Here is a 57,469-nt window from a genome sequence, read left to right as displayed (position 1 = left end):
TACCGCCTGGAAGGTGCCCCGCCAGGTGCCGGTCACCTTGGAGGTGCCGGTGCGCGGCGCGTACGGGACGTCGTGCTCGGTGACCCGCCAGCCGGCGTCGGCGGCGCGGACCACCATCTGCAGCGGGTAGCCGCTGCGCCGGTCGGTCAGGTCCAGGGCGAGCAGTTCCTCGCGCCGGGCCGCCCGCAGCGGGCCGAGGTCGCGCAGCCGCAGTCCGGTACGACGGCGCAGCAGCCGGGACAGCGCGAGGTTGCCCGCGCGGGCGTGCAGCGGCCAGGCCCCGCGCCCCCGCGGCCGGCGCCGGCCCAGGACCAGGTCCGCCTCGCCGGACCGTACCTCACGCACGAACGGCACCAGATCCGCCGGGTCGAGGGAGGCGTCGCAGTCGCAGAAGCAGACGATGTCGGCCGTGGCGGCGGTCAGTCCGGCGTGGCAGGCGGCGCCGAAGCCGCGCCGCTCCTCGTGCACGACGGTCGCGCCGAGCTCGCGGGCGATGCGGTCGGAGCCGTCCGTGGAGCCGTTGTCCACGACGAGGGCGCGCCAGCCGGGCGGGACGCGTTCCAGCACCCACGGCAGTGCCGCGGCCTCGTCGAGACAGGGGAGGACGACGTCCACGGACGGCGGGCCCGGTTCGGGGGCGGGGGAGGAGGTGGTCACGGCTCTCACCCTACGAACGCGAAAAGGACAAACCGGGCAGCGGCTCCTTACGGAATGCGGACGTCGGCGGCCCGGCCGCCCTGCTCGCGCGCGCGTGGTGCGAGGCTGGCGGCATGGAGCAGCGACCACCGCACGCCGAGGCCGGAGCCCGGGTCCTCGTCGTCGACGACGACCCCACCGTCGCCGAGATCGTCACGGGCTACCTGGACCGCGCCGGATACGTCGTCGACCGGGCCGGTGACGGCCCCGGCGGGCTCGCCCGCGCGGCGGCCCACTGGCCGGACCTCGTCGTCCTCGACCTGATGCTGCCCGGCATGGACGGCCTGGAGGTGTGCCGGCGGATGCGCGGGCAGGGGCCGGTGCCGGTCATCATGCTCACCGCGCGCGGTGACGAGGACGACCGCATCCTCGGTCTCGAGGTCGGCGCCGACGACTACGTCACCAAGCCGTTCAGCCCGCGCGAGCTGGTCCTGCGCGTCGAGTCCGTGCTGCGCCGCGCCCGCCCCGCCCCGGCCCCCGCGTCCGGCCTGCTGCGGGCGGCGGGTCTCTCCGTCGACCCCGCCGCCCGCCGGGCCGCCAAGAACGGCACTGAACTCGCCCTCACCATCCGAGAGTTCGACCTCCTCACCTTCTTCCTGCAGCACCCCGGGCGGGCCTTCGCGCGGGAGGAGCTGATGCGTGAGGTGTGGGGCTGGGACTTCGGCGACCTGTCCACCGTGACCGTCCACGTACGGCGGCTGCGCGGCAAGGTCGAGGACGATCCGGCACGGCCCCGGCTCATCCAGACGGTGTGGGGCGTCGGTTACCGCTTCGACCCCGCCACCGCGGCCGGGGAGGCGTGAGCGATGCGGGACATGCTGCTCATCGCCCTGTTCGCCTTCCTCGGCGCCGCCGCGGCGGGTGTCCTCGGCGCGTGCGTCCTGCTGCTGATCCGGCGGTGGTCGCTGACGGCGCACCTCGCGGTGGTCGCCGGGGTCGCGGTGGCCGCGATGCTCGCGGGCACCCTGGCCGTCGCCCAGGCGATGTTCCTCTCCGCGCACGACCTGAGCGTGGTGACCACGGTCGTCGCCATGGCCGCCGTGGTCTCCACCGTCACCGCGCTGCTGCTGGGCCGCTGGGTCGTCGCCCGCAGCCGTGAACTGGCCCTCGCCGCCCGCTCGTTCGGCGACGGCGGGGACTTCGCCGCGCCGGAGCGCCCGTCCACGGCCGAACTCGCCGCGCTCAGCCGCGAACTGGAGGCGACCAGCGTCAGACTGGCCGAGTCACGGGACCGCGAGCGCGCCCTGGAGTCCTCCCGGCGGGAGCTCGTCGCCTGGATCTCCCACGACCTGCGCACCCCGCTCGCCGGACTGCGCGCGATGGCCGAGGCGCTGGAGGACGGCGTCGCCGCCGAACCCGACCGCTATCTGAGGCAGATCCGCACCGAGGTGGAACGCCTCAACGACATGGTCGGCGACCTCTTCGAACTCTCCCGCATCCACGCCGGCACACTGACCCTCTCGCCCTCCCGGATCTCCCTGTACGACCTGATCGGCGATGCCCTCGCCGGCGCGGACCCGCTCGCCCGCGAGCACGGCGTACGGCTCGTCGGGGACGGGGTGGAGCCGGTGCCGGTGGAGGTGGACGGGCGGGAGATGAGCCGGGTGCTGGGCAATCTGCTGGTCAACGCGATCCGCCGGACCCCGGCCGACGGCACGGTCGCCGTCGCGGCCCGGCGTTCGGACGAGGGCGTGGTGCTCTCCGTGACGGACGGCTGCGGCGGCATCCCCGAGGAGGACCTGCCCCGCGTCTTCGACACCGGCTGGCGCGGCACCCACGCCCGCACCCCGCCGGCCGGCGCGGGCCTCGGCCTCGCCATCGTCCGCGGCATCGTCGAGGCCCACCGGGGCAGCGCCACCGTCCGCAACGTCACCGGCGGCTGCCGCTTCGAGGTGACCCTCCCGGCGACGGAGGGGTGACGCACCCCACCCGCCGCCGTCGCCGCCCCGCAGCCTTGCCCGCCCCGCTGCCTCACTCGCTTCGCAGCCCCGCCGACGCGAACTCCCGCATCCCCTCCTCGAAGCCCACCTCCGGCTTCCAGCCCAGGTCGGCGCGGAGCCGGGAGGAGTCCGCCGTGATGTGCCGGACGTCGCCCAGGCGGTACTCGCCGGTGACGACCGGGTCCGGGCCGCCGTACGCGGCGGCCAGGGCGCGGGCCATCCCGCCGACCGTGTGCGGGGTGCCGCTGCCGGTGTTGTACGCGGTGAGCGTCCCGGCCGCCGGGTCCGCCGCCGTCAGGGCGGTGACGTTCGCCGACGCCACGTCCCGTACGTGGACGAAGTCCCGGCGCTGACGGCCGTCCTCGAAGACGCGCGGGGCCTCGCCGCGGGCCAGCGCCGAGCGGAAGAAGGAGGCGACGCCCGCGTACGGGGTGTCGCGGGGCATCCCGGGGCCGTAGACGTTGTGGTAGCGCAGCGACACCGCCGAACCGCCCGTCGAACGGGCCCAGGCGGCGGCCAGGTGTTCCTGGGCCAGCTTGGTCGTGGCGTACACGTTGCGCGGGTCGGCCGGGGCGTCCTCGTCGACCAGGCCGGGTTCGAGGCCCGCGCCGCAGGCCGGGCAGGGGGGTTCGAAGCGTCCGGCCGCCAGGTCGGGGACGGCGCGCGGTCCGGGGCGTACGGCTCCGTGCCGGGCGCAGAGGTAGCGGCCCTCGCCGTACACCACCATCGAACCGGCCAGCACGAGCCGGCCGACCCCGGCCTCCGCCATGGCGGCCAGCAGGACGGCCGTGCCCAGGTCGTTGTGGGAGACGTAGGCCGGGGCGTCGGTGAATCCGGTGCCGAGGCCGACCATGGCCGCCTGGTGGCAGACGGCGTCCACGCCGGAGAGGGCGTCGCGCACCGCGCCGGGGGAGCGTACGTCCGCCGTCGGATCGGTGCGGATGTCGAAGACGACGGGGTCGTGCCTGTGGGCGCGCAGCGCCTCCACGACGTGGGATCCGATGAAACCGGCGCCGCCGGTGACCAGTACGCGCATGTGCTCACGCTAGGCGTGCCCTTCTTCGGACGGGGGCGCCGCGCCCGTGACGTCACGGGTCCGTAAGACCGGGGCGCCCGGCGCTGAGGTGGGCCGGGGTTGGGCGGTGCCCGGTGTGGTGGCTGGGCGGGGGTGGGTAGCGCAGCCCGGCGCTTACGGGGTGCCGTCGCGCCCACCCGTGCCGCTGGGGGTACCTCCCAGGCCCATAAGGCACTGGGGGAGGCACGACTGCCCGCGGGAACGGGGGATGACCGTTACAGCGGCAGCCGGACGGTGAACGTCGTCGTCCCCGGGGTGCTGGTCAGGTCGATGTCGCCGCCGTGTGCCCGTACCAGGGAGCGGGCGACCGCCAGGCCCAGGCCGCTGCCGCCGCGGTCGCGGCTGCGGGCCTTGTCGACGCGGTAGAAGCGGTCGAAGACGCGCTCCCGGTCCTCCGCCGGGATGCCGGGACCCGCGTCGGTCACCCGTACCCACGCCGAGCCGGCGGTGACGGAGACCGTGACGGACACCCTCGTCCCGGCCGGGGTGTGCACGGCCGCGTTGGTGAGCAGGTTGTCCAGGACCTGCCGGACGCGCTGCGGATCGATCCGGAGCATCAGCGGCCCGGAGCCCGCCGTCACCGCCAGCGGATGCCCCGGATGGCTTGCCCGGAACGCGTCGGCGGCCTGCTGGACCAGTTCCACCAGGTCCGTGTCCGCCGTCCGCAGCGGCGCCTCCACCTCCGCCGCGTCCAGCCGGGCGAGCAGCAGCAGGTCGTCGAGGAGTACGCCCATCCGGGCGGCCTCCGCGCGCAGCCGGGCCAGATGCCGCTCCCGCTCGGCGGGCTCGTTGGCGGCGGCGTACTGGAACAGGTCCGCGTAGCCGCGCACCGACATCAACGGGGTGCGCAGTTCGTGCGAGGCGTCCGCGACGAACCGGCGCAGCCGCAGCTCCGCCTCCGCGCGCACCGCGAGGGAGTCGTCGATGTGCTCCAGCATCGTGTTGAACGCGGTCCGCAGCTCCGCCACCTCCCGGCCCCCGTCCCGCCCGTCGGCGCGCAGCGGCAGCCGGGCCGCCGACTCGGTCAGGTCGTGCGAGGCGATGCCGTGCGCGGTGTGCGCCATGTCGCTCAGCGGCTTCAGCCCGCGCCGCAGCATCCGCCGTCCGAACACCACCAGCGCCAGCAGCGCGAGCGCGAACACCACCACCTGCACGGTGATCAGCTGCCCGACGGTCTCCTCGATGTCCTCCACGGGCGCGGCGCTCACCAGCACCACCCCCGGTTCGACCTCGCAGCCGCGCAGCCGGTAGGTGCCCTCCCCTTCGATGCGCGCGGTGCGCGTCAGCTCGGTGTCGGAGTGCGCCATCGCCCGCGCGAGATCGGCCAGCGCGCGGGTGTCGGCGGGCACGTCGGAGGGTCTGCGCAGGGTGACCGTGTCGTCGGAGACGTCGTACACCGCCGTGTACCAGCCGTAGTACGGCTTCCGCTTGACCGTGCCGTGCGCCGCCGCGTCCTTGGCCTGCACGGCCTGGATCAGCTTCAGCTGGTCGCCCAGCTGCCGTTCCAGATAGTCGTGCATGTACGTGGTGAGCGCGGTGCCGACGACCGCGAACACCGCGAGGGACAGCACCCCGAGGCCCAGCGCCAGCCGGGTGCCCAGGCGCACCCCGCGGTAGGTGTCCCGCAACCGCCGTGAGGAAGCCGTCACTCGGCGGCCTGCCGGATCACGTACCCGAAGCCCCGCACGGTCTGGATCAGCGGCGCACCGGTGTCGTCCAGCTTGCGCCGCAGCCGGCTCACCACCAGCTCCACCACGTTGGAGCGGCCCCCGAAGCCGTACTCCCACACGTGGTCCAGGATCTGCGCCTTGGTCAGCACGGTCGGCGAGCGGCGCATGAGGTAGCGCAGCACCTCGTACTCGGTCGGCGTCAGCGACAGCAGCCGCTCGCCGCGCCGCACCTCACGCGTGTCCTCGTCCATCGTCAGGTCCGCCACCCGCAGCACCGACCGCTGGAACGCGGGCCCCGCGCTGCGCCGCAGCACGGTGCGCAGCCGCGCCATCAGCTCCTCCACGGCGAACGGCTTGACCAGGTAGTCGTCCCCGCCCCGGGTCAGCCCCGCCACCCGGTCGGCGACCCCGTCCCGGGCGGTGAGGAACACCACCGGCACCATCGTCCCGGAACGCCGCAGCCGGTCCAGGACGCCGAAGCCGTCGACGTCCGGCAGCATCAGGTCGAGCACCACGATGTCCGGGCGGAACTCGGCCGCGCGGCGCAGCGCCTCCTCACCCGAGTTGGCGGTGACCGCGTCCCAGCCCTCGTACCGGGCGACGGTCGCGACCAGGTCGGCTATCGGCGGGTCGTCGTCCACGACGAGGAGTCGTACTTTTTCCACCCGCCCATACTGCGGCACACCGCCCCCGGCGCCAGAGGCGGTGCACGATCGCGTCTCGATCGATAAAAACTTGAAAGTTGACCGACAGGAGATCGACAGCGCCTGTGACCAAGCTCGGAGTCCCAGGACCCGATCAAGGAGCTTCCGCGGTGACAGCTGTCGAATCGCCTCCCGCACCCCCCACCGCGAGGCGACGCCCCAAGGCGGTGGCGCGCACCGGCCTGTACGGCCTGCTCGCCGCGAACGCGGTGGTGGTGGCCGTCTTCTTCGTTCAGGCGGGCTTCGGCGCCAACGCCCTCGTCGTACTCGGCCGCCTCACCGGCCTGTACGCCGCCCTGCTGATGGCGTTCCAACTGCTGCTGGTGGCCCGGCTGCCCTGGCTGGACCGCCGGATCGGCATGGACCGGCTGACCCTGTGGCACCGCTGGGTGGGCTTCGGACTGCTGTGGACGCTCCTCGGCCACGCCGTCTTCATCACCTTCGGCTACGCCGAGATGTCCTCCATGGACCCGGTGAACCAGCTCGTCGACCTCGCGGAGACCGTCGAGGGCGTGCTGCGCGCGGTCGTCGCACTGGCGCTGATCCTGGTCGTCGGCGCGGTCTCGGCCCGCCGCGCCCGGCGCCGCCTCGCCTACGAGACCTGGCACTTCATCCACCTGTACACGTATGTCGCCGTGGTCCTCGCCTTCACCCACCAGGTCGCCGTCGGCTCCACTTTCACCGCCTCGGCCGCCGCCACCGCCTACTGGTATGGACTGTGGGGCGCCGCCCTCACCGCCGTGGTCGCCGGCCGGCTGGTCCTGCCGCTGTGGCGCAACCGGCGCCACCGGTTCCGGGTCACCGCCGTCGTCCCCGAGAACGACAACGTGGTGTCCGTCCACATCACCGGCCGCGATCTGGACCGGCTGCCCGCCCGCGCCGGCCAGTTCTTCCTGTGGCGGTTCCTGACGAAGGACCGCTGGTGGCAGGCGAACCCGTTCTCCCTGTCCGCCGCCCCCGACGGCCGCACCCTGCGGCTCACCGCGAAGGCGGCCGGCGACGGCAGCGCGGCCCTGCGCCATCTCAAGCCGGGCACCCGGGTCTTCGCGGAGGGCCCCTACGGCGCCTTCACCACCCTGCACCGCACCCGCCCCGACGCCCTGCTCATCGCCGGCGGCGTCGGCGTCACCCCGATCCGCGCCCTGCTGGAGGAGCTGCACGGCCACGCCGTCGTCCTCTACCGGGTGAGCACGGAGACCGACGCCGTCCTCCACGGAGAACTGCGCGAACTCGCCCTCGCCAAGGGCGCCGACCTCCACCTGATCACCGGCCCGCCGGTCCCGGACCGGCTCGCCCCCCCCGAACTCTCCCGCCTCGTGCCCGACCTCACGGACCGGGACGTCTACGTCTGCGGCCCGCCCGGCATGACCACCGCGGTCCTGCGCGGCCTGCGCGAACTGGGCGTACCGAAGCAGCAGATCCACTACGAGCGCTTCAGCCTGGCCGGATGACGAGCACGGGACGAATGAGGAGAAGATCGTGAAGCGAGCACTGCCCGTCCTGGTCCTGACCGTCGCCGGACTGATCCCGGTCTGGCGCTACACCCCGTCGGCCCCGGAGCCGGCGGTCGCCGAACCCGCGCCCGCCCCCTCGGTGTCCGCCTCCCCGGGCAGCACCACCCGGGTGGTGGCCGGCCCCACCGTCGACACCGAGAAGGGCCCCGTACAGGTCGAGGTCACCCTCGACGGCGACCGCATCAGCGCGGTGCGGATGCTCCGGCAGCCGGACCACCCGCAGACCATGGCCGCCGTACCGGTCCTGATCGAGGAGACTCTGGAGGCACAGAGCGCCGACGTCGACACGGTCTCCGGCGCCACCGTCACCAGCGACGGCTACCGGGAGTCGCTGCAGGCCGCCCTCGACGCGCAGGGCTCCTGACGTGCGGCGCGTCGAACACGTCATGGGCTTCCCGGTGTCGCTCCGCGTCGACGACGAGGGGTTCGGGGAGTCCGCGGCGGACGGCCTCTTCGCCTGGCTGCGCGAGGCCGACGCCCGCTTCAGCCCGTTCCGCGAGGACAGCGAGGTCTCCCGCCTGGACCGGGGCGAACTGGACCCCGGCCGGCTCAGCGACGACCTCACCGAGGTCCTCGCCCTGTGCGAGCAGTACCGGACCGCCACCGGGGGCGCGTTCGACGTACGGCTGCCGGGCCGGCGCCTCGACCCGTGCGCGGTGGTGAAGGGCTGGTCGGTGCAGAAGGGCGCCGAACTGCTGCGGGCGGCGGGAGCGCGGCGGTTCTGCCTCAACGCCGGCGGTGACGTGGTCGCCGCCGGCGGGCCGTGGCGCGTGGGCGTACGGCACCCGGACCACGCCGACCGGCTCTGCACCGTCCTGGAGTTGACCGACGGCGCGGTCGCGACCTCCGCGCGCTACGAACGCGGCGACCACATCATCGACGGCCGCACCGGCCGCCCGGCGACCGGCCTGCTCGCCCTGACCGTCACCGCCCCCACCCTGACCGAGGCGGACGCGGTCGCCACGGCGGCCTTCGCCCTGGGCCCGGAGGGCATCACATGGGCCGCCGCACGCCCCGGTTGCGAGGTGTTCGCCGTGACGGCGGACCGCCGGGTCGTACGATCACCGGGCTTCCCCGCGGCGCGGGAGGCGGCATAACACTCGCAGGGCCCCGCGCGAAGCTCCCGGCGTACACGACACTTCGACCCGCGCACGGACACTCCTGGTGTGCGGGGCGAGCCGGCCGGCGCGACCGCTCCACCGGCGAACTCGCCTGCTCTCGCGCCGGTCGCTCACCGAAGTGCCCCTGCCCGAACTGGTCCGCGCCGGCGGCGTCCGCGGGAGCATCGAGGGGTGCTTCCCGTACCTCTTTTGAAAAGCGGGAGCATTTCGGCCTCTGATGTTCACATTCCGCTCATCTGAGTGCGTGAGGTACATTCGCCCGCTGGATGTTCACCCTTTTCGGCAGAGTAAGGGGACATGAGCCTTCGGGAGATCATGTGCCGCACCGCGACGCGTCACCGAGGAAGCGTGTTCGGAGGGCTCCCGCCCCTGCTGCTGCGTGTGCAGGCCTCATCGGGAAGCTGCCGCACGGAGACACGCGGAACCTCATGCGCAGGGGGAGGCACGTGGAAGGCATAACAGCCTTTCACGGTGGTATGGCTCACGAAGATGAACGTCCTTGCCGGTCCCATACCGAGCAGGCCGACGACGGCGGTGGTCGACTTGCCCTGCCTCCTGATGTCGACCAGCCCTTCGGCCGGTTTCATGGGAGGGAAGAGCCGGCCGATCTCCTCGTCCCGCAGACTCCCGTCAGCCGCGGCTCGGGCGAGGCGCTCCCGGTACATCTCGACAGTTTCCCGCAGGTGGGCACGGGCCTCGTCCTCATCACGTCCCGGTTGAGTCGCCACCCGGATCCAGGTGCCCACGACAGCCACCAGGAGCAGAACGCACAGCACCAGACATCCGTTGAACAGACAGCCACCGGTAGTCCCGGTCCGAACGTGCGGTCTTCTCGCCATGGACACAGCTTCCACCGCGATCACAGCACCACACTGACGGCGACTCAGAACCGCAATGACAATGAGCTGCCGTGGTGATCGCCGATGTCGTCACCCTTGTGGGCGTGCGGTCGCGTGAGCCGACGGCATCCAGGGACGGCGGCAGCCCGTTCCCGCCGCCGGCCCGCACAGCACCCCGCATGCCCCCGGACGCCCGTGTGCCCGTTCCGGCGGCGACACGGGCGTCCGGCGCTTCAAGGCGCTTGCCGAGGGCGCCGTCTAGACTCGACCGGCGTCAGACCGTCACGTCCTGGCCAGAACCGTCCGCCCATCGGAAGGGTATTCCGCGTCTTGATACGGATCGATTCAGTCACGAAGCGGTACCCGGACGGAACGGTGGCGGTGGACCGGCTGTCGCTGGACATCCCCGACCGCTCGATCACCGTCCTCGTCGGACCCTCCGGGTGCGGCAAGACCACCACCCTCCGCATGATCAACCGGATGGTCGAACCCACCGAGGGGACGATCCTGCTGGACGGCGAGGACACCCGGCGGCAGCCGGTCACCACCCTGCGCCGGTCCATGGGGTACGTCATCCAGAACGCCGGGCTCTTCCAGCACCGCACGATCGTCGACAACATCGCCACCGTGCCCCGCATGCTCGGCTGGGGCAAGCAGCGGGCCCGGGAGCGGGCGGCGGAGCTGATGGAGCGGGTGGGTCTCGACCCCTCGCTGGCCAAGCGGTACCCCTACCAGCTCTCCGGCGGGCAGCAGCAGCGCGTCGGTGTGGCGCGGGCGCTCGCCGCGGACCCGCCGGTGCTGCTGATGGACGAGCCGTTCTCCGCCGTCGACCCCGTGGTGCGCAAGGGACTGCAGGACGAACTCCTGCGCATCCAGGACGAACTGGGCAAGACCATCGTCTTCGTCACCCACGACATCGACGAGGCGATCAAGCTGGGCACTATGGTTGCCGTCCTGCGCGAGGGCGGCCGGCTCGCCCAGTACGCGCCGCCCGCCGAGCTGCTGTCGAGCCCCGCGGACGGCTTCGTCGAGGACTTCCTCGGCGCCGACCGCGGCATCCGGCGGCTGTCCTTCTTCTCCTCCGACACACTGGAGCTGACCACCGACGCCGTGATCCCGGCCGACGCCGGCGCCGGACGGATCGCCACCACCAAGGCACCCCACCTCCTCGTCACCGACGCAGACGGCCGCCCGCTCGGCTGGGCGGAGCGCGACCAACTGACCGCCGGTGACATCCGCACCGACCGACTGCTGCCGTACGGAAGGCCGTTCGTGCCCGGCACCGACTCCCTGAGGGTCGCCCTCGACTGCGCCGTGCTCTCACCCGTCGGCTGGGCGGTCGCCGTGGACGGCGCGGGCCGGGTGACCGGCGTCGTCTCCCAGCAGACCATCGGCGAGGCCATCCGCGGCGCCCACCGCGAGAGCCGGCCGGACACGGACAAGGCCGGAGTCGCCAAGTGACCGGCTTCTTCGACATCCCCAGCGACCTCCAGCACAGCTGGGCCGGGCTGATCGGCCTGCACATGAGGGAGGCCCTGCTGCCGGTGGCCGCCGGGCTGTTCCTCGCGCTGCCGGTCGCGCAACTGTGCGGGCGCTTCCGCTGGCTCTACCCGCCCGTGCTGGGCCTGACGACCGTGCTGTACGCCGTCCCCTCCCTGGCGTTCTTCGTCGTCCTCATCGACTACACCGGCCAGACCGAACTCACCGTGATGATCCCGCTGGCCCTGTACAGCCTGGTCGTCCTGGTCCCGGCCCTCGTCGACGGCGTGCGCTCGGTGCCGGACGAGACCCTCGCCGCGGCCACCGCCATGGGCTTCGGCCCCGTACGCCGCTACCTCCAGGTGCAGTTGCCCATCGCCGCGCCTGCCGTCATCGCCGGACTCCGGGTCGCCACCGCGTCCAGCATCTCCCTGGTCAGCGTCGGCGCCCTGATCGGCAACCAGGGTGCCCTCGGCAACCTGCTCGCCGCCGCGCAGAAGTACGACCGGCCCGAACTCGCGGTGAACGCCGTGGTCACGATGGCCGTCCTGGCGATCCTCTGCGATGTCCTGCTGGTCGGGCTGCGGATGCTGCTGACGCCGTGGATGCCGCGCGGCGGAACCCGTACGAAACCCGTCGCACGGCGGGCGGAGATCACCCCGGAGGGCGCGGTCCGGTGAACGTCCTCGACTTCGTCAACGCCTTCTTCAGCGACAGCGCCCACTGGCACGGCTACGACGGCATCCCGCAGCGCTTCTGGGAACACCTCCAGTACTCCCTGCTGGCCCTCGCCGTCGCCGCCGCCATCGGGCTGCCCGTCGGCCTGCTGACCGGCCACACCGGACGCGGCGGCAACGCGCTCGCCTTCGTCGCCAACGCCGCCCGCGCGCTGCCCAGTTTCGGCCTGCTGGTCCTCGCCGTCCTGCTGATCGGGTTCGGCCTGCTGCCCGTGATGATCCCGCTGGTCGTGCTGGCCGTCCCGCCGATCCTGGTGACCACCTACGAGGCGGTCCGCTCCGTCGACCCCGCCCCCGTGGACGCCGCGCGGGGCATGGGCATGCACGAGTCGCGGGTCCTCTTCCAGGTCGAGGTGCCCGTGGCGCTCCCGCTGATCCTCAGCGGACTGCGCTCCGCCGCCATCCAGATCGTGTCGACGGCCACCATCGCCGCGTACGTCAGTCTCGGCGGACTCGGCCGGTACATCATCGACGGGCTCTACCAGCGCGACTACGAGAAGGTGGTCGGCGGCGCCACCCTGGTGGCGGTCCTGGCGCTGCTCACCCTCGCCGTGTTCTGGGCGGCGGGACGACTGGTCGTGTCGCCCGGGGTGCGCAGGCGCTGATGTTCGATCAGATGTACGACAAACGTGACCCGGACGTCCTTGACTCGCCGTGCGTGGCTGGATTGGATCGGCGAATGACTTTCACCGCGAAAAGCAGCAGGTCCAGGACGAGGCACACCGGCGCGGCGGCCGTCGCGCTCACCGCCGTGGCGGCGCTGCTCGCGGGCTGTTCCTCCTCCGACGGCACCTCCGACAACCCCCTCGACGGGGAGAAGGCCGAAGCCGGCACCGTCGTCGTCGGCTCGAACAACTTCGCCGAGTCCACCCTGCTCGCCGACATCTACGGCGAGGCGCTCCGCGCCAAGGGCCTCAAGGTCGACTACAAGCACAACATCGGCAGCCGTGAGACGACGTACGGCCTGATGAAGAACGGCTCGATCACCGTCCTGCCGGAGTACAACGGCTCCCTCCTCGCCTACCTCGACCCGAAGGCCGGGCAGGAGTCGGCGGAGGCGGTGAACGAGGCCGCCAAGGCCAAGCTGGACAAGTCCCTGACGCTGCTGGAGTCCTCGCCCGCCGAGGACAAGGACTCGGTCAGCGTCAACGCGGCGACGGCGAAGAAGTACGGCCTCACCGACGGGTCGACCCTCGCCGACCTCAAGGAGGCCGCGCCGGAGCTGGTGATCGGCGGCTCGCCCGAGTTCCAGACCCGGCAGCAGGGGCTGAAGGGCCTGGAGACCGTCTACGGACTGAAGTTCAAGTCGTTCAAGGCGCTCGACGCGGGCGGCCCGCTCACCCAGGCGGCCCTCACCCAGAACGAGGTCCAGGCCGCCGACGTCTTCACCACCGACCCGACCATCGTCAAGGAGAAGTTCGTCGTCCTGAAGGACCCCGAGAACCTCTTCGGCTTCGCCAACGTCACCCCGCTGGTGCGCAAGGAAGAGCTGCCGGAGGAGGGCGTGGAGGCGCTGAACGCGGTCTCCGCGAAGCTGGACACCGAGACCCTCCTCGACCTCGACGCCCAGGTGCAGCTGGAGAAGAAGGACCCGCTGGACGTGGCGAAGGCCTGGCTGAAGTCGGCCGGCCTGGACTGACCCCGCACGGGGGTGCGGCCCGCCGGCCTGGACTGACCCGCCCGGGGGTGCGGCCCGTCGGCCGCACCCCACCGGCGGTTCACCCCGCCGGCGCCGCCTCCGCGATCAGCAGGTCGATCAGCGCGACCAGCACGTCCCGGCACGACTCCCGCTCCCGCGCATCGCACAGCAGCACGGGCACGCCGTCCGGCAGCGCCAGCGCGTCCCGGATGTCCTCCACCGGGTACGGGTGCTCCCCGTGGAAGCCGTTGACGGCGATCACGAACGGGATGCCCCGGTTCTCGAAGAAGTCGATCGCGGCGAAACTGGTCTTGGGCCGGCGCACGTCCACCAGGACCACCGCGCCCAGCGCGCCGACGGCCAGGTCGTTCCACATGAACCAGAACCGCTGCTGGCCCGGCGTGCCGAAGAGGTACAGCACGAGATCGTCCGAGACGCTGATCCGGCCGAAGTCCAGCGCGACCGTGGTGGCACGTTTCTCCTCGACGCCGTTCAGGTCGTCGACGTCCAGGCCCGCCATGGTCAGCGGCTCCTCGGTGCGCAGCGGGGCGATCTCGCTGACCGAGCCGACCATGGTCGTCTTGCCCACGCCGAAACCACCGGCGATCAGGATCTTGACCGTGTCGGGTACCGAACGTCCGGCGGACGCCCGCGCGGTGGTGTCAGAGCCGGCCAAGGCCCTCCCTCACTTTCTGCAGCAGATCCAGGTCCACCGTGGTCCGGTCGACGGGGTGCGGCGGGCGGACGGTGATCCGCCCCGCCTCCAGCAGGTCGCACAGCATGATGACGACCACGCTCATGGGCAGGTCGAGACGCGCGGCGAGCTCGGCGACCGCCACCGGCTCGGCGCACAGCCGCAGGATCCGGGAGTGCTCGGGCTGCGGCCGGGCCGCCCCCTCGGGCTGCGGATCCACCGCCGTCACCGTCGTGATGAGCGTGAAGTCGGCACGGCTGGGCCGGGTCCGGCCACCGGTCAGGGTGAACGGCCGTACGAGCCGGCCCGCCGAGTCGCTTCCGCCCACCTCACACGCCGGGGTCGACGGCCGGCCCCGCGATGTCCCGCGGGGCCGCGCTGAGATGCTCGCCGATCTTCTTCACCAGCATGTTCATCTGGTACGCCACCACGCCGACGTCCGCGCCCGGACCGGTCAGCACCACCAGATGGGCGCCGGGACCGGCCGAGGTGAGGATCAGGTAGCTGTGCGCCATCTCGATGAGCGCCTGGCGCACCGGGCCGCCGCGGAAGTCCATGCTGACGCCCTTGCTGAGGCTCATCAGCCCGGACGCGGTCGCCGCCAGGCGTTCCGCGTCGTCCCGCAGGAAGCCGGTGGACTTGCTCACCACCAGTCCGTCCTCGGAGAGCACCACGGCCTGGTTCACGTCGGCGACCCGTTCGACGAGTCCGGTCAGCAGCTGGTCCAGCTGGGTGTGGGTGGCGGGTACGGGGCGTGTCATGACGGTGTTCCTTTGTAAGCGGTCGGCGGTCAGCGGTCGGTGGGCGAAGTCGGGAGCTCGGCGGGAGCGGCGGACACGTGCGCCTCGTCCGGCGGCCCGGCCTCGTCGGTGCCGTCGTCGTCCCGCGCCTGGGACGTGCCGCGCTGGAAGCCGGCGAGGGAGGAGGCGGCGTGTTCCGCGGTGAAGTCGCCGGAGTCGTCCCCGGCGTCCGGGACGGCCCCCTCGCGGAGTTCGGCGGCCAGGCTGGTCTGCGGCACCCGGCGGGGGAGCGGGGTGAGCCCGTCCCGGCGGGGCGCGGGCACCGGCACGGCCGGTGCGGGGGCGGGCCGGACGGCGGCCGCCGTCCGGGGCGCCGCGGTCTGCTTCGCACCGACGGCCACGGGTTCCTCGCGCCGGCCGTCAGCCCGGGGCGCCGTGGCCTGCTCCGCAGCGACGGCCACGGGCTTCTCGCGCCGGCCGTCCGCCCGGTCCCGTACGGCCTCGGCGCGCGTCTCCCGCCGGTCACCGCCGGACGGCACGTCACGCACCACGATCTCGTGCGGAATCAGCACGATCGCCGTCGTCCCGCCGTACGGCGAGGGACGCAGGGTCACGGAGACGCCGTGCCGGTGCGCGAGCTGGGAGATCACGAACATGCCGAGCCGGAGGTCGTCGGCGAGCGCCACCACGTCGAACTGCGCGGCCTTGGCCAACTGGGCGTTCAGAGAGGCGTAGTCGTCGTCCGACATGCCGAGGCCACGGTCCTCGATCTCGACCGCGAGGCCCTTGGCCACCACCGTCGCCCGCACCGTGACGGGGCTCGGCGCCGGCGAGTACACCGTCGCGTTGTCGATCAGCTCGGCCAGCAGGTGGATGACGTCGGCCACCGCGGGCGGGGCGAGCGACACCTCCTCCTCGGTGAGCACCTCCACCCGCTGGTACTCGGCGACCTCCCCGACGGCGCTGCGCACGATGTCGATCAGCGCGACCGGCTCGCTCCAGGTACGGCCGGGACGCTCACCGCTGACGATGACCAGGTTCTCCTCGTACCGGCGCAACTGGCTGGCCGTGGAGTCCAGTTCGTACAGGCCCTTGAGGACCTCGGGGTCGGTGTGCCGGCGCTCCAGCGCGTCGAGCTTGCTGAGCTGGAGGTTGACCAGGTTCTGGCTCTGCCGCGCGATGCCGAGGATGACCTTCTGGAAACCGCGCCGGGCGTCGGCGAGTTCGACCGCGGTGTGCACGGCGGTGCGCTGCGCGGTGTTGAACGCGCTCGCGACCTGCCCCAGTTCGTCGTCGCCGTAGTCCAGCGGGGTCGTCGCCGACTCCGGGTCGACCTTCTCGCCCCGCTCCAGCCGGGCCACCACGTCGGGCAGCCGCTCCTCGGCCAGGCCGAGGGTGGCCATGCGCAGCCCGCGCAGCCGGCGGGACAGCGAGCGGGTGATGCGCCAGGACAGGCCGACGCACAGCAGCAGCGCGAGCAGTCCGGCGGCGCTCAGGGAGGCGGCCGTGATCAGCAGGCTGCGGGCCTCGTCGGCGCTGCGGACGAGCAGCGCGTCGGTCTGCTGCCGGATCATGGCGGCGTACTGCGGGGAGACCCGGTCCATGGCCTCGTCCCACCGCTCCCGCAGGTCGGGCAGTTCGACGGTGTGCTTCTCGCCCGTGGGCGCGGTCGACAGCACCTGGTCCTCGACCGCCAGCAGGGCGCGCCACTCGGCGCTCTGCAGGATCCGCTCGGTCTGGGTCTTGGTCTCGCCGCGCAGGGAGGGCACGATCTGGTCGTTGACCAGCCAGCTGCGGGTGTGCACCAGCTCCGCGAACCTGCTCCAGTTCTCCGCGTCGAGCTCTCCGCCGGACCAGGCGAGGGTGAGCAGCGCGTCCTCCTCGGAGACCAGTTCCGCGACGTGCTCCAGCGAGATCAGCGGTTCGGCCTCCGAGGTCAGGTCCCCGTCGTCGACCTGGGAGAGTTCCTGGAAGGCGTGGATCTGGTCGTCGATGATCGAGGTGTACTGCTCGAGTGCCTCCTCGGCGGTGATGTCGCCGGGGTTGTCTATCTGGTCCCGGTAGTACTCCAGGCTGCCCACCGAGCCGAGCACCCCGTACATGCGGTCCGAGATGCGTGCCGGTGCCTCGGCGATCGCGTCCGCCTGGCCGACCAGCTTCGCCACCGCCTCGTCGGTCTTCTCGCGTTGCGCGTCGAGGGCGGTCCGGGGGCTCTCCGGCGCGGTCAGCCACGCGGCGGTCAGCCTGCGCTCCTGCTGCAGCGCGAGCGCGGCGTGCGTGCCCATCGCGCCGGTCGACCGGCTCAGTTCCGTCTGGGAACGCAGTTGCAGTCCCTCGGAGAACATCTGGATCGTCGTCAGGCCCCACATGCCGGCGAGGGTGACACTGGGCACCAGGGCGAGGAGGAACAGCGAGAGACGTATGGAGCCGATACGGCGCCGGGCACCTGTCCGTGGAGACATCGTGGTCCTAGAGCGGTCGGATGGTGGAGGAAGTACGCACGGGCCGGCCCGTCAGCGGGTTCCGTCGGCGGCGAACCCGGCGACCGAGGCGGCGTTGGCCTTGGTGACGAACGCCGGTCCGGTGAGCACGGGCGCGACCCCGCCGCCGCTGACGTTGCCGTTGGTCCGGTACAGCCACAGCGCGTCCACGGCGAGATAGCCCTGCAGATAGGGCTGCTGGTCGACGGCGAACTGGACGTTGCCGCCGCGCACGGCTTCCACCAGGTCGCCGTTGAGGTCGAAGGTGGCGACGTCGGCGTCGCTGTCCGCCTCCGCGGCGGCGTCGACCGCGGTGAGCGCGAAGTCCGCCCCGTTGGTGATCACCTCGTCGATGGTCGGGTCCTGCCGCAGCCGGGCGGCGATGATGCCGGAGACGGCGCGCATGTCGGTGCCGTCCACGTAGAGGTTCTCGGTGATCCCGCCGAACGTCTTCCGCACGCCGGCGCAGCGGGCCTCCAGGGCAACGTTGCCACGCTCGTGGACGACGCACAGGGCGTGCTCGGCCTTCAGATCGTCCAGCTTGTCGCCGACGGCCCGGCCCGCCACGCTCTCGTCCTGGCCGAAGAACCCCAGCAGCCCCGCCGACTTCCAGGCGTCGATACCGGAGTTGAGCCCGACCACGGGGATGTCCGCGGCCCGTGCCTCGTTGACCGGGCCCTTCATGGCCGCCGGCTTGGCCAGCGTCAGCGCGATGCCGTCGACACCGTCGCGGACCGCCTCGCGGACCAGGTCGGCCTGTCCCGCGGGGTCCGGGTCGCTCAGGTACGTCAGCTCGATGCCGGCCTTGGCGGCCGCCGCCTCGGCCCCCTTCTTCACCCGGTCCCAGAACGCGTCGCCCTCGCTGCCGTGGGTGACCATCGCGACCTTGATCCGTCCGGCGCCGGAGGTGCCCACGCCGTCGGAGTCCGAGGAGTCGTCGGCCGAGCCGAAGGCGGAGCAGCCGGTCGCCAGCAGACCGACGGCGGCTGCCAGAGCTGCCAGACGGCGTCTCGTGAGGCGTGGGGACGGGGGACGAGTGTTCATGGAGAGTGCGGACCTCGCTGTGCGGCCGAGCAAGAGCAGGGGAGAGCACGGACGGAACCGCACGGGTGTGCGTACTCCGACCGGGTGACTCTCGCTGGGCCGGAGCCAACCCTGTGGAACCACTGGTCGTCAAGTGAACAGCCACGTGAAGTGAGGTGATGCTGCCGCATTGTGATGAACCGTAAGTGTGGTACGGCCGTTGTCCGCCGCCGAACCGCCTGGACGGTACGGAGCGGCTCCGGTCCCTCTCGCGGACGCCCGCCGTTCAGCGCCGGCGCAGCCGCAGGGCCGGCGCGGCGCCACCGGTGAGCACCAGGACGGCGGCGGCACCGCCCGCGAGCAGCGGGGCGGAGGGGCCGGAGGGGGCGGCGGTGGTGGTGTGCGGGGCGAGGGTGGCGGCGGTCGTGGCGACACGGGGCGTCGGGGTGCTCGCCGTCCGGGGGCGTGGAGACGGTGGCGGAGGCGCCACGCTCTTCCGTGCCGATCGCGCCGGACTCTCCCGTGCCGGTTCCGCCGGCTTCTCCTTCTCCGGGAACACCACGTCCGAGCACGAGTAGTACGTGTCCGGGGTGCTGCTGTTCTCCCACACCGTGTACAGCACATGACGTCCCGTCCGGTCCGACGGCAGGGTCGCCCGGAACCGGTGGGCGCCGTCCGTCAGCGCCGGATCCGTCACCTCGGCGAACGGCTTCTCGGGCAGGTCGGCCCAGGTGAGCGGCCTCGCCGGGTCGTAGCCGGGCTCCGTCAGATACATCCGGAACGTGCCGGTGTGCGGGATCGTCGAGACGTACGTCATCGGCAGCGCCCCACCGGGTCCCACCCGGGTCGCCGGCCAGTCCGTACGGGCCAGGTCGAGCCCCCGGTAGGCGGGCGGACCCCCGCTGCACAAAACCTGCCGGGGATCCGCTGCCCGTCCCTGCCGCCGATGTTCGCCATCCGCAGGTTGTCCCACGCCTTGAACCCTCCCCCAGCTGAAGCAAGGGGATTCCTGACTCACGTCGCCCATGGGCCCAGCGGGCCATTAGGTCTTACACGATCAACATCAGCCGGGTTGGAACCAGCCCAATTGTGTACTGCAAGCAACTGAGTTGCTGTGCCAGCTTGGCTCTCGCTCAGCACATTGGTGATCGTATCAGCCGTTTCGTGGGCGGTTTTCCTCTTTTGGGGCAGGAACCCGTTTCATGCGCTGCTCCGCAGGAGTCCGACAGTACGGAAGAAGCGCCTGGCGCGTTCATCTCCGAGGCGATGCGGGCATAGCGGTCCGTTCCTGGTCAACCGCCTTTCGGCGAGGGGGGTGTCCCGGCCGGATCGAGGGTTTCCCCCGTATCCGGGCGGCCCGCGCGCTGCCTATCGTTCGACCGCAGTCGGCCCGCCGGTGACCCCGGACGGACCGCTGCTCGCGCCCGGCCGGCCGATTCGCCGCACCTCGATTCACCCCACGCTGCTTCGACGACGAGACGTCAAGACGACGAGACGCCAAGACGACGAAGCGAATCGATTCTCCTCCCCACACTCCGCGTTGCCCGGAGTACCGGCACGAAAGGCACCCCCCTTGCGCACCTCATCGAGCACTTCCCGCGGCTCCTCCCCGAGACGGAAGCTGATATCCGTCGCCGCTCTCTCCGTCGCCCTGCTGACGACCGCCTCCGCCCAGGCCGCGGTCGCCCAGGACGCCCCCTCCGGCGCGCCGGCCGTCCCCACGGCCCGCACCGAGGCCGCCCCGGGCACCCCGGCCGAGCGGCTCATCGTCGGCTACAAGTCCGGTGCCGCCGAGGCGAAGTCGGACAAGGCCGCCGCCGCGGACGCCGCGGCCAAGGGCGAGAAGGCCGGCGAGGACGTCGGCTTCCGGCGCCGCCTCGGTACCGGCGCCGCCCTCGTCGACCTGGGCGCGAAGCCCACCACGGCGGACGTCGCCGACGTCGTCGCCGAGTACCGGGCCGACCCGCAGGTCGCCTATGTCGTACCGGACCGCCTCAACAAGCCGCTGGCCACCCCGAACGACACCGAGTACGGCAGGCAGTGGGACCTGTTCGAGTCCACCGCCGGCATGCGCGTACCGGGTGCCTGGGACCTCACCACCGGCAGCGGTGTCACCGTCGCCGTCATCGACACCGGGTACGTCACCCACTCCGATCTCGCCGCGAACATCGTCGGCGGTTACGACTTCATCTCCGACACCGCCGTCTCCGTCGACGGCGACGGCCGCGACGGCAACCCGGCCGACCCGGGCGACTGGTACGCGGCCGGCGAGTGCGGCCAGGCCACCGGCGGCAGCTCCTCCTGGCACGGCACCCACGTGGCGGGCACCATCGCCGCGGCCACGAACAACGGCAAGGGCGTCGCCGGCATCGCGTACGGTGCGAAGATCTCCCCGGTGCGGGTGCTCGGCAAGTGCGGCGGCTACGACTCCGACATCATCGACGCCATCACCTGGGCGTCCGGCGGCACCGTCTCCGGCGTGCCCGCCAACGCCGACGTCGCCAAGGTCATCAACATGAGCCTCGGTGGGGGCGGCGCCTGCTCCACCGCCACCCAGAGCGCCATCGACGGCGCCGTCAGCCGGGGCACCACGGTGGTCGTCGCGGCCGGCAACGAGAACCGGAACGCCGCCAACTCCTCCCCGGCCAACTGCGGCAACGTCATCACCGTCGCCGCCACCGACCGCTCCGGCAACCGCGCCTCCTACTCCAACTACGGCACGATCGTGGACATCGCCGCGCCCGGCGGTGAGACCGCGACCGCGGCCAACGGCATCCTGTCCACGCTGAACTCCGGTGCCCGCACCCCGTCGACCGAGAACTACGCCTACTACCAGGGCACCAGCATGGCCACCCCGCACATCGCGGGCCTCGCCGCGCTGATGAAGTCGGCGAACCCCGCCCTCACCCCGGCCCAGGTCGAGTCGGCGATCAAGTCCAACGCCCGTGCGCTGCCCGGCACCTGCTCCGGCGGCTGCGGCGCCGGTCTCGCGGACGCAGCGAAGACCGTCCAGGCGGTCAAGGGCGGTACGTCCACCGGCTCCACGTACGCCAGTACCACCGCCGTCGCCATCCCGGACAACGGCTCGGCGGTCGAGTCCCCGATCACCGTGAGCGGCCGCGGCGGCAACGCGCCGTCCGGCCTCCGGGTGGGCGTGGACATCACCCACACCTACCGCGGTGACCTGGTCGTCGACCTGGTGGCACCGGACGGTTCGGTGTACCGGCTGAAGTCCGCCAGCGGCTCGGACTCCGCGGACGACGTGGTCGCCACCTACACGGTGGACGCCTCCGGCGAGACCGCCGACGGCACCTGGAGGCTGCGGGTGCGGGACACGGCCTCCTACGACACCGGCTGGCTCAACGGCTGGCAGCTGACCTTCTGAGCCGCCCCCGAAAACAGGCGGGCCGGCCGGTGCGGATGGGGCACCGGTCGGCCCGCCGTTCTCTTTTGTCCCCGCACCTGACACACTTAGATACCGGACGTGCCGTTTTCTTTCCGAGATCGAGTTCGTTTTGCCCGATGTGTTCAAGTCCGGTGCGATAACGGCATGGTGAAGATGGGCTCAGGGTGAGCTATCGTGTACCGCGCGTGAAAACAAACAGCATGACCCGTTCCTTTCCGGCTCAGGAGTTCAGGCGATGGCGAGGCAGGTACGCGCCGAGCAGACCCGTGCGACGATCATCACGGCCGCCGCCGAGTTGTTCGACCGGCAGGGCTATGAATCGACCAGTCTCAGCGACATCGTCGAGCACGCCCACGTCACCAAAGGGGCCCTCTACTTCCACTTCGCCGCGAAGGAGGACCTCGCCCACGCCATCCTGGAACTGCAGTCCGCGACCAGCCGCCGGCTGGCCAGGGACACCGAGATCCGGGGGCACACCTCCCTGGAGGCGCTGATGCGCCTCACCTTCGGCATAGCCAGGATGTCGGCCGAGGACCCCGTCCTGCGGGCCGGACTGCGGCTCGCCACCGGCGGCACCCGGCCGCGTCCCCCGCTGAGCCACCCCTTCACCGAGTGGCTGGACATCGTCACGGCCCGGCTCCTCGGGGCCGTCAAGGAGTCCGACGTCCACCCGGACGTCGACATCGACGTCGTGGCGCATTCCCTGGTCTGCTTCTTCGTCGGCACCCGCGTCGTCGGCCGCTCCCATGAATCCGTCGCCCGGCAGCCCCGCCGTACGGCCGAGATGTGGCAGATCCTCATCCGGGGCCTGGTCCCCGTCACCCGGCGCGCCCGCTATCTCAGCCTGGCCGCACGGCTGGAGCGGGAGATCGCCCCGGTGTGACCCGCGACGCGCGACGACCGGCGCGCGTTACGGTGAGCCCCATGTCCGACCACCCCACCGCACCCGTGATCGTCGCCGACGAACCCGGCACCTTCCCCCACAGTGTGCTGGCCGAGCGGCACCCCGCGATCATCCGGCAGGTGCGCGAGGCCTTCCCGTACGAGCCCTGGCAGCACCGCGCGCTCGACGCCCTGCTCGCCGACTGCACCCGGGGCACGATCGAACCCCTCCCCGCCGACGCGCACGACCGGCGGCACTGGGAGACCTGGGGGATGGACACCTACGCCGGCCGCTCCTGGTACGACGTGCCGTGGCTGTGGTCCGAGAGCTGGTTCTACCGCCGGCTGCTGCACGCGGTGGGCTACTTCGCCCCCGGCCCCTGGCAGGGCATCGACCCGTTCCGCCCCGCCAAGCTCGCCGAACTCGACTCGCCCGCCACGGACGAGGAACTGGCCGCGCTCGACGACCTCGCCGGCCGCCCGGAGGAGGAACGGGCCCGCGCCCTGCTGCACGGCTCCCTGTGGGGCAACCGCGCCGACCTCGGCTTCCGGCTGTCCGCCGAGGGAGCCGAGGAGACGGCCGCCGTCCCCGCCCTGGTGGCCGACGACAGCGAACGGCTGTGGCCGCTGCTCGGCACCTCGGGCACGGGCACGCTGTGCCTGGTCGCCGACAACGCGGGCCGTGAACTCGTCCCGGACCTGCTGCTCATCGCCCACCTGCTGGCCCGCGGCCGGATCAGCCGGGCGGTGCTGCACGTCAAGCCGTACCCGTACTACGTCTCCGACGCCACCACCGCCGACGTGATCGACGCGGTGCGCCGGCTCACCGACGCCAAGGGCGCGGCGGCCGAGTACGGCCGCGTCCTGTGGGCCGCGCTCACCGACGGCCGGCTCACCCTCCGCGCCCACCCGTTCTCCTGCGCGCCGCTGCCGTACGCGGACATGCCGGACGGCCTGCGCGCGGACTTCGCCGCCGCCGCGCTCACCGTCGTCAAGGGCGACCTCAACTACCGTCGCCTCGTGGGCGACCGGTACTGGCCCCCGACCACACCCTTCGCCGAGGTCACGGCCTACTTCCCGGGCCCGGTCGCCGCCCTGCGCACCCTGAAGTCCGACGTGATCACCGGACTGACCGCCGGCACCGAGGCGGCACTGGTCGCGGCCGAGGAACAGCGCTGGCGCACCGGCGGCACCCACGCGCTGATCCAGGTCCGGACATAGAGTCCATGACTCCCGTACGGGACACGGTTCACGCGATGGTGTGATCATGTCCGGCCCGGTGGATGCCGCCACCGGGCCACGGGTAGCCCCCGGCCATGACGCAGCCGTTCGAACTCCCGCACTTCTACCTGCCGCATCCCGCGCGGCTCAACCCGCACGTCGAGGAGGCCCGCGCCCACTCGACCGGATGGGCCCGCGAGATGGGCATGCTGGAGGGCAGCGGGGTCTGGGAGCAGGCCGACCTCGACGCGCACGACTACGGCCTGCTCTGCGCCTACACCCATCCCGACTGCGACGGGCCCGCCCTGTCGCTCATCACCGACTGGTACGTGTGGGTCTTCTTCTTCGACGACCACTTCCTGGAGAAGTTCAAACGCACCCAGGACCGCGCCGCCGGCAAGGCCCACCTGGACCGGCTGCCGCTGTTCATGCCGCTCGACCCGGCGGCTCCCGTGCCCGAACCGGAGAACCCGGTCGAGGCGGGCCTCGCCGACCTGTGGGCGCGCACCGTGCCGGTGATGTCCGCCGACTGGCGCCGCCGGTTCGCCCTCGCCACCGAACACCTCCTCAACGAGTCGATGTGGGAGCTGTCCAACATCAACGAGGGGCGCATCGCCAACCCCGTCGAGTACATCGAGATGCGCCGCAAGGTGGGCGGCGCCCCCTGGTCCGCCGGGCTCGTGGAGTACGCCACCGCCGAAGTACCCGCCGCCGTCGCCGGGACCAGGCCGCTGAGGGTGCTGATGGAGACCTTCTCCGACGCCGTGCACCTGCGCAACGACCTGTTCTCCTACCAGCGGGAGGTCGAGGACGAGGGCGAACTCAGCAACGGCGTACTCGTCCTGGAGACCTTCTTCGGCTGCACCACCCAGGAGGCCGCCGACATCGTCAACGATGTCCTCACCTCGCGGCTCCACCAGTTCGAGCACACCGCGTTCACCGAAGTCCCCGCCGTGGCCCTGGAGAAGGGGCTCACCCCGGCCGAGACCGCGGCGATCGGGGCGTACACCAAGGGCCTGCAGGACTGGCAGTCGGGCGGCCACGAATGGCATCTGCGCTCCAGCCGCTACATGAACGAGGGCGTCCGGTCCGCCGCCCCCTGGCAGTCCCTGTCCGGCCCCGGGACGTCCGCCGCCGACGTCGGCGCGCTCCTCGCCGGCGCGGGGGCCGAGCGGCTGCGCTCCTACACCCACGTGCCGTACCGGAAGGTCGGCCCGTCGATCATCCCGGACATCCGCATGCCGTTCCCGCTGGAACTCAGCCCCGCCCTCGACGGGGCGCGGCGGCACCTGCTGGAGTGGTCACGGCGGATGGGCATGCTCGGTGAGGGCGTCTGGGACGAGGACAAGCTGGAGAGCTGCGACCTGCCCCTGTGTGCGGCGGGCCTCGACCCGGACGCCACCCAGGAGCAGCTCGACCTCGCCTCCGGCTGGCTGGCCTTCGGCACCTACGGCGACGACTACTACCCGCTCGTCTACGGCCACCGCCGCGATCTGGCCGCCGCCCGGCTGACCACGGCCCGCCTGTCGGCCTGCATGCCCCTCGACGCCGGGGAGGTCCCGCCGCCCGTCAACGCCATGGAACGGTCCCTGATCGACCTGTGGGCACGCACCACGGCCGGTATGACGCCCGACGAGCGCCGCCCCCTGAAGGCGGCCGTCGACACGATGACCGAGGCCTGGGTGTGGGAGCTGTCCAACCAGATCCAGAACCGCGTCCCGGACCCCGTGGACTACCTGGAGATGCGGCGCGCCACCTTCGGCTCCGACCTCACCCTGGGGCTCTGCCGCGCCGGACACGGGCCGGCGGTGCCGCCGGAGGTCTACCGCAGCGGTCCCGTCCGCTCCCTGGAGAACGCGGCGATCGACTACGCGTGCCTCCTCAACGACATCTTCTCCTACCAGAAGGAGATCGAGTTCGAGGGAGAGATGCACAACGCGGTCCTCGTGGTGCAGAACTTCTTCGGCGTCGACTATCCGACCGCGCTGCCCGTGGTGCAGGACCTGATGAACCAGCGCATGCGCCAGTTCGAGCATGTCGTGGAGCACGAACTGCCCGTCGTGTACGACGACTTCCAGCTGTCGGAGGAAGCGCGGGCGATCATGCGGGGTTATGTGACGGACCTGCGGAACTGGATGGCGGGCATCCTCAACTGGCACCGCAGCGTCGACCGGTACAAGGACGAGTACCTGTCCGGCCGGGTCCACGGCTTCCTCCCGGACCGCTCACCGGCACCGCCGGTCCTCGTCTGACACCCATCCCGTCCTTCCCAGCCTGCACTGCCGTCGGAGGCGAACCATGGAACAGACCGCGTTGCGGCCCAGGCCGATGCCCGGCGGCGGGGGCAGGGGCGGAGGCGGGGGCGGCGACGGATCCGGGGACGGGCCGGACCCCGGACCGCCCGCCCGGCGGCCCGGACGGCGGCGCGGCCGGCGGCTGACGACCGTGCTGCTCGGAGTGCTGGCGGGGGCGGTCCTGGTGCTGTCCGGGGCCGGACTGGGGGCGGTGGGGGCCACGGTCGTCGGCGCGGGCGGGCTCACCGGGCTGAAGCGGCAGACCGGAGCGGCCCCGGCCCCGGCTCCTGCCCCGTCCACGGCACCGCGGTCCGCCCCGTCCGCGCCCGCGGCCACCCGGCTCGGCGTGGAGGTGGCCGACGACAGGAGACCCGGGGCGCTGGTCGTCGCCGTGCACATGCCAGGACCGGGGGCTTCGGCCGGTCTCGTACGCGGCGACGTCCTCCTCGCCTTCGGCGCCACCCGTGTCGACTCGGCCGCCGGCCTGGCACGCGCCGTCGCCCGCGCCCGCCCCGGCGACGAGGTGAGACTGACGGTGCGCCGCCGGGGCGGCGGCTACCAGCAGCTGACGGCCGTCCCCGGCATCGTCACCTGACCACGCGGAGGAGACCGGTGCGCCGGCCCTCGTCGTCCCGTACCCGGAAGGGGAACGCTCGGCCATCGGCCGTGGCGGGGCGCGGGGCGAACACGGCGAACCGGCTCGCGCCGCCCCCGCCCGCCGGGCAGGATGCTGCCCGTAACCCGCTGTCGCCCTGGGAGGCCCCCCGCATGACCGGCGCCGTGCCCGCGTCCTTCACCGCCGACGACTACGAGGCCCGCATGGAGCGTGCGGCGCGGCAGGCCGCCGAGGCCGGGCTCGCCGGACTGCTCGTGGCACCCGGCCCCGACCTGGTGTGGCTCACCGGCTACACCCCCACCGCCGTCACCGAGCGGCTCACCCTGCTGGTCCTGGCGGCCGGCCGGGACCCCGTGCTCGTCGTCCCCACCCTGGAGGCCCCGGACGCCGAGCACGCCCCCGCCGCCTCCGTGCTCACCCTGCGCGACTGGACCGACGGCAAGGACCCCTACGCCGCCACCGCCGCCCTGCTGGACGCGGACGGCAGGTTCGGCATCAGCGACAACGCCTGGGCCATGCACCTGCTCGGCCTGCAGAAGGCGCTGCCCGGCACCTCGTACGCCTCCCTCACCGAGGCCCTGCCGATGCTCCGCGCCGTCAAGGACGCGGCGGAGCTGGAACTCCTGGCCGCCGCCGGGGCCGCGGCGGACGCGGCCTTCGAGGAGATCCGACAGGTCGCCTTCGCCGGCCGCCGGGAGACCGACGTCGCGGCCGATCTGGCCGCCCTGCTGCGCCGGTTCGGCCACTCCCAGGTCGACTTCACGATCGTCGCCTCCGGCCCCAACGGCGCCAACCCGCACCACGAGATCGGCGACCGCGTCATCGAACGCGGCGACATGGTCGTCCTCGACTTCGGCGGCCTCAAGGACGGCTACGGCTCCGACACCTCCCGCACCGTCCACGTCGGCGAACCCACCGACGAGGAGCGCCGGGTGCACGACCTGGTGCGCGAGGCACAGGAGGCGGGCTTCCGCGCGGTGCGGCCCGGGGCCGCCTGCCAGGACGTCGACCGCGCCGCCCGCGCGGTCATCGCCGGCGCCGGGTACGGGGAGTACTTCATCCACCGCACCGGGCACGGCATCGGCGTCACCACGCACGAACCGCCCTACATGATCGAGGGCGAGGAGCGACCGCTCGTCCCCGGCATGTGCTTCTCCGTCGAACCCGGCGTCTATCTGCCCGGCCGGTTCGGCGTGCGCATCGAGGACATCGTGACCGTGACCGAGGACGGCGGCCGGCGGCTGAACAACACCACGCGGGAGATGGTCATAGTGGAATGAACGGCTCCTCCGTCCCCTCCCCGCCTCCCCGAACGGCAACGGCGCGATCATGACCCAGGCACCGACACCCACCGCGGACACCGTCCGCCGACTGGCCCGCTCCCTGCTGCAGGACAGCGGGAAGGGCGGCGGGTCCGGCGGCGCGCAGTCCGCCGCCGGACCCGCCGTCCGGCCCGCCGCCGCGTCCGCCGAGCCCGCCACCTGGTGGGTCGGCACCCGCCATGTGCTGCGCCTCGCCCCGGACCGTGAGGCGAGCGTGCGCCGCCGCCGCGAACTGCGGCTGCGCGACCTCGTCCGCCCGCACGTCCCGGTCGCGCTGCCGTCCGCCGTGGCGCACGGCGAGTGGGCACCCGGACTGTTCTGCAGCCTGGACACCCGGCTGGCCGGCGGGACGGCCGAGGAGCACCGCGTCTCCGCCGTCGGCGAGGCCGACCTGGCCGGGCTGCTCACGGGGCTGCGGGAGGTGCCGGTACGGCAGGCGGAGACACTCGGCGTGCCGCGCGTCCCCCCGCGCTCCCTGGAAACCCTGCGCCGGGCCGCCGGGGAGGCCGCCGGACGGCTCGCCGAGGCCGACGAGTTCGACCCGGACCGGCTGAACCGGCTCACCCCGCCCGCCGCGGTCCAGCTCGCCGCCCAGTCCGGCACGGCCGTCCTCGTCCACCACGCCCTCACCGGCGGGCACCTCGTGGTGAGCGCCGACGGCCGCGTACGGGGCGTCCTGGGCTGGGACGCGGCGGTGGTCGGCGACCCCGCCGAGGACATCGCGGGCCTCGCGCTCGCCGTCGGCGCCCCGGCCGCCGTACGCGCCGCCACCCTCGCCGGTTACGGCGCCCGCCCCTGCCTGCGCGGCCTGTGGCTGGCCCGCTGCGACGCCGTCCGCCACCTCGCCGAGGCCCTCACCGGCCGCACCGCCCCGCCGCCCGCGCTCCGCACCCGTCTGCGGCACGCCTGGGAGCCGATCATGCTGGAAAGGGTGACGGACCTCGACCGCGCGGACGACACGCCGTAGAGGGCCCGCCCGGCGCGATTCCCGGAGGGCCCCGGCCACGACGCGGCCCACCCGCCCCGGCCGCCGGTGAGGTGCTCCGGGACCGCTCGCTTCCCGGACCGGGACCGGGCCGTGCGGCCGGGGCAGGCGTGTCGCGGCCTTCGCGGGCGCCGGGCGGTTCTCAGTCCTGGAGCAGGACGACAGCCGACCGGCCCGGCAGCCGCAGCACCCCGTCCGGGCCCGGGGTCTCCACCGGCTCCCACGCCGCGAGGACGCGCGCGTCGGGGACGCCCAGGGGGATCGCCACCTGCTCGGTGCCGAGGTTCACCGCGACCCGGACGTCCCCCCGCCGGAAGGCCAGCCAGCGGTGCTCCTCGTCGTAGGTCACCTTGGTGTCGCCGAGGTCCGGATCGGTGAGGTCCGGCTGCTCGCGGCGCAGGGCGATCAGACGCCGGTACCAGGACAGCACGCGCGCGTGGGGCTCGCGTTCCGGCTCCGACCAGTCCAGGCAGGAGCGGTCGCGGGTGGCGGGGTCCTGCGGGTCCGGCACGTCCTGCTCGGCCCAGCCGTGCGCCGCGAACTCCCGCCGTCTGCCCGCGCTCACCGCCTTGGCGAGCTCCGGGTCGGTGTGGTCGGTGAAGAACTGCCAGGGCGTGCCCGCCGCCCACTCCTCGCCCATGAACAGCATGGGGGTGAAGGGGGCGGTCAGCGTGAGGGCCGCCGCACAGGCCGGCAGGCCGGGGGAGAGGAGCGCGGCCAGCCGGTCCCCCTGGGCGCGGTTGCCGACCTGGTCGTGGGTCTGGCTGTAGCCGAGGAGCCGGTGCCCGGCCACCCGGTTGCGGTCCAGGGGGCGGCCGTGGTGCCGGCCCCGGAAGCTGGAGTACGTCCCGTCGTGGAAGAAGCCGCCGGTGAGCGTCTTGGCGAGAGCCGCGAACGGGGCCCGCGCGAAGTCGGCGTAGTAGCCCTGCGCCTCGCCGGTCAGCGCGGTGTGCAGGGCGTGGTGGAAGTCGTCGTTCCACTGTGCGTGCAGCCCGAGGCCGCCCTCCGCGCGGGGCTTGATGAGCCGGGGGTCGTTCAGATCCGACTCGGCGATCAGGAACAGGGGCCGGCCGGTGTCGGCGGCGAGGGCGTCCACGGCCCCGGACAGCTCCTCCAGGAAGTGGCACGCGCGCGTGTCCACCAGCGCGTGCACCGCGTCGAGACGCAGCCCGTCGATCCGGTAGTCCCGCAGCCAGGCCAGCGCGCTGTCCACGAGGAACGCGCGCACCTCGTCGGAGCCGGGCGCGTCCAGGTTGACCGCCGCGCCCCACGGGGTGTGATGGGTGTCCGTGAAGTACGGCCCGAACCGCGGCAGGTGGTTCCCGGACGGTCCCAGGTGGTTGTGCACGACGTCCAGGACGACGCCCAGGCCGAGGGAGTGCGCCCGGTCGACGAACCGTTTCAGTCCCTCGGGCCCGCCGTACGGCTCGTGCACCGCCCACAGCGAGACCCCCTCGTACCCCCATCCGTGCCGGCCCGGGAACGGGCACACCGGCATCAGCTCCACATGCGTCACGCCCAGCTCCGCGAGATGGCCGAGCCGCTCGGCGGCGGCGTCGAAGGTGCCCTCGCGCGTGTACGTGCCCACGTGCAGTTCGTACAGCACCGCACCGGGCAGCGGGCGCCCCGGCCACGGTGTGCGCCAGTCGAACCGGTCGTGGTCGACGACGGCGCTCAGGCCGTCGGGACCGTCCGGCTGCCGGCGCGAGCGCGGATCGGGCAGGACGGGGCCGTCGTCGAGTGCGAAGCCGTACCGGGAGCCGTCGTGCGCCTCGGCCTCCCCCCGCCACCACCCCTCCCGCTGCGGATCGCGCTCCAACGCGCGCGTGACGCCGTCGCACTCGAGCGTCACTCGGCCGGCCTGCGGTGCCCACACCTCGAACTGCACGGACGGTTCCCCTTCGTCTGCTCACTGTGAGGTAGCCCGTCCATCGTGCGCCATCGGAGATCAATTCGCCGGGGGATCCGCCCTTTTGCGCCGGGTGTCGCCGGGCACGCCCACGCGTGCGGCCGTTTCCCGCTTTCTGGACAGTCCGGCCGCCACTGACCGACAATCAACGGCGTGACGTCGTCCTTCGAGTTCCACACGTATCCCGCGCGGCTCTCCGACGCGGAGCGCGACAAGGCGCTGAGCGTGCTGCGGGACGGCGTCGCCATGGGCCGCCTGTCCCACGACACGTTCGTCCGGCGCATGGAACTCGCGCTGGTGGCGCGCCGTTCCGACGAACTCGCCGCGCTCATCGCCGACCTCCCGCGGGAAAACCGCTTCTCCCGCCTGGTGTTCGGCAGCGTGGAGGCGGTCTCCGGATTCACCGTGCGGCTGCGCCGGGCCTGGCAGGCCGAGAAGCTCCCCAAGCTGCTGCTGCCGCACCCGGCGAGCGGCCACCCTCTGCGCATAGGCCGCGACCCCGGCAGCGGACTGCGGCTCAGCCACGAGACGGTCTCCCGCGTGCACGCCGAACTCCGCCACCAGGGCGGCCTCTGGGTGCTGCGGGACCTCGGCTCCACCAACGGCACCACGGTGAACGGGCGCCGGGTGGTGGGCGCGGCCGTCGTCCGCGAGGGCGACCAGATCGGCTTCGGACAGATCACCTACCGGCTCGCGACGCACTGACCCCCGGCGGGGCCCCGGCGAAATCCCCACGATCGTCGCGGTGTTGACGTACCCCCGAAGTCGTGACTGACTGTGTGTACGCCATGCACTCCCGGTGAAACGACGGCGCCGCTTCGTGGAGGTGTGCCCTGCCGCCCCTCCCGCACTACCCGACCGTCGACGAACTGGGCGCGCGGGCCGCCGCTCTCGTCGCCCGGCATCCCCGCGACGCCCGGCTGCGCCGGGTCGGTGCCTCCCGCGCGGGCATCCCCCTGTGGCTGCTCAGCGTCGGCCACGGCAGCCGCCAGGCGCTCGTCGTCGCCGGGCCGCACGCCAACGAGCCCGTGGGCGGCGCCACCGTGCTGCGCCTGGCCGAGCGCGCCCTGGCCGACCCCCGGCTCACCGAGGGCGCCGACGCCACCTGGAACCTGCTGCTCTGCCTCGACCCCGACGGGCTGCGCCGCAACGAGCGCTGGCTGACCGGCCCGTACACCCTCGGCCACCACTTCCGGAACTTCTTCCGCCCCGGCTTCCTGGAACAGCCCGAATGGCTGCCCGACGGCGCCGCCGCGCTGCCCGAGACCCGCGCCCTGCTCGCCCTCCAGGACGAACTGCGGCCCTTCCTCCAGTGCTCCCTGCACGGCGTCGACGTCGGCGGCGGCTTCGTCGAGCTCACCCGTGACCTGCCCGGCCTCGACCGGCGGGTCGCGGGCATCGCCGCCCGCCTCGGCGTCCCGCGCGAGCTCGGCGCCTGCGACGCCCTGTACTGGCCCGGACTCGGCCCCGCCGTCTACCGCATCCCGCCCCCGCGCCGCCGCGACCTCGCCGCCGCCATCACCGAGGCCGCCGTGGAGTCGACGTGGTTCCACCCGCACCGGCACGGCACCGTCACCGCGGTCGTCGAGGCACCCATGTGGGGGGTGGCGGCCGTCGGGGACGACTCCCCGCACGCCGACGCGGAGGCGGAACTGCGGTCCGTCAGCCACACCCTGCGCCAGGACATCCGGCTGCTGGCCGGCCTGGCGGCCCGCGTACGGCCGTACCTCGCCGGCGTCCCCGACGCGGCGCGGCTGCTCGGCCCGGTCGACGACTGCCTCCTGGTCTGCCCGGGGCTCGCCGACGCGTGGGACCCCGACTGCGGGAACGATTCTGCTCGTCCGCTGCCGCCCATGACCACGGCACACCTCGCCGCGCTGCGCCTCTCCGGGCGGCGGCTGGCCGTACGCACCGCCGGCCTGCTGCACCAGCTGGTGACACGCGCCGGGCGCGACCCGGCCGGGGCACTGCCGGAGCTGGACCGGCTCATCGACGCGCGGTGCGCCGACTTCCGGGAGGTGTCCGGGGCGCGCTGGATCGCGGTCGCGCGGCAGGCCGAGTACCAGGCGCGGGTCGTCCTCGCCACGTTCGAGCTGGCCGGCCGCGGAGCCTTCCGTTCGGGTGAGCCGGGGTGGGGTCCGGACACCGTCGTGCCGATGCATCGGGAATGACGCACATCTCACTGAGAACGGTACGGGCGGGACTGCTCGCCGCCCTCGTCCTGCTGACGTGCACGGCGCCCGCGCGAGCGGACGGCGGACACTCCGGCGAGGACAACTGGCTGAGGCTCACGGTCACGCACGGGGAGGCGCCGCCCACCGCGGAGAACGGCACCATGCTGCGGTGCGACCCGCCCCGGGGCCACCGGCACGCCACCGAGGCCTGCGCGGAGCTGACGGCGGCGGACGGCCGCATCGCCGACATCCCGCCGAGGGAGGACGTCGTCTGCCCGATGGTCTACGCACCGGTCACCGCCCACGCCGAGGGAATGTGGCGAGGCCGCTCCGTCGACTACACGGAGACCTTCCCGAACGCCTGCACGATGACAGCCCGGACAGGCTCGGTCTTCGCCCTCGCATGACCGTGGGCCCCTGCTCCCGCGGGCAGTCGTGCCTCCCCGCCGTGTCTCGAAGGCCGGGCGGGGAGGCACCCCGCAAACGCCGGGCCGCGCGAACACCCCCGTCACCGCCTGAATCCGCCGCGCGCGGCACCCCGCGGCGGGGAGGCGGAGCCAAAGGCGCTCACTCCGGGAGCCGCTCCAGCAGCGCCACGGGTGAGCGCCCGAGCAGTTCCGCCAGGCGCGCGTGCCCGCCGAACTCCCGTCCGCCCTCCAGCACGTCGGCCCACCGTCCCGGCGGCAGGGGCAGGAGGGTGTCGCGCCAGTCGCCCGCCTCCGCCAGCCGGAGCGACAGCCGGGTCACGGCGGTGAGCACCGCGCCGGAACGCGTGAAGGCCAGGCAGTGCGCCGCCGCGGGACCCTCGGCGGACAGCGGTTCGTACGAGGCCGTGTCGCCGAAGACGTCCGGCCGCCGCGCCCGCAGCCGCAGCGCCGCCCGCGTCACCGCCGCCTTGCCGCTCCCGTCGCTCCCGTCGGCCGCGAACCGGACGGGCCGCCGGTTGTCCGGGTCGACCAGCGCCCGGTACTCGTGCTCCGTGCCCTGGTAGAGGTCGGGCACCCCCGGCATCGTCAGGTGGACCAGCGCCGTGCCCAGGACGTTCGCCCGGATGTGCGCCTCCAGCGAGGCGCGCAGCGCCGCCACCCGCTCGCCCGGCACCCCGCAGGGCCCCGCCGCCACGAACCGAGCCACCGCCTCCTCGTACGGCGGCTCCTGCTCGGTCCAGCTCGTGTACAGGCCCGCCTCCCGCACATGCTTCAGCAGCGCCCCCCGCACCCGCTCCTCCTCCGCCGGGCCGAGCCCGAACACCGTCTGCCAGGCCGCCCACGCCAGCTGCGCGTCCGGGACGTCCTCGCCCGCGCGGGTGACCTCCGCCAGGACGTCCGCCCAGCGCTCCGGGCACTCGGTGAGCACCCGCAGCGCCGCCCGCACGTCGGCGCTGCGCTTGGTGTCGTGCGTCGAGACGACCGTCCCGGTCGACGGCCAGTCGCGCTGCACGCGCGCGCAGTACGCGTGGAACCGCTCCGGGGACACCGCCGGGGCACCGGGGTTCCCGCCCACCTCCGTTGCCGACAGCAGCGGCACATAGCGGTAGAACGCCGTGTCCTCCACGGACTTGGCCCGCAGCGCCGACGCGGTCTGCGCGAACCGCGTACGGAACTCCACGTGCTCCGCGCCGTCCCCGTACCGCCCGAGCACCAGGTCCCGTACGACGTCCACCGCCCCGGCCTCCTCGGGGACGGCGAAGGCGAGCCGGGCCTCGGCGGCGGCCTCCTCGGTGACCACCGCGGACGCGTCCACGGAGTCGTACGGGCGGTACACCTCCATGCGTACCAGCAGCTCCTGGAGGGCGGTGCGCAGCGCCCAGGGCGCGCGGTCGCGCAGCGCCGGCTCCGGCGAGGTCGCGCACAGCCGGTCCGTGACCCGGGTCAGCCGGTCCACCTCGGCGGCCAGCTCGTGCGTGAGCACCTTGTACGCGGCCCGCCGTACCGTGGCGGCCCAGTCGCCGCCCCGGTCCGTCTGCGGGGCCGCGAACCGCCGGTACCGGCCGAGCAGCTCCCCGAACCCCGCCGGGTCCGTGAACAGCCCGTCCACGTGCCGCAGGGCGTCGTAGCCGGTGGTGCCGGCGACCGGCCAGGAGGCCGGCAGCGGCTCCCCGTCGGAGAGGATCTTCTCCACCACCGTCCAGCGGCCGCCCGTGGCCTCGTGCAGCCGCCGCAGATAACCGTCGGGGTCGGCCAGCCCGTCGGGGTGGTCGACGCGCAGCCCGTCGACCACGCCCTCCCGGAGCAGCTGAAGGATCTTGGCGTGCGTGGCCTCGAACACCTCCGGGTCCTCCACCCGCACCCCGATCAGCTCGGAGATGCTGAAGAACCGCCGGTAGTTCAGCTCGGTCCGCGCCAGGCGCCACCACACGGGGCGGTACCACTGCGCGTCCAGCAGCTCCGGCAGCGGCAGCCCGGCCGTCCCCTCACGCAGCGGGAACGCGTGGTCGTGGTAGCGCAGCACGTCGCCGTCGGTCTTCAGGTGCCCGGCCTCCTGGCCGAGCGGCCCCCCGAGCACCGGCAGCAGCACCTGGCCGCCCCGCGCCTCCCAGTCGATGTCGAACCACCGCGCGTGGCGCGACGCGGGACCGTCGCGCAGCACCTCCCACAGGACGGGGTTGTGGCGCGGGGACATCGCCATGTGGTTCGGGACGATGTCCACGATCAGGCCGAGCCCGTGCTCCCGCGCGGTGCGCGCCAGTTGCCGCAGGCCGCTCTCGCCGCCGAGTTCCTCGCGCACGCGCGTGTGGTCCACGACGTCGTAGCCGTGCTGTGAGCCGGGGACGGCCTCCAGGACGGGGGACAGGTGCAGATGGGACACGCCGAGCGAGGCGATGTACGGTACGGCGTCCGCCGCGGCGTGGAACGGGAAGCCGGGTTGCAGTTGCAGGCGGTAGGTGGCCGTGGGCGGGATCATGGGGTGTTCCTCCGTTCGGGGTACGGGTGGAATGTTTCTTCGCCCCCGCCGCCCTTTCCCGTCCCGAACCTGGGGCTCCGCCCCGGAGGACGGGGACGGGAAGGGGCGGCGGGGGCGACGACACCGACGGCTACACCGGCCGCTGCAACACCGTCATGCTGCGATCCGTCAGCGTCAGCCGCGTACCGGCCGTCACCTTCGGACCGGTTCCCGGCGGTACGCCGTCCGCGCGGGCGGTGTCGACCACCACCTGCCACTGCCGCCCATGATCCACCGGCACCACGAAGTCCAGCGGCTTCGGCGAGGCGTTGAACATCAGCAGGAACGAGTCGTCCGTGATGCGCTCCCCGCGCTGACCGGGCTCGGAGATCGCGTTGCCGTTGAGGAACACCGTCAGCGCCGACGCCCGCGCCGAGTCCCAGTCCCGCTGGGTCATCTCCGCGCCCTCGGGGGTGAACCAGGCGATGTCGGAGAGGTCGTCGTGGGTGCCCTCCACCGGCCGGCCGTGGAAGAAGCGGCGCCGCCGGAACACCGGGTGGTCCTTGCGCAGCCACACCATCGCGCGGGTGAACTCCAGCAGCTGCCTGCGGACGTCCTCCTCGTCGTCGTCCGGCCAGTCCAGCCAGGCCAGCTCGTTGTCCTGGCAGTAGGCGTTGTTGTTGCCGCGCTGGGTGCGGGCCACCTCGTCGCCGTGGCTGAGCATCGGCACACCCTGGGACAGCATCAGCGTGGCGATGAAGTTGCGCATCTGCCGGGCCCGCAGCCGCAGCACGTCCGGGTCGTCGGTCTCGCCCTCGGCGCCGCAGTTCCAGGACCGGTTGTGGCTCTCGCCGTCCCGGTTGTCCTCGCCGTTGGCCTCGTTGTGCTTGTCGTTGTAGGAGACCAGGTCGTGCAGGGTGAAGCCGTCGTGGCAGGTCACGAAGTTGATCGAGGCCAGCGGGCGGCGCCCGTCGTCCTGGTACAGGTCGGAGGAGCCGGTCAGCCGGGAGGCGAACTCCGCGAGCGTGCGCGGCTCGCCCCGCCACAGGTCCCGCACGGTGTCCCGGTACTTGCCGTTCCACTCGGTCCACAGCGGCGGGAAGTTGCCCACCTGGTAGCCGCCCTCGCCCACGTCCCACGGCTCGGCGATCAGCTTCACCTGCGAGACGACCGGGTCCTGCTGGACCAGGTCGAAGAACGACGACAGCCGGTCCACCTCGTGGAACTGCCGCGCGAGGGTCGCCGCCAGGTCGAAGCGGAACCCGTCGACGTGCATCTCGGTGACCCAGTACCGCAGCGAATCCATGATCATCTGCAGTACGTGCGGGGACCGCATGAGCAGCGAGTTCCCCGTGCCCGTCGTGTCCATGTAGTACCGGGGGTCGTCCGTCAGCCGGTAGTACGACGGGTTGTCGATGCCCTTGAGGGACAGCGTGGGGCCCAGGTGATTGCCCTCGGCGGTGTGGTTGTAGACCACGTCGAGGATCACCTCGATCCCGGCCTCGTGCAGCGCCTTCACCGCCGACTTGAACTCCAGCACCTGCTGGCCCCGGTCGCCCCAGGACGCGTAGGCGTTGTGCGGGGCGAAGAAACCGATCGTGTTGTAACCCCAGTAGTTGTTCAGGCCCATGTCCACCAGACGGTGGTCGTTGACGAACTGGTGCACCGGCATCAGCTCCAGCGCCGTCACCCCCAGCCCGGTCAGGTGCTCGATCACCGCCGGGTGCGCGAGGGCCGCGTAGGTGCCGCGCAGCTCCTCCGGCAGCCCCGGATGACGCATGGTGAGACCCTTGACGTGGGCCTCGTAGATCACCGTGTGGTGGTACTCCGTACGGGGGCGCCGGTCGTCGCCCCAGTCGAAGTACGGATTGACCACGACCGACGTCATCGTGCGCGGAGCCGAGTCGAGGTCGTTGCGCCGGTCACGGTCGTCGAAGTGGTAGCCGTACACCTCCTCGCCCCAGTCGATCTCCCCGCTGATCGCACGCGCGTACGGATCGAGCAGCAGCTTCGCCGAATTGCAGCGCAGCCCCCGCTCGGGGGCGTACGGCCCGTGCACACGGAAGCCGTATCGCTGCCCGGGCATGACCCCGGGCAGGTACGCGTGCCGCACGAACGCGTCGCTCTCGCGCAGTTCGACCGCGGTCTCGGAGCCGTCGTCGTGCAGCAGACACAGCTCCACTCGGTCCGCGGCCTCCGTGAAGACCGCGAAGTTCGTTCCGGCGCCGTCGTACGTGGCACCGAGCGGATACGCCTCGCCAGGCCAGACCTGCATGGATACGACTCTTTCAGGTGTACGGCGCCGGTGGGGCGCCTTGGCTCCGAGTGTTCCCGTGTCTCCCCGAACGGACGGGAACCACCTTCTACCCAGCTCCGCCGGGTCCGATGACCCGCGCCCGCCGTTCATCCTGCTATGAATCAGCTCACTCCCGGCGTCCCGCGGGGTGGAACGGTCCCGTGATTGCGGGAAGTTGGGAAACGACCCCGTCCATCGGGCTGCACCGTGCGCCGCTGGCGGAGTAGTCTCCTTGATCGTCGGGACGGGAGAGCTCGGGGGAGCGGAAGGCGGTAAGCGGGTGGGCACGGGAGGGCTGGAACTGCCCCCTGGTGACGACGGTCACGAGGGGAGTGGTTCCACGGACGTCCCGCCCGGTGCGGTGTCCCTGGCACGGCCGATGGACGCGGGCTCGATCGGGCCGGAGCTGGACTGGGGCGCCGACGCCTGGCGCGAGGTGCGCACGCGCGCCCAGCGGGCCGGCCGCGCCTACATCTGGCTGAACCTCGTCGAGCAGCGGCTGCGCGCGGTCGTGGCGGCCGTCCTGCGGCCCGTCTACGAGCCCGTGCACGGCGACGACTGGGTGGTCGCCGCCGCCGGGCCCGCCGGACAGGAGTGGGTGCAGCGCGCGGTCGCGGTGCGCGAGGTCAGCCGCCGCAAGGGCTATCTGCTCGACCCGGCCGACGACAACGTCCTGTCCTTCCTCACACTGCCGCAGCTGCGCGAGCTGATGGTGGCGCACTGGCCCTGCTTCGAGCCGTACTTCGACGACCGCCGGGACGTCGAACTCGCCCTGGACGAGCTGGAGGTCACCCGCAACGTCGTCTCCCGCAACCGCGCGCTGTCCGAGGCGGTCCTCAGCCAGGCCGAACGGGCCTCCGCGCGGCTCCTCGAGATGCTCGGCGCCGGCGGCGACGTGCCGTCCGCGCGCCGGCTGCCCGTCGACGCGGTCGAGGACCTGGTCGGCGACCGGTACGCCGATGTCGTCGCCGTCCACCCGGACCGGGTGCGGCTGCTGCGCCAGTTCCCGGCCGAGGACATCTTCGGCGGGGCCCGCCGGCTCGACGCCCTCGGCATCGGCCTCAACCTGCTGGTGCAGAACTTCTCCGGACGCCGTCTGGTGCGCCTCGCGGAGTCCGGCTGCCGGGTGCGGCTGCTGTTCCTGAACCCGGCCTCCAGCGCGGTCAAGCGCCGCGAGCGCGAACTCGGCCTCAAGCGCGGCGAGCTCGGCCGCAGCGTCGAGATGAACATCCTGCACATGCGCCGGGTCCGCTCCCGGCTGCGCGACCCCGGCGCCTTCGAGATCCAGGTCTACGACGAGACGCCCCGCTGCACCGCCTACCTCGTGGACGGGGACGGGTCGGACGGCATCGCGGTCGTGCAGAACCATCTGCGCCGGGCCCGGGGCATGGAGGCACCGGTGCTGGTCCTGCGCAACGGGGCCAAAGTGGTCAAGCCGGGCGAAGTCGAGGACGGCGGGCTGTTCCCCACCTACCGCGAGGAATTCGAGCTGATGTGGACGGATTCGCGCCCGGTGTCATGAACACCCCTGGCCGGAGCCGATAAGCGGAACGCGATCCTCTGATTGTCAGTGGTGCGTGCGAAGGTGGGAACCACTGGGGGAACGCACCACACAGAAGGGGGCAGCCATGGGCTGGCACCGGGATCCGCTGATCGGCTTCGACCTGGAGACGACGGGTACCGACCCGCGCGAGGCGCGGATCGTCACGGGGGCCGTGATCGAGGTCAGGGCGGGAGAGCCGCTGGAGCGCCGGGAGTGGCTGGCCGACCCGGGCGTACCGATCCCGGAGGACGCGGTGGCGGTCCACGGCATCAGCAGTGAACGGGCGACCGCCGAGGGCAGCCCCGCAGACCAGGTCGCCGACGCCATCGCCGACGCCCTCACCGCCTACTGGAGGGCGGGCGTCCCGGTCGTCGCCTACAACGCCGCCTTCGACCTGTCCCTGCTCTCCGCCGAACTGCGGCGGTACGGGCTGCCGTCCCTGCGCGACCGCCTGGACGGCGCCGATCCCGGCCCGGTCATCGACCCGTACACCATCGACCGCTCCGTCGACCGCTACCGGCGCGGCAAGCGCAACCTCGAAGCGGTCTGCGCGGAGTACGGCGTAGTCCTCGACGCGGCGCACGACGCGACCGCCGACGCCCTCGCCGCGGCCCGGCTGGCCTGTGCGATAGCCGGCCGCCACCCCAAGGTGGCGGCCCTCGACCCGGCGGAGCTGCACCGCCGCCAGATCGGCTGGCATGCCGCGTGGGCGGCGGACTTCCAGGACTTCCTGCGCCGCAAGGGCGACACCACCGCGGTGATCGACGGCACCTGGCCGCTGCGGGAGTCGGCGGACGAGCGGGTCTGACGCGCCGGGCGGTCCGAAGGTCAGGGGGCCAGAAGGTCAGAAGGGATACCAGCGCACGGTCTCGTCCCCGTCGCGCAGCGACGCCACCCGGCGGCGGAACTCGGCCAGCGCCTTGGGGTTGCCCGGGGCGTGCTGGGCGACCCAGGCGCAGCTTGCGGTCTCCCGCGCGCCGCGCAGTACCGAGCAGCCCTCCCAGGCGCGCACGTCCCAGCCGTAGGCGTCGGTGAAGGACGTGTACGCCTCGTCCGGCAGCCCGTAGCGGTCGTGGGAGAGGGCCATGACCACCAGGTCGTGCTCGCGCAGATCGGCCGAGAAGGTCTCCAGGTCGACCAGGACCGGCCCGTCCGGTCCGATGTGCACATTGCGGGGCAGCGCGTCCCCGTGGACGGGGCCCGGCGGCAGATGGGGCGTCAGCGCCGCCGCGGCCGACGCGAAGCCGTCACGCCGCTCGCGCAGATACGCCGCGTCCGCGGGGTCGACGGCGTCGCCCGCCAGCCGCAGCCAGCGTTCCACACCGCCCAGCAGTTCGCGGGGCGGAAGTCCGAAGGGGGGAGCGGGCAGTGCGTGGACCAGCCGCAGCAGTCCGGCCAGATCCCGGGGGCCGGCGGGCCGTACCGCCTCCGGCAGCCGGTGCCACACGGTCACCGGGTGCCCGTCGGCCAGCAGCGCCTCCGGCTCGGCCGCCCGCACCGCCGGCACGCCCTCCTCCGCCAGCCAGCCCGCGACGGCCAGCTCCCGGCGGGCCCGCTCCAGCAGCTCGGCGTCCCGGCCCACCTTGACGACCAGGTCACCGGCGGCGAACACCGCATTTTCCCCGAGGGAGAGCAGCCGCGCGTCCGCCGCCGTACCGGGCAGCACTCCCGCCGCCGCGAGTACGTCCCGCGCCCGTGCCTCGTCCATCCGTCCGCCTCCGTGTCCGCCCTCGCCGGACCGCCGTGATCCGGCCGTCCGTCGGCCAGTGTCGCATTCGCACAGGTCGGGCGGTGTGCGCGGTCCCTTGACGAGGCAGACCTCCTTCACGACCATGACCTGGCCCACCCGCGCCGCGCAAAGGGGCTGATTCCGTGACATCGGTGACCGAGGCGAGGAGATCCGCGCCCCGCGCGCCCGACCCGGGCCGCCGGCCGGGACGCGCCGTCGACCACGGCCCGTGGTTCCTGGTGCTGCCCGCGCTGATCCCGATCCTCGTCCTCAGCGTCGGCCCGCTGCTCTACGGCATCCTGCTGGCCTTCACCGACGCCCAGTCCGGCCGGACCGAGCCGACCCGGTGGATCGGCGCCCTCAACTTCCAGGACCTGCTGCACGACACGCTGTTCTGGGAGTCGTTCCGCATCGGCCTGGTGTGGGCCGTCGGGGTGACGGTGCCGCAGTTCCTGCTGGCGCTCGGCCTCGCCCTGCTGCTCAGCCAGGACCTGAAGCTGCGCCGGCTGGCCCGCGCCCTGGCGATCGTCCCCTGGGCGATGCCCGAGGTGGTCGTCGGCATGATGTGGCGGATCGTCTACAACCCGGATGCCGGCCTCCTCAACGAGACGCTGCGCGACCTCGGCCTGGGCGACGGCCGGGACTGGCTCAGCGGGCTCGCCACCGCCCTGCCCGCGGTGATCGTCGTCGGCGTGTGGGCCGGGATGCCCCAGACCACGGTCGCGCTGCTCGCCGGGCTCCAGAACACCCCGCGCGAGCTGCACGAGGCGGCGGCGGTCGACGGCGCCGGCGCCTGGCGCCGCTTCCGTACGGTCACCTGGCCCGCGATCCGCCCCGTCGCCCTTGCCATCACGGCGCTCAACCTGATCTGGAACTTCAACTCCTTCGCCCTGGTCTACGTCCTGACCAGCGGCGGCCCCGGCGGACGCACCCGGCTGCCCATGCTCTTCGCCTACGAAGAGGCCTTCCGCTACGGGCAGTTCGGCTACGCGGCGGCGATGGGCTGCGTCATGGTCGCCGCGATCTCGATCGCGCTGGCCGTCTTCCTCGCCGGCCGGCTCCGAGGAGGTGACACGGCATGAGGACCTCCACCGGCGCCCGCGTCGGCCAGTACGCCGCACTGCTCGCGTACCTCGTCTTCCTCGCCTTCCCGTTGCTCTGGCTGCTCTCCACCGCGTTCAAGCCGCCGGCCGAGCTGGCCGCTCTGCATCCGGCCTGGATCCCCCGGGACCCCACCCTCGCCAACTTCCGCCAGGCCTTCGACGAACAGCCGCTGCTGCGGGCCGCCCTCAACTCCCTGCTCGCCGCGCTCGCGTCGGCCGTCGTCGCCGTCGTCGTCGCCACCCCGATGGCGTACGTGACGGCCCGTCACCGCACCGCGCTCGCCCGGGCCGCGACCGGCTGGGTGGTGGTCAGCCAGGCGTTCCCGTTCGTGCTCCTGATCATCCCGCTGTTCCTGGTGCTGAAGAACCTGCGGTTGATCGACTCCGTGCCCGGCCTGGTGCTGGTCTACGTGGTCTGGGCGCTGCCCTTCGCCCTGTGGATGCTCACCGGATACGTCCGTGCCGTGCCGGCCGAACTGGAGGAGGCGGCGGCCGTCGACGGGGCCGGGCGGCTGCGGATCCTGGTGTCGGTGACCGCGCCGCTGCTCGCGCCGGGGATCGTGGCGACCGCGCTGTTCGCCTTCGTCACCGCGTGGAACGAGTTCTTCTTCGCCCTCGTCCTGCTCAAGACCCCTCAGAAGCAGACCCTACCGGTCGTCCTCGCCCACTTCATCGGTGCCGAGGGAGTCGCCGACCTCGGCCCGCTGGCGGCCGCCGCGTTCCTCGCGACGCTGCCCTCCCTGGTCGTCTTCGCGATCATCCAGCGGCGGATCACGGGCGGCATGCTCGCCGGGGCGGTGAAGAGCTGATGCGGACCAGAATCCTCGTGGCGGCCCTCACCGTCGCCCTGCTCCTCGCGGGCTGCTCCTCCGGCGGCACCCGCGACGACGGCCGCGTCACCCTGCGCTTCCAGTCCCTGGCCTGGCAGAAGGAGTCGGTCGAGGCCACCGAGGAACTGGTCGAGGAGTGGAACGCCACCCACCCGGACATCCGGGTGGAGTACGTCCAGGGCAGCTGGGACAGCGTCCACGACCAGCTCCTCACCTCCTTCGAAGGCGGCGAGGCCCCCGACATCATCCACGACGCCTCCGACGACCTCGCCGACTTCGCCTACGGCGGCTATCTGGCCGACCTGACGGAGCTGCTGCCCGAGCGGCTGAGGTCCGACATCCCGCCCAGCGGCTGGGAGACCGTCACCTTCGGCGACGGCGTCTACGGCGTCCCCTTCCTCCAGGAACCGCGCGTGCTCATCGCCAACGCCGCCTGGCTGAAGGAGTCCGGCGTCCGCGTTCCGACCCCGGAACAGCCCTGGAGCTGGGCGGAGTTCCGGCAGGTGACGAAGGAGCTCGCGGGGGACGGGACGTACGGCGTCGCCTGGCCGCTCAAGGAGCCCGTCTCCGCCACCCTCAACCTGTCCCTCTCCGCGGGCGGCCGGCTCTTCCACCGGGGCGCCGACGGCAAGGTGACCGTGCGCTTCGAGGAGGGCGACGAGGTCGTCCCGCGCACCGTCCGCGAACAGGTGAACACCGACCGCAGCGCCTCGCCCACCACGCTCGGCAGCGGCGGCTCCGACACCCTGCCCGGTTTCTTCGCCGGCAAGTACGCGATGGTGCCGCTCGGCTTCTCCTACCGCCAGCAGATCGTCCAGCAGGCGCCGGAGGGGTTCGACTGGCAGGTGCTGCCCGCCCCGGCCGGGACCGGCGGACTCACCCAGGGTGTCAGCCCGCAGACCCTCTCCGTCGCCCAGGACTGCCCGTACAAGAAGGAGGCCGCCGCCTTTCTCGACTTCCTGCTCCAGCCGCGGAACATGGTCCGCCTGGCCCTCGGCGACTGGATGCTCCCCACCGGCCGCCAGGCCCTCGCCGACCCCGCCCTGCACACCGCCGAACACGGCTGGGCCACCGGCACCGCGCTCGCCGCCCGTCTGCGCCCGGCCCCCGCCCAGACGGTACGGGGCTACCCGGAGTGGAAGGACAAGGTCGCCACCCCGGCGCTCCAGGAGTACTACAGCGGCGCGATCGGCCTCGACGAGCTGCGCGAGCGGCTGGAGGAGGACGGCAACCTGGTCCTGGCCCGCTATCAGCGCTGAGCGGCACGCGGAATGTGGTTGCACGAGACGTCTCGTCTCGTCTATGGTCGGCTCATGACCACCCCCGCACACATCGCCATGTTCTCCATCGCCGCCCACGGGCACGTGAACCCGAGCCTCGAGGTGATCCGCGAGCTCGTGGCGCGCGGCCACCGGGTCACGTACGCGATCCCGCCGCTCTTCGCCGAGAAGGTCGCCGAGACCGGCGCCGAGCCCAAGCTGTGGAACAGCACGCTCCCCGGCCCCGACGACGACCCGGAGGCCTGGGGCACCACCCTGCTCGACAACGTGGAGCCGTTCCTGAACGACGCCATTCAGGCGCTCCCGCAGCTCATCGAGGCCTACGAGGGCGACACCCCCGACCTCGTGCTGCACGACATCACCTCCTACCCGGCGCGCGTGCTCGCCCACCGCTGGGGCGTGCCCGCCGTCTCCCTCTCACCGAACCTCGTCGCCTGGGACGGGTACGAGAAGGAGGTCGCCGAGCCGATGTGGGAGGAACCGAAGAAGACCGAGCGGGGGCAGGCGTACTACGCCCGCTTCCACGCCTGGCTGGAGGAGAACGGGATCACCATGCATCCCGACGACTTCGGGGGCCGTCCCGCCCGCTCCATCGTCCTGATCCCCAAAGCGCTCCAGCCGAACGCAGACCGGGTCGACGAGAGCGTGCACTCCTTCGTCGGGGCCTGCCAGGGCGACCGGAGCGCCGAGGGCGACTGGCAGCGGCCCGCCGGGGCGGAGAAGGTCGTGCTGGTGTCGCTCGGGTCGTCCTTCACCAAGCAGCCGGCCTTCTACCGGGAGTGCGTCAAGGCGTTCGCCGGCCTGCCCGGCTGGCACCTGGTGCTCCAGGTCGGCAAGCACGTCGACCCCGCCGAGCTGGGGGACGTCCCCGAGAACGTCGAGGTGCGGTCCTGGGTGCCGCAGCTCGCGATCCTGAAGCAGGCCGACCTGTTCGTCACCCACGCGGGGGCCGGCGGCAGCCAGGAGGGGCTGGCCACGGCCACCCCGATGATCGCCGTACCGCAGGCCGTGGACCAGTTCGGCAACGCGGACATGCTGCAGGGGCTGGGGGTGGCCCGGCACGTCCCGGCGGACGAGGCGAAGGCCGAGGTACTGAGGGCGGCGGCCCTCGCCCTCATCGACGACCCGGAGGTCGCACGGCGGCTGAAGGCCATCCAGGCCGAGATGGCCGAGGAGGGCGGGACGCGCCGGGCGGCCGACCTGATCGAGGCGGAGCTGCCGTAACGCAGCCGCGCTCACCCGTGCCGCTGGGGGTACCGCCCAGGCCCTTCAGGCACTGGAGGAGGCACGACTGCCCGCGGTTACGCGGACGGCTGCCCGTGGACGCGACGTGGGCCCGGCGGAGGAATCGCCGGGCCCACGTCGCAATCGGTGAATCAGACCGGTACGCGGTCGCCCTTGTCGTCCCGCGACGTCGGCGGCGTCACCGCCACCGCCTCCGGCGACTCGTCGTGGGTGAGGTCGGGCATCCGGTGCAGCCACTTCGGCAGGTACCAGTTGCGCTCGCCGAGCAGCGTCATCACCGCCGGCAGCAGCACGCCCCGGATGACCGTCGCGTCGATCAGCACCGCGGCCGCGAGGCCGACGCCCATCTGCTTCATGGACTGCATGGACAGCGTTCCGAAGATCCCGAACACGGCGACCATGATGATCGCGGCACTGGTGACCACGCCGGCCGTGGTGACCACACCGTGCTGGACGGCGTCCCGCGTCGTACGGCCCCGCAGCCGGGCCTCGCGGATCCGGGAGACCACGAACACGTGGTAGTCCGTCGACAGGCCGAACAGGATCACGAAGAGGAACAGCGGCAGCCACGTGATGATCGCGCCGACGCCCTCCGCGCCCACCAGGGACGCGCCCCAGCCGTGCTGGAAGACCGCCACGAGGATGCCGTACGCGGCGCCCACCGACAGCAGGTTCAGCACGATCGAGGTGACCGCGACCGTCAGCGAGCGGAACGACAGCAGCATCACCAGGAAGGCGAAGACCACCACGAAGGCGAAGACCGGGACCACGGAGCCGACCAGCTGGTCGTTGAAGTCCTTGTTCCCGGCGACCTGTCCGGTGATCGGCGCCTCGACGCCGTCGACCTCGCCGAGCGTGGCGGGCCGTACCTCGTCGCGCAGCGTGTCCAGGCTCTCGGCCGCCTTGTCCTGGTCGGAGCCGCCCACCAGCGGGACGTAGACGAACGCGACGTTCCGCTGGTCGTGCAGCTTGATCTCGACCGGGCCGCGCGAGGCCCCCGAACTGATCGCCCGCTCCCGGAACTCGGCGAGCGCGGCCTTCACCTCGGGCGCGTTGATGTCGTCCGCCTTGACGACCACCTCGGCCGGCTCGGAGCCGCCCGGGAAGGCGTCGTTGACCCGGTTGTACGTCTGCACGATCGGCAGCGAGTCGCCGAACTCCTGGTCCAGGGTGAGGTTCTGCGTCTTCATCCCGACCGCCGGAGCGGCCACGGCCAGCAGCGCACCGGTCGCCACCACGACCGACAGCACCGGCTTGGCGAGCACCCGCTTCAGTACGGCCGACCAGAACCGGCTGTCACCGCCGCCGGTGCGGCGCCGGCGCAGGAACGGCACGCGGCCCTTCTCGACCCGCTCGCCCAGCAGCGACAGGAGCGCCGGCAGGACGGTGACGGAGCCGACCATGGCGACCGCCACGACCATCAGCGAGGCCAGGCCCATCGCCTCGAACTCGGCGAGCCCGGTGAACAGCATGCCCGCCATGGCGACACACACCGTGACACCGGAGACGACGATCGCGCGGCCGCTGGTCGCGGCGGCGATCCGCAGCGCGGTCTGCGCGTCCCGTCCGGCCGCCCGCTCCTCACGTTCGCGGCGCAGGTAGAACAGGCAGTAGTCGACGCCGACGGCCAGGCCGACCAGCAGCATCACCGAGTTCGCCGTCTCGCTCATCGGCTGGAGGTGGCTGACCAGGCCCATCAGACCCATCGTCGCCATGATCGCGGTGATCGCCAGTGCCACCGGCAGCAGCGCCGCCACCAGCGCGCCGAACGCGATCAGCAGGATGCCGAGGGCCACCGGCACCGCGGAGTACTCGGCCTTCTTGAAGTCGTCGCCGAACGCGTCGTCGAACGTCTTCATCATGCTGGCGCCGCCGATCTCCTCGATCCGCAGCGACGCGTGGTCCTTCTGGACCTCCTCCACGGCGTTCAGCACCGGCTCGATCCGCTCACCGGCGGTGTCCGAGTCGCCGCGCACGTCGAACTGGACCAGCGCGCTGCGCCCGTCCTTCGAGACGGTGCCGCTCTCGTACGGCGAGGTGACGTCCGTGGCCTCGCCGGTCTTCTCCACAGCTGCGACGACCGCGGTGACCGCCGACCGGAACGCGGCGTCCGTGGCCGTGAGGCCCTCGTCCTTCGCCTGGACGAGCACGGTCTCACCGGCAGGCTCCTCGATGCCGGCGTCCTCGATGATGCGGGCGGCGGTGCTGGTCTCTCCCTTGAGCTGATCGCTGTCGCCGACGTCGACCCGGCCGCGGCCGAACCGAGTCCCATCGCCAGCACGACGAACAGCACCCAGATGCCGACGGCCGCCCAGCGGTGCCGGGCGCTCCAGCCGCCGGCCCGTGCGGCGAGGCCCCGCACCCGTGATTGTCCGTTCCCCATGACGGGCTCGCTCCCTCGTGTTCGGCAGCGACCCCCTGCCGCCACCTGACCCTTTCGAAGGTAGGGGCCGGATAAGCCCGTCTCGTCGTGCTGCCCGGTGAAGCCCGGGAACCCCGGGTCATCCCATCGGAGCCCGGCTCCTCCCCACTGGGGAGGACAGCGGCCCCTTACACGTATCCGGGCGTGCCGGGGCCGGTGATCAGGGTTCCGGTGGGCCACCACCGTCGGGCACACCCCCGCGGGGTACGACGGCGGTCCTAGGGTGTCCCCATGGCGACGACGAGATACGCGGCGCTGCTGCGCGGGATCAACGTGGGCGGCAGCAGGAAAGTCCCGATGGCCGAACTGCGCACCCTCATGGAGGGCCTCGGTCACGACGGGGTGCGCACCCATCTGCAGAGCGGCCAGGCGGTGTTCACCGCCCCGCACGGCGACGAGGAGTCACTGGCCGCGGAGTTGTCGGCGGCGATCGAGCGGCACTTCGGCTTCGCCGTGGACGTGATCGTGCGCGACCACGCCTATCTGAAGGAGATCGTCGACGCCTGCCCGTTCCCGGCCGGCGAGCTGGAGCCCAGGCAGCTCCACGTCACCTACTTCTCCGCGCCCGTCACCCCCGACCGCTTCGCCGAGATCGACCCCGAGGCGTACCTCCCCGAGGAGTTCCGCCTCGGCGACCGCGCGCTCTACCTCTACGCCCCGAACGGCCTGGGCCGCTCCAGACTCGCCGAACACCTGGCCAGGCCCCGCGTCACCAAGGGCGTCGTCGCCACCAGCCGCAACTGGAACACGGTGCTCAAACTGGTGGAGCTCACCGAGGGCTGAGGTCAGGCGCCGACCGCTGCGAGCAGCGGCACCCGCGCCTCGTCGTACCGTTCCAGCAGCAGCCGCGCCACCTCCGGCGCCGGGCCCAGCACGTCCGCCAGGACGTCCGCCTCCGCCGCGCCCCGGGCGATCCGGTCCGGGAGGAAGCCGGGGGCCAGGACGTACGGGGCGACGGCGACGCGTGCGCAGCCGAGGGCACGCAGTTCGCGGACCGCCTGCTCGGTGCGGGGGAGGGATGCGGAGGCGAACGCAGGCCGCACGGCGCACCAACCGGTGTGCCGCCACTCCCGCGCGATTGCTGCGATCACTGCGATCGCCTCCGGGTCGGAGGACCCCGCCGAGGCCAGGACGACCCCGGTCGAGGACTTGTCGGCGGGCGTGAGGCCCGCCGCGTACAGCCGCCGCTCCAGCGCCGCCGTCAGCAGCGGGGACGGGCCCAGCACCTCGGCCTGGCGGATCCGCAGCCGCGGCGGGGCCTGAGCCAGCACCGCCGGGATGTCCGCCTTGGCGTGGAAGGCACGGGTCAGCAGCAGCGGGAGGGCGACCACGTCACGGACGCCCTCCGCGTCCAGGGACTCCAGCACCCCTTGGACGGAGGGGACGTTGAAGTCCAGGAACCCGGTCTCCACGCGCAGCCCCGGCCGCAGCGACCGTACCCGCCGCACCAGGGCGTGCACGGTCGCGGCGTGCCGCGGATCGCGGCTGCCGTGGGCGACGACGAGAAGGACCGGACGGCGCATGATGTCCCTCAACTCCTCACCAGCAGGCCGCGGCTGCGCAGCACCCACCGCTCGAGCGGGCTGAAGATCAGCAGGTCGATGGCGATGCCGACGGTCAGGATCAGCAGGATGGCCTCGAAGACCATGGCCATGTCGCTGGCGTTGCGGCCGTTCTCCAGCAACTGTCCGAGGCCCACGCCGAGGTCGGGGAAGGACGCGATGATCTCCGCGGCCATCAGCGAACGCCAGGAGAACGCCCAGCCCTGCTTCAGCCCCGCCACATAGCCCGGCAGCGCGGCCGGCAGCACGATGTGCCAGGTGCCCTTCAGCCCCGTCGCGCCCAGCGTCCGGCCGGCCCGCAGGAACAGCGGGGGCACCTGGTCGACGCCGGAGACCAGGCCGTTGGCGATCGAGGGGACCGCGCCGAGCAGGATGACGGCGTACATCATCTGGTTGTTGAGCCCCAGCCAGATCACCGCCGGCGGCACCCACGCCACCGACGGCAGCGACTGCAGACCGGACAGGATCGGCCCGATCGCCGCGCGCACGAACTTCACCCGCGCCACCAGCAGCCCCAGCGGGGTGCCGATCAGCAGCGCGAAGAAGAAGCCGAGCAGACCGCGCGAGACACTGGTCCAGATGTAGCCGAGCAGTTCGCCCTGGAGCCACGCCTCACGCAGCACGTCCCACACGGCGCCCGGCGAGGGCAGCTTGGTCGGATCGTCGACGATCTTGAAGGAGACCAGGGCCTGCCACACCGCCAGCACCAGCGCGACGGCGACGATCGGCGGCAGGATCTTCTCCGTGAAGGTCTGCCGCAGCGGCTTGCGTCCGGTCTGCACCGTCTCCAGTGCGTCGAGGCCCGCCTCCAGACCGGCGAGGTCGCCCCCGTCCCTGTCCTTGGCGGTCGTCTCAGTGCTGGCCATGACGGCGGATCTCCCCACGGAGTTCTTCGGTGATCTCTACGGACAGTTCCGCCACGGCGGTGTCCTCGATACGGCGCGGATGCGGGATGTCCACCGTCCACTCGCGGGCGATCCGCCCCGGACGGGAGGACAGCAGCACCACCCGCTGTGCGAGCCGCACGGCCTCGCGCACGTTGTGTGTGACGAACAGGACGGACAGCCGGGTCTCGCTCCAGATCCTGGTCAGCTCGTCGTGCAGCACGTCCCGGGTGATGGCGTCCAGCGCCGCGAACGGCTCGTCCATCAGCAGCAGCCGGCTGTCCTGGGCGATCGCCCGGGCCAGCGCCACCCGCTGGCGCATACCGCCGGACAGCTCGTGCACCCGCTTGCCGTGCGCGCCCTTCAGCCGGACGAGCTCAAGGAGTTCCTCGGCCCGTTCGCGGCGCTCGGTCTTCTGCACGCCCCGCAGCTTCAGGGCGAGTTCGATGTTCTTGCCCGCGGTCAGCCACGGGAAGAGGGCGTGCTCCTGGAACATCAGGGCCGGCCGCCCGTCCGTGCCGATCGTGCCGGCTGTGGGGCGGTCGAGCCCCGCGACCAGGTTGAGCAGGGTGGACTTGCCGCAGCCCGAGGCACCCAGGAGGGTGACGAACTCACCGGGTGCGACATCGAGGCTGATGTCGTCCAGCACGAGCTGCTGTCCGGCGGGGCCCGCGAACGACTTCGAGACATGCTCGATGCGGGCGGCGTGGGTGGCCGCCCCGATGCCGTCGGCGGCCTTGGCGAGGGTCGTGGCCATGGTCGTCACCTCCTGGGGACTCTTCGTGATCCGGGCTTACCTGGCGCCGAGTCCGGCGTCGTCGACGGCCGGTTCGCCGGCGGTCTTCAGGACCTCGTTGAGCAGCGTGAGGTCGTAGATGCCGGCCAGGTCCGGCTCCTCCAGCAGTCCCGCCTCGACGGCGTGCTCCGCCTGGGCGTCGAGCGTGGCGGCCAGCGGGTCGTCGGTGAACTCGATCGACTCCCACGCCGGGTCCAGCACCTCGGCGGGCAGCGCCTTGCCGGAGTCGGCCTCCAGCTGCTCGTTGACGGCGGCCTTCGCCTCCTCGGGGTGGGCGTTGATCCACTCGTTGGCCTCGACGGACGCCCTCAGTACCGCCTCGACGGCCTTCGGGTGCTCCTCGAGGAACTCCTGGCGCACGATGATGTTCGTGATCACGAACTTCTCGTCCGGCCACAGCGTCGCCTCGTCCAGCAGCACCTTGCCGCCCTCGGCGACCAGCTTCGACGCGGTCGGCTCCGGCACCCAGGCGCCGTCGATCGAGCCTGCTTTGAACGCGTCCGGGGTGACCTTGTTGTCGCTGCGGACGACCGTGACGTCGCCCTTGCCGCTCTGCGCGTCGACCTTCCAGCCCTGCTCGGCCGCCCAGTTGAGGAACGCCACGTCCTGGGTGTTGCCGAGCTGCGGGGTCGCGATCCGCTTGCCCTTGACGTCCTTCAAGGACGTGATCGTGTCCGGGTTCACCACGAGGCTCACCCCGCCGGACGCCGAACCGCCGATGATCCGCAGGTTCTTGCCGCCGGACCTGGTGTAGCCGTTGACGGCGGGGGACGGGCCGATGAACCCGATGTCGAGGGAGCCGGAGTTGAGCGCCTCGATCTCCGACGGTCCCGCGTTGAAGACGGCGTACTTCGCCTCGGTGCCGCCGAGTTCCCTCTGGAACAGGCCCTTGTTGTTGCCCACCAGCGCGGTGCCGTGCGTGAGGTTGCCGAAGTAGCCGATCCGGACGGAGTCGAGACCGTCGATCCTCTTCGCCCCGGCGGCGACCTTCGCGGTGTCGTCGTCCTTGGCCTGGGAGCCGTAGCCGCAGGCGGCCAGGGCGAGCAGCGGAAGCACGGCTATGACCGCGAGGGCACGGCGCGGGGCGGATGTGGCAGGCACGGGAGGTGTTCCTCTCGGAGGCCCGGCGGTCACGGTCCTGCTCTCTCAGACCGTGGCCGGGAGGTCGGCGGGTTTTCGTCTACGGCGGCGGGGGGTGAGGACGCGCGAGCGGTGCGCGTACGTCAGCGCGCACATCGGTCCACCCCGCCCTGCCCGGCGCCGAGGGCGCCGCTGCCGACGCGGCCGCCCTCCTTCGCGAACCCGGAGTAGAAATCGGTGGAGTTCATGCTCAGAAGTCCCACCCGTCGTCCTCGGCCTCGTCCTTGACGGGCTCCGGTGCGGCGAAGGACTCACCGACCATGCCGGCGGTGAGCGTGGTGCCGTCGCTGGGGTCGATGAGGATGAACGAACCGGTGCGCCGCGAGTCCGCGTAGGAGTCGGCGGGCAGCGGCTCGGCGGTACGGATCTTCACCCGGCCGATGTCGTTGGCGTTGAGGATGCCGGGGTGCGGGTGCAGCGACAGGTCGTCCAGCGTCAGCCGGGACGGGATGTCCTTGACGATCGCCTTGACGGTGCGGGTGCCGTGCTTGAGCAGGACCCGGTGGCCGACGGCCAGCGGCTGGTCGGCGACGTGGCACACGGTGGCCTCGACGTCCTGGGTGGTGGCCGGCGCGTCCTTGCTGGGGACGATCAGGTCACCGCGGGAGATGTCGATGTCGTCGGCCAGCAGCAGCGTCACCGACTGCGGCGTCCAGGCGACGTCGACCGGCTCGCCCAGCAGGTCGATCCCCGTGACCGTCGTCGTCCGCCCGGACGGCAGCACGGTCACCGGGTCGCCCACCCGGAACGTGCCGGCGGCGATCTGGCCGGCGTAGCCGCGGTAGTCGGGGTGCTCGGCGCTCTGCGGCCGGATCACGTACTGCACGGGCAGCCGGGCGTGGCAGTGCGCCAGGTCGTGGCTGACCGGGACGGTCTCCAGGTGCTCCAGCACGGTGGGGCCGCCGTACCAGTCCATGTGCGCGGACGGCTCCACCACGTTGTCGCCGACGAGCGCCGAGATCGGGATCGCGGTGACCTCGGGGACGCCCAGCTCGGTCGCGTACGCCGTGAACTCCTCGGCGATTCGGGCGAACACGGACTCCGCGTAGTCGACCAGGTCCATCTTGTTGACGGCGAGGACGACGTGCGGGACGCGCAGCAGGGCGGCGATGGCGGCGTGCCGGCGGGTCTGCTCGACGACACCGTTGCGGGCGTCGACCAGGATCACCGTCAGCTCGGCCGTGGAGGCGCCGGTGACCATGTTCCGCGTGTACTGCACATGGCCCGGGGTGTCGGCGAGGATGAACCGGCGCCGGGGCGTGGCGAAGTAGCGGTAGGCCACGTCGATGGTGATGCCCTGTTCCCGCTCGGCCCGCAGGCCGTCGGTGAGCAGCGCGAGGTCGGGCGTCTCCTGCCCGCGGCTGGCCGACGCCCGCTCCACGGCCTCCAGCTGGTCGGTGAGGACCGACTTGGAGTCGTGCAGCAGCCGGCCCACCAGCGTGGACTTTCCGTCGTCGACGGAGCCTGCGGTGGCGAACCGCAGCAGCGTGGTGGCCGCGAGCTCCTCGGTCGTGATGGTGCTCATCTTTAGAAGTACCCCTCGCGCTTGCGGTCTTCCATCGCGGCCTCGGAGAGCTTGTCGTCGGCGCGGGTGGCACCGCGCTCGGTGAGCCGGGAGGCGGCGATCTCGGTGATCACCTTCTCGATGGTGTCGGCGTCGGAGTCCACCGCGCCGGTGCAGGACATGTCGCCCACGGTCCGGTAGCGCACCAGCCGCTTCTCGACCTTCTCGCCGTCCTTCGGGCCGCCCCACTCACCGGCGGTCAGCCACATGCCGGAGCGCTGGAACACCTCGCGCTCGTGCGCGTAGTAGATCTCCGGCAGTTCGATGTTCTCGCGGGCGATGTACTGCCACACGTCCAGCTCGGTCCAGTTGGACAGCGGGAACACGCGGACGTGCTCACCGGGGGCGTGCCGGCCGTTGTACAGGTTCCACAGCTCGGGGCGCTGGCGGCGCGGGTCCCACTGGGAGAACTCGTCGCGCAGCGAGAACACCCGCTCCTTGGCGCGGGCCTTCTCCTCGTCGCGGCGCCCGCCGCCGAAGACGGCGTCGAACCTCTCGCTCTGGATCTTCTCGGTGAGCGGCACGGTCTGCAGCGGGTTGCGGGTGCCGTCGGGGCGCTCCTTGAGCACCCCGCGGTCGATGTAGTCCTGCACGGAGGCGACGTGCAGCCGCAGCCCGTACTTGGCGACCGTGCGGTCGCGGTAGTCGAGGACCTCGGGGAAGTTGTGCCCGGTGTCGACGTGCAGCAGCGAGAACGGGACCGGCGCCGGGGTGAAGGCCTTCAGCGCCAGGTGCAGCATGAGGATGGAGTCCTTGCCGCCGGAGAACAGGATCACCGGCTTCTCGAACTCGCCCGCCACCTCGCGGAAGATGTGCACCGCCTCGGACTCGAGGGCGTCGAGGTGGGAGAGGGCGTACGGGCTGTCCGTACCCTCCTGCACGGTGGCGACGGTCGTCATGCCAGTCCCCTTTCGCTGAGCGCGGCGTACACCGACGCCGCGGACTCCTGCACGGTCTGGTTCTGGGACTCGATCCGCAGATCGGGTGTCTCGGGCTCCTCGTACGGGTCGTCCACACCGGTCAGCCCGGTGAGTTCACCCGCGGCCTGCTTGGCGTACAGGCCCTTCACGTCGCGTACGGAGCACACCTCGACCGGGGTCGCCACGTGCACCTCGACGTACGGCGTGCCGTTCGTCTCGTGCCGCTTGCGGACCGCGTCCCGGCTGTCCGCGTACGGCGCGATGACCGGGACGAGCGCGAGGACGCCGTTGCGGGCGAGCAGTTCGGCGACGAAGCCGATGCGCTGCACGTTGGTGTGCCGGTCCTCGCGGGTGAAGCCGAGGCCCGCGGAGAGGAACTCGCGGATCTCGTCGCCGTCGAGGACCTCGACCCGGCGGCCCTGCTCGCGCAGCCGGCCCGCCAGCTCGTGGGCGATGGTGGTCTTGCCCGCGCTCGGCAGACCCGTGAGCCAGACGGTGGCTCCGGTCGTCACGTGGTTCTCCCTGGATGTCGATGGTCCGGTGGTCGTCGTCATGTCAGCCGTGCAGCCCGCACTCGGTCTTGGCGCGGCCCGCCCAGCGGCCGGCGCGGGCGTCCTCGCCCTCCAGCACCCGGCGGGTGCAGGGCGCGCAGCCCACGGAGGCATAGCCGTCCATCAGCAGCGGATTCGTGAGGACGCCGTGCTCGTCGACGTACGCTTGCACATCTTCCTGTGACCACTTCGCGATGGGGGAGATCTTCACCTTCCGCCGCTTCTCGTCCCAGCCGACGACCGGGGTGTTCGCCCGGGTCGGGGACTCGTCGCGGCGCAGGCCGGTCGCCCAGGCCACATAGTCCTTCAGGCCCTCCTCCAGCGGCCGGACCTTGCGGAGCTTGCAGCACAGGTCGGGGTCGCGGTCGTGCAGCCTCGGGCCGTACTCCGCGTCCTGCTCGGCGACCGTCTGCCGCGGGGTGAGCGTGATGACGTTCACGTCCATCACGGCCTCCACCGCGTCGCGGGTGCCGATGGTCTCCGGGAAGTGGTAGCCGGTGTCGAGGAACACCACGTCCACGCCGGGCATCGCGCGGGAGGCGAGGTGGGCGACGACCGCGTCCTCCATCGAGGAGGTCACGCAGAACCCCTTGCCGAAGGTCTCGGCGGCCCACCGGAGGATCTCCAGGGCGGAGGCGTCCTCCAGCTCCCGGCCGGCCCGCTCGGCCAGTGCCTTCAGCTCCTCGGTGGTGCGCTCTTCCTGAACAGCCGTCATGTCCGGTCCCCTCCCGTGTCGGATCGCTGGGTCCCCCGGGCCAGCAGCCCGAGGAACTTCAGCTGAAAGGCTCGGTTGCACGCGCCGCATTCCCAGGCGCCGTGGCCCTGCTCCCCCGGGCGCAGGTCCTCGTCCCCGCAGTAGGGGCAGTAGAACGGCGCGGCACGCTCGCTCACGACAGGGCCTCCTCCGACGCGCGGCCGACCCAGGCCGCGAACCGCTCGCCGTCCTCGCGCTCCTCCTGGAAGCGCTTGAGGACCCGCTCGATGTAGTCGGGCAGCTCGTCCGCGGTGACCTTCAGACCGCGCACCTTGCGGCCGAAGCCGGCCTCCAGGCCGAGGGCGCCGCCGAGGTGCACCTGGTAGCCCTCGACCTGCCGCCCCTGCTCGTCGAGCATCAGCTGGCCCTTGAGACCGATGTCCGCCACCTGGATGCGGGCGCAGGCGTTCGGGCAGCCGTTGAGGTTGATGGTGATCGGCTCGTCGAAGTCCGGGATGCGGCGCTCGAGTTCGTCGATCAGCGAGGCGCCGCGCGCCTTGGTCTCGACGATGGCGAGCTTGCAGAACTCGATGCCGGTGCAGGCCATCGTGCCGCGCCGGAACGGGGAGGGTTTGGCGCTGAGGTCCAGTGCCTCCAGGGACTCGACGAGGGAGTCGACCCGGTCCTCCGCGACATCGAGGATGATCATCTTCTGTTCGACGGTGGTACGGACCCGGCCGGAGCCGTGCGCCTCCGCGAGGTCCGCGATCTTCGTGAGGGTGGTGCCGTCGACACGGCCGACGCGCGGGGCGAAACCGACGTAGAAGCGGCCGTCCTTCTGCCGGTGCGCACCGATGTGGTCGCGCC

Annotated in this window: 50 protein-coding genes and 2 pseudogenes (2 of these 52 only partly in view); 27 read left to right on the top strand and 25 right to left on the bottom strand. The window is 72.4% G+C overall.

Annotated elements, in window-relative coordinates; all coding sequences use genetic code 11:
* Positions 1–666, bottom strand: partial view of a glycosyltransferase family 2 protein gene (locus IH50_RS0115000; RefSeq protein ID WP_030861410.1) — the 5' portion only. It extends 57 nt beyond the left edge of the window; the window shows 666 of its 723 coding nt (coding positions 1–666); it begins with the start codon at positions 664–666; its stop codon lies off the left edge, out of view.
* A 104-nt stretch (positions 667–770) separates the two neighbouring features.
* Between IH50_RS0115000 and IH50_RS0114995 the strand changes: the two genes are divergently transcribed.
* Positions 771–1,499 carry a response regulator transcription factor gene (locus tag IH50_RS0114995; protein ID WP_030861408.1) on the top strand — a complete coding sequence of 243 codons (729 nt, stop codon included), beginning with the start codon at positions 771–773 and terminating at the stop codon, positions 1,497–1,499.
* 3 nt (positions 1,500–1,502) lie between these two features.
* Positions 1,503–2,615, top strand: a complete 1,113-nt coding sequence (locus IH50_RS0114990) for a sensor histidine kinase (RefSeq protein WP_030861406.1) — start codon at positions 1,503–1,505, stop codon at positions 2,613–2,615.
* Positions 2,616–2,667: 52 nt separating this feature from the next.
* Here the strand turns inward: IH50_RS0114990 and IH50_RS0114985 are convergent, their stop codons facing one another.
* The 3 genes from IH50_RS0114985 to IH50_RS0114975 all read right to left on the bottom strand — a co-directional run bounded on the left by IH50_RS0114985 (position 2,668) and on the right by IH50_RS0114975 (position 6,046).
* Positions 2,668–3,672, bottom strand: coding sequence for an NAD-dependent epimerase/dehydratase family protein (locus tag IH50_RS0114985; RefSeq protein WP_030861403.1), 1,005 nt, complete (start codon positions 3,670–3,672; stop codon positions 2,668–2,670).
* A gap of 254 nt (positions 3,673–3,926) precedes the next feature.
* Positions 3,927–5,360, bottom strand: coding sequence for a sensor histidine kinase (locus tag IH50_RS0114980; RefSeq protein WP_030861401.1), 1,434 nt, complete (start codon positions 5,358–5,360; stop codon positions 3,927–3,929).
* Positions 5,357–6,046, bottom strand: coding sequence for a response regulator transcription factor (locus IH50_RS0114975; RefSeq protein ID WP_030861399.1), 690 nt, complete (start codon positions 6,044–6,046; stop codon positions 5,357–5,359). Before IH50_RS0114975 ends, IH50_RS0114980 begins: the two co-directional genes overlap by 4 nt.
* 149 nt (positions 6,047–6,195) lie before the next feature.
* Between IH50_RS0114975 and IH50_RS0114970 the strand changes: the two genes are divergently transcribed.
* From IH50_RS0114970 to IH50_RS0114935, 8 genes are all read left to right on the top strand, one after another.
* Positions 6,196–7,536 carry a ferric reductase-like transmembrane domain-containing protein gene (locus IH50_RS0114970; RefSeq protein WP_030861397.1) on the top strand — a complete coding sequence of 447 codons (1,341 nt, stop codon included), beginning with the start codon at positions 6,196–6,198 and terminating at the stop codon, positions 7,534–7,536.
* 28 nt (positions 7,537–7,564) lie between these two features.
* Positions 7,565–7,963, top strand: a complete 399-nt coding sequence (locus tag IH50_RS0114965) for an FMN-binding protein (protein WP_030861395.1) — start codon at positions 7,565–7,567, stop codon at positions 7,961–7,963.
* Position 7,964: 1 nt separating this feature from the next.
* The gene (locus IH50_RS0114960; protein WP_030861393.1) at positions 7,965–8,696 is read left to right on the top strand and encodes an FAD:protein FMN transferase; all 732 of its coding nucleotides are present in this window, start codon (positions 7,965–7,967) and stop codon (positions 8,694–8,696) included.
* Positions 8,697–9,196: 500 nt separating this feature from the next.
* Positions 9,197–9,637, top strand: coding sequence for a hypothetical protein (locus IH50_RS41635; RefSeq protein ID WP_158801226.1), 441 nt, complete (start codon positions 9,197–9,199; stop codon positions 9,635–9,637).
* Between the two features lie 252 nt (positions 9,638–9,889).
* Positions 9,890–11,020 (top strand): ABC transporter ATP-binding protein, encoded by a 1,131-nt coding sequence (locus IH50_RS0114950; protein WP_030861389.1) that lies wholly within the window; start codon positions 9,890–9,892, stop codon positions 11,018–11,020.
* Positions 11,017–11,718, top strand: a complete 702-nt coding sequence (locus IH50_RS0114945; protein ID WP_030861387.1) for an ABC transporter permease — start codon at positions 11,017–11,019, stop codon at positions 11,716–11,718. Before IH50_RS0114950 ends, IH50_RS0114945 begins: the two co-directional genes overlap by 4 nt.
* Positions 11,715–12,380, top strand: a complete 666-nt coding sequence (locus tag IH50_RS0114940; protein WP_030861385.1) for an ABC transporter permease — start codon at positions 11,715–11,717, stop codon at positions 12,378–12,380. Before IH50_RS0114945 ends, IH50_RS0114940 begins: the two co-directional genes overlap by 4 nt.
* 74 nt (positions 12,381–12,454) lie before the next feature.
* A complete protein-coding gene (locus IH50_RS0114935) occupies positions 12,455–13,414 on the top strand; it encodes an ABC transporter substrate-binding protein (RefSeq protein WP_030861383.1) in 960 nt (319 codons plus the stop codon).
* 79 nt (positions 13,415–13,493) lie between these two features.
* On the opposite strand, the gene IH50_RS0114930 is transcribed toward IH50_RS0114935, so the two are convergent.
* From IH50_RS0114930 to IH50_RS37685, 6 genes and pseudogenes are all read right to left on the bottom strand, one after another.
* Complete coding sequence (locus tag IH50_RS0114930; RefSeq protein ID WP_030861381.1) at positions 13,494–14,090, bottom strand: GTP-binding protein; 597 nt, start codon at positions 14,088–14,090, stop codon at positions 13,494–13,496.
* Positions 14,077–14,436, bottom strand: a complete 360-nt coding sequence (locus tag IH50_RS0114925; RefSeq protein ID WP_030861379.1) for a DUF742 domain-containing protein — start codon at positions 14,434–14,436, stop codon at positions 14,077–14,079. The genes IH50_RS0114930 and IH50_RS0114925 overlap by 14 nt, the downstream gene beginning before the upstream one ends.
* A gap of 1 nt (position 14,437) precedes the next feature.
* On the bottom strand, positions 14,438–14,869 hold the full coding sequence (locus IH50_RS0114920; RefSeq protein ID WP_030861377.1) for a roadblock/LC7 domain-containing protein: 432 nt from the start codon (positions 14,867–14,869) through the stop codon (positions 14,438–14,440).
* 29 nt (positions 14,870–14,898) lie between these two features.
* Positions 14,899–17,310, bottom strand: a complete 2,412-nt coding sequence (locus tag IH50_RS0114915) for a nitrate- and nitrite sensing domain-containing protein (RefSeq protein ID WP_037872420.1) — start codon at positions 17,308–17,310, stop codon at positions 14,899–14,901.
* 51 nt (positions 17,311–17,361) lie between these two features.
* Positions 17,362–18,372 (bottom strand): substrate-binding domain-containing protein, encoded by a 1,011-nt coding sequence (locus IH50_RS0114910; RefSeq protein WP_030861372.1) that lies wholly within the window; start codon positions 18,370–18,372, stop codon positions 17,362–17,364.
* A 265-nt stretch (positions 18,373–18,637) separates the two neighbouring features.
* A pseudogene (locus IH50_RS37685) lies at positions 18,638–19,335 on the bottom strand (lytic polysaccharide monooxygenase); the annotation flags it as partial.
* 589 nt (positions 19,336–19,924) lie between these two features.
* Here IH50_RS37685 and IH50_RS0114900 point away from each other — a divergent pair.
* From IH50_RS0114900 to IH50_RS0114865, 7 genes are all read left to right on the top strand, one after another.
* Positions 19,925–21,736, top strand: coding sequence for a S8 family peptidase (locus IH50_RS0114900; protein WP_030861370.1), 1,812 nt, complete (start codon positions 19,925–19,927; stop codon positions 21,734–21,736).
* A 256-nt stretch (positions 21,737–21,992) separates the two neighbouring features.
* The gene (locus IH50_RS0114895; protein ID WP_030861367.1) at positions 21,993–22,640 is read left to right on the top strand and encodes a ScbR family autoregulator-binding transcription factor; all 648 of its coding nucleotides are present in this window, start codon (positions 21,993–21,995) and stop codon (positions 22,638–22,640) included.
* A 41-nt stretch (positions 22,641–22,681) separates the two neighbouring features.
* The gene (locus tag IH50_RS0114890) at positions 22,682–23,860 is read left to right on the top strand and encodes a damage-control phosphatase ARMT1 family protein (protein ID WP_030861365.1); all 1,179 of its coding nucleotides are present in this window, start codon (positions 22,682–22,684) and stop codon (positions 23,858–23,860) included.
* 95 nt (positions 23,861–23,955) lie between these two features.
* A complete protein-coding gene (gene cyc2 / locus IH50_RS0114885; RefSeq protein WP_030861363.1) occupies positions 23,956–26,112 on the top strand; it encodes a germacradienol/geosmin synthase Cyc2 in 2,157 nt (718 codons plus the stop codon).
* Positions 26,113–26,158: 46 nt separating this feature from the next.
* The gene (locus IH50_RS0114880; protein ID WP_030861361.1) at positions 26,159–26,749 is read left to right on the top strand and encodes a PDZ domain-containing protein; all 591 of its coding nucleotides are present in this window, start codon (positions 26,159–26,161) and stop codon (positions 26,747–26,749) included.
* Between the two features lie 173 nt (positions 26,750–26,922).
* Complete coding sequence (locus IH50_RS0114870) at positions 26,923–28,050, top strand: aminopeptidase P family protein (protein WP_030861355.1); 1,128 nt, start codon at positions 26,923–26,925, stop codon at positions 28,048–28,050.
* A 49-nt stretch (positions 28,051–28,099) separates the two neighbouring features.
* The gene (locus tag IH50_RS0114865; protein WP_030861354.1) at positions 28,100–29,059 is read left to right on the top strand and encodes an aminoglycoside phosphotransferase family protein; all 960 of its coding nucleotides are present in this window, start codon (positions 28,100–28,102) and stop codon (positions 29,057–29,059) included.
* Positions 29,060–29,219: 160 nt separating this feature from the next.
* Here IH50_RS0114865 and treZ read toward each other — a convergent pair whose 3' ends face one another.
* Entirely contained in the window at positions 29,220–30,965 is a 1,746-nt protein-coding gene (gene treZ, locus IH50_RS0114860; RefSeq protein WP_030861352.1) for a malto-oligosyltrehalose trehalohydrolase, read from the bottom strand.
* Between the two features lie 174 nt (positions 30,966–31,139).
* Here treZ and IH50_RS0114855 point away from each other — a divergent pair, with 174 nt between their 5' ends.
* From IH50_RS0114855 to IH50_RS0114845, 3 genes are all read left to right on the top strand, one after another.
* Positions 31,140–31,691 carry a DUF1707 and FHA domain-containing protein gene (locus IH50_RS0114855; RefSeq protein WP_030861351.1) on the top strand — a complete coding sequence of 184 codons (552 nt, stop codon included), beginning with the start codon at positions 31,140–31,142 and terminating at the stop codon, positions 31,689–31,691.
* Positions 31,692–31,819: 128 nt separating this feature from the next.
* On the top strand, positions 31,820–33,157 hold the full coding sequence (locus IH50_RS0114850; protein WP_030861349.1) for a M14 family zinc carboxypeptidase: 1,338 nt from the start codon (positions 31,820–31,822) through the stop codon (positions 33,155–33,157).
* Entirely contained in the window at positions 33,154–33,567 is a 414-nt protein-coding gene (locus IH50_RS0114845) for an SSI family serine proteinase inhibitor (RefSeq protein WP_030861347.1), read from the top strand. The genes IH50_RS0114850 and IH50_RS0114845 overlap by 4 nt, the downstream gene beginning before the upstream one ends.
* 160 nt (positions 33,568–33,727) lie before the next feature.
* On the opposite strand, the gene treY is transcribed toward IH50_RS0114845, so the two are convergent.
* Positions 33,728–36,064: a malto-oligosyltrehalose synthase gene (treY, locus tag IH50_RS0114840; RefSeq protein WP_030861345.1), complete on the bottom strand. Its 2,337-nt coding sequence runs from the start codon at positions 36,062–36,064 to the stop codon at positions 33,728–33,730.
* Positions 36,065–36,194: 130 nt separating this feature from the next.
* On the bottom strand, positions 36,195–38,318 hold the full coding sequence (gene glgX / locus IH50_RS0114835; RefSeq protein WP_030861344.1) for a glycogen debranching protein GlgX: 2,124 nt from the start codon (positions 38,316–38,318) through the stop codon (positions 36,195–36,197).
* 301 nt (positions 38,319–38,619) lie between these two features.
* Here glgX and IH50_RS0114830 point away from each other — a divergent pair, with 301 nt between their 5' ends.
* Together IH50_RS0114830 and IH50_RS0114825 are read left to right on the top strand one after the other, a co-directional pair.
* Entirely contained in the window at positions 38,620–39,861 is a 1,242-nt protein-coding gene (locus tag IH50_RS0114830) for an SAV2148 family HEPN domain-containing protein (RefSeq protein ID WP_030861342.1), read from the top strand.
* A 106-nt stretch (positions 39,862–39,967) separates the two neighbouring features.
* A complete protein-coding gene (locus tag IH50_RS0114825) occupies positions 39,968–40,690 on the top strand; it encodes a 3'-5' exonuclease (RefSeq protein ID WP_030861339.1) in 723 nt (240 codons plus the stop codon).
* Positions 40,691–40,726: 36 nt separating this feature from the next.
* Here the strand turns inward: IH50_RS0114825 and IH50_RS0114820 are convergent, their stop codons facing one another.
* Positions 40,727–41,590 carry a phosphotransferase enzyme family protein gene (locus tag IH50_RS0114820; RefSeq protein WP_030861338.1) on the bottom strand — a complete coding sequence of 288 codons (864 nt, stop codon included), beginning with the start codon at positions 41,588–41,590 and terminating at the stop codon, positions 40,727–40,729.
* A gap of 164 nt (positions 41,591–41,754) precedes the next feature.
* Here IH50_RS0114820 and IH50_RS0114815 point away from each other — a divergent pair, with 164 nt between their 5' ends.
* From IH50_RS0114815 to IH50_RS0114800, 4 genes are read left to right on the top strand one after another with little or no spacing between them, the layout of a single operon-like run.
* On the top strand, positions 41,755–42,693 hold the full coding sequence (locus tag IH50_RS0114815) for a carbohydrate ABC transporter permease (RefSeq protein WP_030861335.1): 939 nt from the start codon (positions 41,755–41,757) through the stop codon (positions 42,691–42,693).
* Complete coding sequence (locus tag IH50_RS0114810; protein ID WP_030861334.1) at positions 42,690–43,523, top strand: carbohydrate ABC transporter permease; 834 nt, start codon at positions 42,690–42,692, stop codon at positions 43,521–43,523. The genes IH50_RS0114815 and IH50_RS0114810 overlap by 4 nt, the downstream gene beginning before the upstream one ends.
* Positions 43,523–44,803: an ABC transporter substrate-binding protein gene (locus IH50_RS0114805; RefSeq protein ID WP_030861332.1), complete on the top strand. Its 1,281-nt coding sequence runs from the start codon at positions 43,523–43,525 to the stop codon at positions 44,801–44,803. Before IH50_RS0114810 ends, IH50_RS0114805 begins: the two co-directional genes overlap by 1 nt.
* Positions 44,804–44,815: 12 nt before the next feature.
* The gene (locus tag IH50_RS0114800; RefSeq protein WP_063759486.1) at positions 44,816–46,048 is read left to right on the top strand and encodes a glycosyltransferase; all 1,233 of its coding nucleotides are present in this window, start codon (positions 44,816–44,818) and stop codon (positions 46,046–46,048) included.
* A 152-nt stretch (positions 46,049–46,200) separates the two neighbouring features.
* Here IH50_RS0114800 and IH50_RS37680 read toward each other — a convergent pair.
* A pseudogene (locus IH50_RS37680) lies at positions 46,201–48,452 on the bottom strand (MMPL family transporter).
* 270 nt (positions 48,453–48,722) lie between these two features.
* On the opposite strand from IH50_RS37680, the gene IH50_RS0114790 reads away from it, so the two are divergent.
* Complete coding sequence (locus tag IH50_RS0114790) at positions 48,723–49,274, top strand: DUF1697 domain-containing protein (RefSeq protein ID WP_030861327.1); 552 nt, start codon at positions 48,723–48,725, stop codon at positions 49,272–49,274.
* 2 nt (positions 49,275–49,276) lie between these two features.
* Here the strand turns inward: IH50_RS0114790 and IH50_RS0114785 are convergent, their stop codons facing one another.
* From IH50_RS0114785 to IH50_RS0114735, 10 genes are all read right to left on the bottom strand, one after another.
* A complete protein-coding gene (locus IH50_RS0114785; protein ID WP_030861325.1) occupies positions 49,277–50,014 on the bottom strand; it encodes a sirohydrochlorin chelatase in 738 nt (245 codons plus the stop codon).
* An 8-nt stretch (positions 50,015–50,022) separates the two neighbouring features.
* On the bottom strand, positions 50,023–50,919 hold the full coding sequence (locus tag IH50_RS0114780; protein ID WP_030861323.1) for an ABC transporter permease: 897 nt from the start codon (positions 50,917–50,919) through the stop codon (positions 50,023–50,025).
* The gene (locus IH50_RS0114775; protein ID WP_030861321.1) at positions 50,906–51,694 is read right to left on the bottom strand and encodes an ABC transporter ATP-binding protein; all 789 of its coding nucleotides are present in this window, start codon (positions 51,692–51,694) and stop codon (positions 50,906–50,908) included. The genes IH50_RS0114780 and IH50_RS0114775 overlap by 14 nt, the downstream gene beginning before the upstream one ends.
* 36 nt (positions 51,695–51,730) lie before the next feature.
* On the bottom strand, positions 51,731–52,834 hold the full coding sequence (locus IH50_RS0114770) for an aliphatic sulfonate ABC transporter substrate-binding protein (protein ID WP_030861319.1): 1,104 nt from the start codon (positions 52,832–52,834) through the stop codon (positions 51,731–51,733).
* 229 nt (positions 52,835–53,063) lie between these two features.
* A complete protein-coding gene (locus tag IH50_RS0114760) occupies positions 53,064–54,398 on the bottom strand; it encodes a sulfate adenylyltransferase subunit 1 (RefSeq protein WP_030861315.1) in 1,335 nt (444 codons plus the stop codon).
* 2 nt (positions 54,399–54,400) lie between these two features.
* Complete coding sequence (gene cysD / locus IH50_RS0114755; RefSeq protein ID WP_030861313.1) at positions 54,401–55,336, bottom strand: sulfate adenylyltransferase subunit CysD; 936 nt, start codon at positions 55,334–55,336, stop codon at positions 54,401–54,403.
* On the bottom strand, positions 55,333–55,869 hold the full coding sequence (cysC, locus tag IH50_RS0114750) for an adenylyl-sulfate kinase (protein ID WP_030861310.1): 537 nt from the start codon (positions 55,867–55,869) through the stop codon (positions 55,333–55,335). Before cysC ends, cysD begins: the two co-directional genes overlap by 4 nt.
* Before the next feature lie 43 nt (positions 55,870–55,912).
* On the bottom strand, positions 55,913–56,623 hold the full coding sequence (locus IH50_RS0114745; RefSeq protein WP_030861308.1) for a phosphoadenylyl-sulfate reductase: 711 nt from the start codon (positions 56,621–56,623) through the stop codon (positions 55,913–55,915).
* Positions 56,620–56,799 (bottom strand): hypothetical protein, encoded by a 180-nt coding sequence (locus IH50_RS0114740; protein WP_030861306.1) that lies wholly within the window; start codon positions 56,797–56,799, stop codon positions 56,620–56,622. Before IH50_RS0114740 ends, IH50_RS0114745 begins: the two co-directional genes overlap by 4 nt.
* A protein-coding gene (locus IH50_RS0114735) for a nitrite/sulfite reductase (protein WP_030861305.1) crosses the window boundary here: on the bottom strand, positions 56,796–57,469 show its 3' portion. It continues 1,042 nt past the right edge of the window; 674 of the gene's 1,716 nt are visible here — the last part of the coding sequence; its start codon lies beyond the right edge, outside the window; its stop codon occupies positions 56,796–56,798. Before IH50_RS0114735 ends, IH50_RS0114740 begins: the two co-directional genes overlap by 4 nt.

Origin of the sequence: Streptomyces sp. NRRL S-37, from assembly GCF_000721605.1 — a bacterium.
In the GTDB taxonomy this organism is placed as follows: domain Bacteria; phylum Actinomycetota; class Actinomycetes; order Streptomycetales; family Streptomycetaceae; genus Streptomyces.
This window is presented reverse-complemented; position numbering and strand designations above follow the sequence as displayed.

Coding starts and splice junctions, on each gene's coding strand:
- cyc2 (WP_030861363.1), top strand. CDS start 23,956: ATGACGCAGCCGTTCGAACTCCCGCACTTCTACCTGCCGCATCCCGCG.
- IH50_RS0114880 (WP_030861361.1), top strand. CDS start 26,159: ATGGAACAGACCGCGTTGCGGCCCAGGCCGATGCCCGGCGGCGGGGGC.
- IH50_RS0114895 (WP_030861367.1), top strand. CDS start 21,993: ATGGCGAGGCAGGTACGCGCCGAGCAGACCCGTGCGACGATCATCACG.
- IH50_RS0114785 (WP_030861325.1), bottom strand. CDS start 50,014: ATGCGCCGTCCGGTCCTTCTCGTCGTCGCCCACGGCAGCCGCGATCCG.
- IH50_RS0114910 (WP_030861372.1), bottom strand. CDS start 18,372: ATGAACACTCGTCCCCCGTCCCCACGCCTCACGAGACGCCGTCTGGCA.
- IH50_RS0114820 (WP_030861338.1), bottom strand. CDS start 41,590: ATGGACGAGGCACGGGCGCGGGACGTACTCGCGGCGGCGGGAGTGCTG.
- IH50_RS0114865 (WP_030861354.1), top strand. CDS start 28,100: ATGACCCAGGCACCGACACCCACCGCGGACACCGTCCGCCGACTGGCC.
- IH50_RS41635 (WP_158801226.1), top strand. CDS start 9,197: ATGGCTCACGAAGATGAACGTCCTTGCCGGTCCCATACCGAGCAGGCC.
- IH50_RS0114790 (WP_030861327.1), top strand. CDS start 48,723: ATGGCGACGACGAGATACGCGGCGCTGCTGCGCGGGATCAACGTGGGC.
- IH50_RS0114920 (WP_030861377.1), bottom strand. CDS start 14,869: ATGACACGCCCCGTACCCGCCACCCACACCCAGCTGGACCAGCTGCTG.
- IH50_RS0114805 (WP_030861332.1), top strand. CDS start 43,523: ATGCGGACCAGAATCCTCGTGGCGGCCCTCACCGTCGCCCTGCTCCTC.
- IH50_RS0114800 (WP_063759486.1), top strand. CDS start 44,816: ATGTGGTTGCACGAGACGTCTCGTCTCGTCTATGGTCGGCTCATGACC.
- IH50_RS0114890 (WP_030861365.1), top strand. CDS start 22,682: ATGTCCGACCACCCCACCGCACCCGTGATCGTCGCCGACGAACCCGGC.
- IH50_RS0114870 (WP_030861355.1), top strand. CDS start 26,923: ATGACCGGCGCCGTGCCCGCGTCCTTCACCGCCGACGACTACGAGGCC.
- IH50_RS0114810 (WP_030861334.1), top strand. CDS start 42,690: ATGAGGACCTCCACCGGCGCCCGCGTCGGCCAGTACGCCGCACTGCTC.
- cysD (WP_030861313.1), bottom strand. CDS start 55,336: ATGACGACCGTCGCCACCGTGCAGGAGGGTACGGACAGCCCGTACGCC.
- IH50_RS0114915 (WP_037872420.1), bottom strand. CDS start 17,310: ATGTCTCCACGGACAGGTGCCCGGCGCCGTATCGGCTCCATACGTCTC.
- IH50_RS0114780 (WP_030861323.1), bottom strand. CDS start 50,919: ATGGCCAGCACTGAGACGACCGCCAAGGACAGGGACGGGGGCGACCTC.
- IH50_RS0114745 (WP_030861308.1), bottom strand. CDS start 56,623: ATGACGGCTGTTCAGGAAGAGCGCACCACCGAGGAGCTGAAGGCACTG.
- IH50_RS0114995 (WP_030861408.1), top strand. CDS start 771: ATGGAGCAGCGACCACCGCACGCCGAGGCCGGAGCCCGGGTCCTCGTC.
- IH50_RS0114935 (WP_030861383.1), top strand. CDS start 12,455: ATGACTTTCACCGCGAAAAGCAGCAGGTCCAGGACGAGGCACACCGGC.
- IH50_RS0114775 (WP_030861321.1), bottom strand. CDS start 51,694: ATGGCCACGACCCTCGCCAAGGCCGCCGACGGCATCGGGGCGGCCACC.
- IH50_RS0114825 (WP_030861339.1), top strand. CDS start 39,968: ATGGGCTGGCACCGGGATCCGCTGATCGGCTTCGACCTGGAGACGACG.
- IH50_RS0114985 (WP_030861403.1), bottom strand. CDS start 3,672: ATGCGCGTACTGGTCACCGGCGGCGCCGGTTTCATCGGATCCCACGTC.
- IH50_RS0114990 (WP_030861406.1), top strand. CDS start 1,503: ATGCGGGACATGCTGCTCATCGCCCTGTTCGCCTTCCTCGGCGCCGCC.
- IH50_RS0114845 (WP_030861347.1), top strand. CDS start 33,154: ATGACGCACATCTCACTGAGAACGGTACGGGCGGGACTGCTCGCCGCC.
- glgX (WP_030861344.1), bottom strand. CDS start 38,318: ATGCAGGTCTGGCCTGGCGAGGCGTATCCGCTCGGTGCCACGTACGAC.
- treY (WP_030861345.1), bottom strand. CDS start 36,064: ATGATCCCGCCCACGGCCACCTACCGCCTGCAACTGCAACCCGGCTTC.
- IH50_RS0114760 (WP_030861315.1), bottom strand. CDS start 54,398: ATGAGCACCATCACGACCGAGGAGCTCGCGGCCACCACGCTGCTGCGG.